This is a genomic window from Paenibacillus sp. BIHB 4019 (genome assembly GCF_002741035.1).
Classification (GTDB): Bacteria; Bacillota; Bacilli; order Paenibacillales; family Paenibacillaceae; genus Pristimantibacillus.
Window position 1 is genome coordinate 4,216,888 of the sequence record NZ_CP016808.1, and the last position, 57,671, is coordinate 4,274,558.

Sequence of the window (57,671 nt, forward strand, 5' to 3'; positions counted from 1 at the left end):
CGATGCTGGTGTTGATTATATGGAAATTGGCTATAAAAACTCGCCAAAGCTGCTCAAAGGCGCGGAAAGTGCAGGTCCTTGGCGTTTTCTGGATGACGAGTTTCTGAGAACCGTCATTCCTAACAAAGGGACTACGAAGCTGTCTGCACTCGTTGACGTAGGCCGTGTAGACGAGAATGATATTTTGCCGCGCAGCGAAAGCTTGCTCGATCTGATCCGTGTCGCTTGTTATGCGAAAGATGTGGACAAAGGTCTTGAGCTGGTTAAACTATTCAGTGACCGTGGCTATGAGACGACGCTGAACATTATGGCCTTGTCCAATGTAATGGAAAACCAACTGTTGGAAGCGTTCGAATTGATCAATGACAGCGTTGTTGATGTTGTGTACATCGTCGATTCCTACGGCAGCCTGAAGCCGAATGATGTAAGCTACTTGACGGAAAAGTTCCGCAAGTATCTTCCGAACAAACGTCTGGGCGCGCATATGCACAACAATTTGCAGCTAGCATTCGCTAATACGCTTATTGCTGCTGAGGGCGGCGTCGAGCTGCTGGATTCGTCCGTATATGGCATGGGCCGCGCAGCAGGCAACTGCAACACAGAGCTGCTCGTATCCCAACTGCAAAACCCAAGATACAAAACACGCCCGGTTCTCGATATGATCGAGAAATACATGATCCCGCTTCGTGAGAAGGAAGAGTGGGGCTATATTATTCCTTACATGATTACTGGTATTTTGGACGAGCATCCGCGTTCGGCAATGGCGCTTCGCGATTCCGAGGACAAGGATAAAGCGGTTGACTTCTATGATCGTATGACAACGCCAGAATTATCGCATAGCAAATAATAGCTGCCTACCAGCAGCTGTACAATTGAAAAGCCCTGGAAAGTCCGTCCATGTTGGAAGACGGCTGTCCAGGGCTTTTTGTATGGGAATGGACGGGCATTAGGCCTGTTATACAAGCTGCTTGGTCATCGTGACATGAGGCATGCCTTCCTCCAAAAAAATCTCCGAAACCGTGCGATAGCCCAGTTTGCTGTAGAAGCCTTCTGCATGGGTTTGCGCATTTAGCTTGGCAGCAGTAAGTCCTTGGGCTGCGGCTGCTTGCTCCATCGCTTCGACGATGATTTTACCAATGCCGAGCTTGCGGTACTCTGCCAAAATGCATATGCGCTCCAGCTTGGCTGCACCGCCCACTACTCGTATTCTTCCTGCTCCTACTGGCACCTGATCGCTGAGGGCGAGCAGATGCTGGGCCGTATCTTCAAATTCATCATATTCATTGGCAGCAGGGACGCCCTGCTCGTCAACAAATACGCTGCGCCGTACTTCAAATACGGCATTCCGGTCTTCCTGATTTTGAACCAGACGTGTAGTAATAGACATGTCAGTTAATACCTCCTTTTTTCAATATTTCCACGATTATTGTTCGTTATTTATTAGACGCAATTCGCCTTCGCCGCGAATCGCTGCCGCATAATGCTTCTCATTGGGGTGGAAATAAGCGGTACCTTCAAATTTGCGATTGTCCAATGAGGTGACGCGCAGCTCAATTCGAATGTCCTCGCTTTGATTGAACCATTTCAATACATCGGCATCTGCAATGCCGTTCGCATCGACGTACCACAAAGCCGAGCCAAAGTCTGTCACTAAAAATAAGTCGGCATTCGTAAAAGTAAGCTGACGAGTCCCCTGCTGATAGGTCATTTCAATATTGGTTAACGCTATCGTTTCCATCCGTTTATCCTCCTAAGAAAAACGCCGCATATGGTCTGGACAAGCCAGCGCTGCAGCCTTTTAATCATTTTAATGTTGAATATGCTTTTATGCAACAATCATCGCCCCGCAATCGTCTAATGGAAAAAGATAGAAGGGGGATTTAAGATGCAAAATACAAATAAACTCATCTTATTTCGCACAATGGTCATCATTATCGTTTTAATGCTGGCAGCAGCTTGCTCTGGCAGCATGAATAACGGCTCTGATCGGAGTAATTCCACGAAACCGGGGGATACAACAGGAGATAACACAACGGGAGACACTGTAACTAAAAGTGCTGAAGACAGCGGAGGCGACCAAGCACCAAGCAAAGGAGAAGCAACGGAGCCTGCTCCTGAAAGTGAACGCAGAGAAAGTGGGGATAGGCGTTATACTTCGCAACAAGCGGAAGTGAAGGCAGGACAGCTTACAGCTGGTGAATGGGATGATTTGGCCGCATGGCAGCGCTTCGGCAATTTGCTCAATAGCAAAGAGGGCGACGACAATGCCCGCTATTGGTCGTTTCATGCTTTTAACCGATTGGAGGTCGTTGTGACATCAGGCGGGCGTGCAGTATCCGATGCTGTTGTAAAGCTAAGTGACAATCAGCGCGAGCAAGTATGGGAAGCGCGTACAAATACAGATGGAAAAGCTTATTTATTTGCCGGACTTTTTAACAAAGGACAAAACGATAAGCAAAGCCATTATAAAGTCGAGGTGCAGGCAGGCCAGTACCATAAGAGCATAGACCAAATTAGCCTGCCGGAGCAAGGCACGCTCAAGGTTGATTTGGGAGGCGAAGCTGAGCTCGCCAATTCAGTCGATATTATGTTTGTTGTAGATACGACAGGCTCAATGGAGGATGAGCTGCGCTATTTGGAGGCCGAACTGAAGGATGTAATCGGCAGAGTAGGCGAGCAGCACGGCCAGCAACTGGATATACGGCTCAGTGCCAACTTTTATAAGGATAAATTTGATGATTATACGGTGAAGCCGTTTCCGTTTACGACGGATGTCGATCAGGTGGTCCGAAAATTGGCAGCGGAAAAGGCTGATGGCGGCGGCGATTATCCCGAAGCGGTGGATGCGGCGCTGCGCGATGCCATTCATGGACATGACTGGAGCGACCAGGCGCGGGCAAGGCTGTTATTCCTCGTATTGGATGCTCCGCCGCATTATAACACTGAAGTAGTTAATGAAATTCAGGAGCTGATCCAAACGGCAGCGGCCGAGGGCATCCGTATGATTCCCGTCGCCTCCAGCGGTATAGATGTACAAACGGAATATTTGCTGCGCTTTATGGCGGTGGCGACGGGTGGGACGTACTTGTTTCTGACGGATGACAGCGGAATAGGCGGCGGCCACTTGGAGCCTGCTGCCGGGGAATACGAGGTGAAGCCGCTAAACGATCTGCTGGTTGAAATGATTAATCGGTACGTTCAGCCGTAATATCATGCTCATAGTTATAAGCAATTAGAGTAATGGATGCTCCGGTCTGGTCGGATAGCTGTTGCTCTAATTGTTTTATTTGTGCAAGGGCATCCTCATTATGATTCAAATCAGCGATTGTGTAGCTGCTGTTAAACTCCATGTAGGCATTTCCTCCTCCTGTACATAGTTGATTGTACATATATGATGCCGTTCCTTCTCTTTCATGATGCACGCTCCGAGAGCAGGTTATACGATGTTTCGGCCGTGCCTTATGAATTGTCCTTTGCTGTCTTGTAAGGTAAACTGTTACAAGAGGATAACTGAAGGAAGGGATTTGCAGCATGATTTTAAAATTTATCTCCCGAAGCAAACAGCTTGTACGGCATGCACCTGCCAGAATAACAGCTTTGTATGCGGTGCTGGCTTTGCTTCTGTTTGGCGCTGTGCTGTTAGTTGGCCTCATGCCAGCCGATGCACATGCAGCGCGAATCTTAGAGCCTAAGCACATTTCTGGTGCTTTCCCAACACTGGCAGCAAGCTTTAATCCGCATGAGCAGGTTGGACATGACCAGATGGAAAATATGGATCACGGCCACGACAGCGGACTCAGTGTCGGCACAGCCTTATTTTATACAGCAAGAATTGTATATTACACCGCGCTTCTGCTGGCGGCCGGAATGATGCTGTGGTTCAGCGGCATTCGCACAGGAAGCGATGAACAGCTTAAACGAATGCAGCAATGGAGCCTGCCAATGATGCGGGCGCTGCTGCTGGCTTCTCTAATGTATGTATTCGCCAGTGCGCGAAGCTTGATGGAAGGGTACGGAGGCGGAGGGCCGGAATGGGTGAGGCTGTTCACCGAAACGAATACCGGCCAAGCTTGGCTTGCACTGCTTATATTGTCGCTACTTGGCTTTGTCGTAATTAAAGCAAACGATACGTTCAAGCTCATCTGGGCACTGCTGCTGCTCGCTATTGAGAGCTGGAGCGGCCATGTGGCGGCGCTGCAGTCGAATATGAACTTGGGCATCGTGCTTGATTTTATCCATCTCGCTTGTGCGGCTGTATGGAGCGGGGGCTTAATGATTTTGCTTGGCTTATGGTTTGCTGATCGGAAGGAAGCGGGGCGGTTTGCAGAACGCTTCACGACAGCAGCTTGGATATCCATGGCGCTGCTTGTCATTACGGGTGCGGCGATTACGCTGTTGCTGCTGCCAAGCCTGTCCTATTTATTTTATACAAGCTGGGGCATATGGCTAATTGTGAAAATCGTGCTGGTCGCGCTCGTCATCGCCACAGGCGCTTTGCTTCGGGTCCGTGTTCGGCGGGGGGAGCTGCCACACGGCTTGATGCTGAAAGTGGATGCAGGCTTAATGCTGGCGATCACGCTCATTGTCGGCGTGTTCACCTATATGAGCCCACTGCCGGACAATACGCCAGTCCGATTTCATAAGATGGGGGAAACGCGCCATTTTACCGTGAATATAACGCCGAATGAGCCAGGAACGAATCTATTCGAGGTGAAAATATGGCTGCCGGAGCAGCTGGGAGAGCCTTCTGAAGTAAGGCTGGTGCTGCATTCGCGTAACAGACAGCAGCTTGCGCCACTTGAGGTGCCGCTGGCGATTTTTGAGGATAAGTCGTATGAATCGTTTCCTGGTTTTGTGAGAACATCGTACCATGCAGAGCAAATGGACATCCCATTCCCCGGGAAATGGACAGCCGAGCTGCAAGTGGTCGATAAGAGCGGGGACAAGCTGGAAGAAAGCATCGATTTTGAAAACTATTAATACAAGCTGGGAGCGGTAGCGGGTGTCATATCGATGGTTGAAATGGTTGATCTTGTGGATTCCAACACTTACAATTGGGCTTTGGGAATATGTCCGGCATGCGTTCCTGCTACCATACATTTCTATGGATTTGGGCAATGTGCTTGCACCTGTGCTTGTGTTTCTAGTTACACTGACGCTGCTGCGCGGTTTGTTCAAGCGTTTAGAGGTGATGCAGGATGCATTGCAGCGCGAACGGCTGTCGAAATCTGCGTTTGAGCAGCGCGAGAAGCTGGCTCGCGAGCTGCATGACGGCATTTCGCAGTCGTTGTTTCTGCTTTCCGTGAAGCTGGACAGCTTGGAGCATGCCCATACTCCGGAAGGCGTTCGTCAGACGACTGAGCAAATTCGCGGAACAGTCCGCCATGTGTATGAGGATGTTCGCCAATCCATTGCCAACTTGAAATCGTCAACAGCTGCAAGTCCTGCTGAAGGCCCTTGGCGAGCGGCCATTCATTCCCTTGCCGAGGAGCTGCGGGAAGCTGGGGGCTATACCGCTGAAGTAAATTGGCAATTGTCTGAGCATGCGCTGTCGGACAAAGAGAAGGTTGAGCTGATGGCAATTGTGCGCGAGGCGCTGATGAATATTCGCAAGCATACGCATGAGGCGCATGTGAGCATTGCCTGCTATCCGCTTGAAGGCGGAGCACTGGGCAGCTTTCATTGTATCGTAGCGGATACAGGGCGAGGGGCAGACGCCGAGCAGTTGGAGGCGAAAGGCCGCTATGGCATTCGCATGATGCGCGAACGAGCAAAGCAGATGGGCTGGACGCTTCGTGTAAAGAGCGAGCGGGGCCAAGGAACTTGTGTGGAAATAGCAGCGGAGCCTTTAAGTGACAGTTAGCATGAAGACAACGATTGCAGGAAGCACAAATGATAATGTGGGGAGAGTGAGCAGGTTGAGCAGAAAACAGGTATTTACAGGTTCTCCATGGGAGCCGCTTGTCGGCTACTGCCGCGCCATTCGTGTTGGCAACCGGATTGAGGTCGCAGGAACGACGGCGATGAAAGATGGCGAAGTAGTAGGCAAAGGAGATCCATACGAGCAAACTCGGTTTGTGCTGCAAACGATCGAGAATGCTTTGGCTGAGCTAGGGGCGAGCATGTCCGATGTTGTGCGGACAAGAATGTTCGTTACCGACATTTCAAAATGGGAAGAAATCGGCAAGGCGCATGGCGAGTTTTTCCGCACGATTCAGCCAGCAGCCACGATGGTAGAAGTCAAAGCGCTCATTGATCCGCTATTATTGGTCGAAATAGAGGCTGAAGCCATCATACAACCATAAGTCTAAATAACAGCTCCTCGTTCATCGTAAAGATGGCGGGAGCTGTTTTTCGTTGCTTTTGTTTAGGCTTTGTTAAACCTATATAATGTAGATATTCCTCAAGAACAAAGGAGAACTGAAAATGAGAAAACTCGTTCTATTTCTGCACGCATCGCTTGACGGTTTTGTAGAAGGGCCGAATGGTGGAATGGACATTGGCTGGGTTTCCTACGATGCTGATTTGGAGAAACACGCGAAAGAAATTCTGAGTACTGCCGACACGGTCATTTGGGGGCGCGGGACTTATCAGATGATGCACAGTTATTGGCCATCTGTGCCTTCGGACCCATCAGCTTCGCAGCATGAACGGAATCATGCCGAGTGGATCGAAAAGACAGCCAAAATCGTTTTTTCCACGACGCTGGATAAAGTCGAATGGAATAATTCCAGACTCGTGAAAGAAAATGTCGAGGAAGAGATCAATCAACTCAAACAGCAGCCAGGCAAGGATATGGTCATCCTCGGTAGCCCTAGGTTCGCACACCACCTTATGGAGCTTGATTTAATTGATGAGTATAAAATTACGGTTTCTCCCGTCCTGATCGGTAAGGGATTGCCGTTATTCCAAGGTCTCAAGGAGAAGATCAATCTTAAGCTAATTGAAAACAAGACCTTTGATTCTGGAGCCATAGGTCTCGTTTACCAGACGGTAAGATGACCTTGTCACTTAAGGGGATTTTGCTAACGGGAGACGATAGCTCAATTAACCGCCTTTTCACAAAGGCGGTTTTCTTATGGTCACCAATCAACATTATAATGTAACATAGCCTTTGTTTAAAAAGAATCTATTTTCAGAGGTGTTGTTTAAATATCAGTGCAAATAAGTTAAAGCGGTTTCAAAGCCTATATATCTGTTGTAACATGTAGGGGATCAAAAATGTGAAGGGCGGGGTTTAAATGCAAGTGAAGCAAGCACCGAAAGGCGTCTGGCCCGTTATGCTTACACCGTTTACCAAGGATAATGAGGTTGATTATCCGGCTCTGGAACAGCTGATTAATTGGTACATAGACAATGGCGTGCATGGGCTGTTTGCGGTTTGCTTGTCCAGTGAAATGCTTCATCTCTCTCTGGAGGAAAGGGTAGCGGTAGCGCGCTTCGTGCAGGAAAAGACGGCGGGAAGAGTGCCTGTCGTCGCTTCAGGCCACATTTCGGAGTCCTTTCAGCAGCAGCTTGAGGAAATTAGGCAAATTTCAGCAACGGGCGTGGATGCCTTCGTACTCGTGACGAACCGTCTGGCTGCCGAGGATGAGGACGAAGAGGTTTGGAAAAGGCGTGCGCAAACGATTTTGGAGACGTTCCCTGATGTGACCTTTGGGCTTTATGAATGTCCAATCCCTTATCACCGCCTATTGTCGCCAGAGCTTGTCAAATGGTGTGCAGATACGGGCAGATTTACATTTATGAAGGAATGCAGCAACAATTTGGAGCAAATTAAAGCGAAAATCAAGGCAGCGGAAGGCACTCCGCTTAACATATTTGTAGCGAATAATCCTCATGTGCTTGAAGTAATGCAAGGGGGTGGGGGCGGATATAGCGGCATGCTCGCTAGTTTTCAGCCTGATTTGTATGCTTGGCTGACGGACAACTGGGACAAGCAGCCGGATAAGGCTGAATGGCTGCAAAACTATCTCGGAGCATCCTGCCTCTATGAAGGCCGTCATTATCATATCGGCACCCGCTATTATTTGCAGCTTGAAGGGCTGGATATTACGCTGAAAAGCCGCTCGAAAAAAGCATCGGATTTCAAAGTGACACATGAGCGCGAAATCGAGCAGTTCAGGAAATTCAATCAATATGTCAAGCAGACGCTATTAGAATAGCGGCTGCTTGAAGCAGGCGGCGCCATCTTTCAAAGATGGCGCTTTTATTTGCTAGCCTGTACAAAAAAAGCATCCAAGCCAACAAATAAAAATTTTGCGATGCTGAAAAACAGCTTGAAGCCGAGCTAAGGGAAAGTTACCTTTAGTTTCCAGCAAGGTAACCTTTTTAGAAATTCCACGTCTATATCAATAGAGATAAAGACAACAGGTATTTTTTGATGACGGAGGTTATGATGATTTTGAAAAAATTCGCGTTGGGCTTAATGGCAGCGGCACTGCTGGCTCTTCCAGCCCTTTCGGCGCCAGTTATTGCGGCTGATCGGCCCATAGAGCTTGCGAATGGAAAATTGATGGACAACCGGATGCTAATTCCGCTGCGCGATGTTGCACAAAATATGGGGGCTGCAGTAGAGTGGAGCCAGAAGCTTCAAACGATTGAAATCCAAAAAGACGATATCAGCATGCTTCTTGCGATTAACTCAAAAAAGGTGCTTGTCAATCAAGCTGAAACGGAGCTTGACGTGCCGGCGCAATTAATCAACAACACGACCTATGTTCCTCTGCGGTTCGTCAGCCAAATACTGGGCGCAAGTGTAGACTGGAATTCATATGGACAAGTCGCAACGATTACACTCGAAGGGAAGCAGCTTGTTGTATATGTGGAGCCGGTTAAGCTTTTGGCCGCTGAAAAAGCATCGGCAGCCCGCCTGAAGCAGCTGTCTGACAAATTAAACGAAGCAGCCGATGTGTCAGCTATGAAGCAGATTCGTACTTATTTCAAGCCTTATTTTACCGACCGTCTCATTAATGTCACTATTCAAAATAAAGGCCTAGAATATAATTATTCGTTTAAAGATCCTGTCACGACTGGCAGCTATAGGACCAAAACAACAGGAAGCTTTCTTCAATCGCTGGACATTGGCCATGATGCTTGGGAAACGGATTTCATGATGCGGGAGAGTAAAATAATTAAGGTGAATGGCATATGGAAGGCGGATAGCGTCAGCTTTACCAAAGGCAAAATTCCGATTTCGGGAGCATAACTCGGGCAAATCGCAAGCCAGTTATTGCATCGCGCCATTCATTTGCTTATAATGTAAAAGATATTGTTATCATACGAGTTGAAATGCTGAGACGGAGAAAAGTAAGCAGTGCCTTCACACAGGGAGAAGTCGCCATGGATTGAGAGCGTCTTTCGTGAAAACAGGCTGTCTGAAGTTCGCTCCTGAGCAGACTTCTGAACCCGGCGTGGCGCCAGCAGGTGCTGCATGCCCGCAAGTAGGAATGTTTCGGTTCCCGCCGTTAACGGGATTGAGGAGCAAGCTAGCACTTTCCCTGTCCGTACAGAGAGGGAATACGCAGATTGTTCAAATTAGGGTGGTACCACGGTTCTTTCGTCCCTTGCGGGAAGAAGGGGCTTTTTTTGTTTGTTTACAACAAATAGGAGGCGAGCATCAGATGAAAGAACGTTTGGAGGCTTTGCGCGTCGAAGCGCTGCAGGAGCTGCAGCAGGTAGACAATCCGCAAGTGCTTAACGACCTGCGGGTAAAATATTTAGGAAAAAAAGGCGCACTAACCGAAATTTTGCGCGGCATGGGCGGCCTTAGCGCCGAGGAGCGTCCGATTATCGGCCAAGTCGGCAATGACGTGCGTGCGGCAATTGAAGCCGTTATTGAAGAGAAGCAGGCGGTATTCCAGCAAGCCGAGACGGAAGCGCGCTTGCGCGGCGAGACGATCGATGTGACGCTGCCGGGCAAAGCATTGCCAACTGGAGCCGTACATCCGCTTAACAAGGTAGCCCAGGAAATTGAAGATATTTTCATCGGGCTTGGCTATACGATTGCGGAAGGCCCGGAAGTAGAGACGGATTATTACAACTTCGAGGCATTGAACCTGCCGAAAAACCATCCGGCGCGCGATATGCAGGATTCGTTTTACATTACCGACGATATTTTGATGCGTACGCAAACGTCCCCGGTTCAAGTGAGAACGATGCAAGCGATGAAAGGCAAGCCGATCAAAGTTATTTGTCCAGGCAAAGTATACCGCCGCGATGATGACGATGCGACGCATTCCTTCCAGTTCAATCAAATTGAAGGTCTGGTCATTGCGCCTAACATTCGCATGAGCGATCTGAAAGGCACGCTGCTGCAATTTGCCCAGCAAATGTTCGGCTCGCAAACGCAAATCCGTCTTCGTCCAAGCTTCTTCCCGTTCACGGAGCCAAGCGCGGAGGTTGACGTAAGCTGCGCGCAATGCGGCGGACATGGCTGCCGGATGTGCAAGCAGACGGGCTGGCTGGAAATTCTCGGCTGTGGCATGGTGCACCCGCGCGTATTGGAGATGGGCGGCTACGACCCGAACGAAGTGAGCGGATTCGCCTTCGGCATGGGTGTAGAGCGCATTGCGCTGCTGAAATACGGCATTGACGATATTCGTCATTTCTATACGAACGATCTTCGGTTTTTACAACAATTCGCGAGAATGTAGCAGGAAAGGAAGGGGAGCAAAGCGATGAAAATTTCGTATCAATGGTTGAATGAATATGTTGATTTATCTGGCTTTACGGGCGCAGAGCTTGCCGAAAAAATGACGCGCGGAGGCATTGAGATCGACGAGGTGGAATCCCGCAACAAGGGAGTGACAGGCGTCGTTGTCGGCTATGTCAAATCACGCGAAAAACATCCGGATGCGGATAAGCTGAATGTGTGCAAAGTGGACGTAGGCACAGGCGAAGAGCTGCAAATCGTATGCGGAGCCAAAAATGTCGATGCGGGACAACTCGTTCCAGTTGCTACCGTTGGAGCAAAGCTGCCGGGCGATTTGCATATTAAGCGCGCAAAGCTGCGCGGTGTAGAATCGCAGGGCATGATCTGCTCTGCGAAAGAGCTTGGCATTAATGACAAGCTGCTGCCGAAAGAGCAGCAGGAAGGCATACTCGTATTGCCGCCGCAAACGGTAATTGGAACGCCAATCGCTGACGTGCTTGGGCTGAACGACGAGGTGCTGGAGCTGGATTTGACGCCGAACCGTTCGGATTGCCTCAGTGTAATCGGCACGGCGTATGAAATTGGCGCCTTGACTGGACGAGAGGTGCGTATTCCTGAGCCGGCAATTGCTCATGCTTCCGAGCGTACAGACAGCCATGTACAAGTGACGATCAGCGCTCCTGAGCAGTGCTTCCACTACAGTGCGCGTTACATTAAAGGCGTGAAAATTGGCGAGTCTCCGCTATGGCTGCAAAATCGCCTTATTGCCGCAGGCATTCGTCCAATCAACAACGTCGTTGACGTAACGAACTTTGTGTTGCTGGAGTATGGCCAGCCGCTTCACGCCTTTGACGCTGATCAAGTGAAAAGCGGACGAATCGACGTGCGTTTGGCGCATGAGGGCGAAACGATGCTTACGCTCGATGGCCAGGAGCGCCGCCTTGAGCCGCAAATGCTCGTCATTACAGACGGCGAGAAGCCAATCGCGCTTGCAGGCGTTATGGGTGGAGCCAATTCGGAGGTAACGGGCGATACGGTAAATATTTTGCTGGAATCGGCCAGATTTGATGGCGGAACGGTTCGCAAAACATCGCGCCAATTCGGCCTTCGCTCAGAATCCAGCATTCGCTTCGAGAAGGAAGTGGACCCGGGCCGCGTTATTCCGGCGTTAAACCGCGCAGCTGCATTAATTATGGAGCTTGCAGGCGGACTCGCTACCGAGGGCATCGTGGAAGTGACGACAGCTCCAGCGAAGCAGCAGGTTGTTGAAGTAGCTTTAGCTAAAATCAACCGCTACCTTGGCACCTCGCTGCCTTGCCTTGAAGTGCAAACGATTCTGAATCGTCTAAGCTTCGGCTACAGCGTTGGTGAAGATGACGTATTCCAAGTAGAAGTGCCATCGCGCCGCGGCGATATTTCGTATGATGTGGATTTGATTGAGGAGGTTGCCCGCCTTTACGGTTATGACAACATTCCGACTACACCGATTTTCGGCGATGTAACGCCAGGCGCGCTGACGAAGCCGCAAGCGATTCGCCGCGAGCTGCGCAAGCGCTTGACGGATGCTGGCCTGCATGAAGTCATCAGCTATTCGTTCACAGGACCTGAACGGACACAGCTGTTCCCTGCCTTGTCGGGTGAAGCGACGAAGGCTGTGAAGCTGTCGATGCCGATGAGCGAGGAGCGCAGCGTGCTGCGGACGACGCTGATTGCGCAATTGCTGGAAACAGCAGCCTATAACCGCAATCGCAAAAATGAATCGGCAGTTATTTTTGAAATCGGCAGCGTATTCCATACAGAAGAAGAGAAGCTGACGCGTCTTCCTCAGGAGAAGCATCGCTTCGCGGCATTGCTGACAGGAAACCGCGTAGAGCCGCAGTGGAACCGCAAAGCTTCTGCTGTTGATTTTTATGATGCAAAGGGAATTCTGGAAACCGTATTTGACGTACTGGGCATTGCCGATAAGGTGAGTTATGCCGCGGCGCAGCCGGAGCATTTTCACCCGGGAAGAACGGCAGCTGTTCAACTGGAAACCGAGCATGGCACAGAAGTGATCGGCTACGTTGGTCAGCTTCACCCAACGCTGCAGCTTGAGAGCGACCTGGCTGATACGTATGTGCTGGAAATCGAGCTTGCACCGCTTTATCAGCTGGCTGGCGACGAAATCGTCTACAAGGCGCTGCCGCGTTATCCTGCGATGCAGCGTGATATTGCTGTCGTGCTGGATATGGGAGTGCCAGCAGGCGAACTGACTGCCCTCGCATGGCAAACGGCTGGCGAGCTGCTTGAGTCCGTACGCGTGTTCGACGTGTTCACAGGCGAGAAGCTGGGAGCGGGCAAGAAGAGCGTAGCGCTATCTCTTGTATACCGTCATGCAGAACGCACGCTGACCGATGAAGAAGTGACCGAGCTGCATGGCAAGGTCGTTGCTGGATTAGAACAATCTTTTAAAGCAGAATTAAGAAAATAGGCAGGAAACCTTCCACGCCGTATCGAAATAGTTCCTTGTGGACTATCGATACGGCTTTTTGCTTTGTTTTTTAAGCTGGAGCAGGCTTTTGGACGTTTTTTCCAGAGTGGAAGACCGTGTCGTTTTGCCATTAAAACTTGTTCTTTTTGTTAGTCGAAACATGGATAGAGATCTGCTTGGGAGTCAGTGCTGCATTTTGGGTTGAACTATAAAGATGGGTCAAGCTTTATGTCTGAGACAGAAGCAGCCGTTTCACCTTGAATTATAGGAAAGGATCTGATGTGTCCATCCCTTCTCTATAATTCTCGGACTGAAACGCGCCGCGCTGCCAAAGGATAGCGACGGCCGTTTCACCTTGAAATATAGGAAAGGATCTGATGTGTCTATCCCTTCTCTATATTTCTCGGATTGAAACGCGCCGCGTTGGCAAAGGATAGCGACGGCCGTTTCACCTTGAAATATAGGAAAGGATCTGATGTGTCCATCCCTTCTCTATAATTCTCGGACTGAAACGCGCCGCGCTGCCAAAGGATAGCGACGGCCGTTTCACCTTGAAATATAGGAAAGGATATGATGTGTCCATCCCTTCTCTATATTTCTCGGATTGAAACGCGCCGTGCTGCCAAAGGATAGCGACGGCCGTTTCACCTTGAAATATAGGAAAGGATCTGATGTGTCTATCCCTTCTCTATATTTCTCGGATTGAAACGCGCCGCGCTGCCAAAGGATAGCGACGCCCGTTTCACCTTGATATAATACAACTATAATATAAGACTCTACGTGATATGTTCTTCTATATATAAGGATTGGGAAACAATCCTGCTGATTGATAAGGGAGCGAGAAACACCTATAGGAGGATAATGTTTTATGGATACTGAGCAAACTGTAGTAACCGTTGATATATATGGGCATCAATATCGTTTGAAGGGCCATTCCAACTCAGAATATATGCGGCGTATTGCCGGAATGATAGATGATAGCATGAACAAAATTGCCAAAGGTTATCCACAGCTGGACCTGCCAAGAATCGCAGTGCTTGCAGCTGTGCAGATGACCGAGGAAGTTTTCCGCCTGCGCCGCGATAATGAGTCGCTGCATGATGCTGAGGCGAAGCGGCTAGTGCTTGCCGAGCAGCTTGGAGAACTCCAAGGGATGATGGCAAGCTTGCGCGAGGAGTATCAGGCTTTGCAGGTAAAGGCGGAAATCGATCTGCAGGAGCTGCAGGAGGTTTTTGAATCCGAGTTGGAGCAGGCAAAAAAGAAAGCTGCCGAGGAACTGATGCATGCGCTCGCAGTAGCGGAAAATCAGCTGAAGGATATGCTTGCAGAAGCGGATGAGCGGCTTGCAGCACAGCAGCAGGAAGCATCGGAAGCGCTTGCGCGTCAGCGCGAGGAAGCATCGGAGACGCTTGCTGCCCAGAAGCTTACGCTAGAAGGCGCGCTTGCGCGTGAGCAGGCCAGTGCGGCGGAAAAGCTTGCGGAAGCCGAGGCAGCTGCCGAGGAGCAAGTGGCGCGCGAGCGCGTTGAGGCGGCTGCGAAGCTGGCGGAAGCAGCCGAAAAGCTGATCGAAGCGGAAATCGTTGCGGAAGAGCTGCTGGAACGTGAGCGTGCGGAAGCGGAAGCGAAGCTTGACGTATTAGAAGCGAAGCTGGCGGAGACGAAGAGTGCAGCGGATGAGGCACTTGAGCGAGAGCGTGCGGAAGCGGAAGCGAAGCTTGGCGTATTAGAGGCGAAGCTGGCAGAGGCGAAGAGTGCGGCGGATGAGGCACTTGAGCTGGAGCGCGCGGAAGCAGAAGCGAAGCTGGCGGAGGCGAAGAATGCCGCGGATGAGGCACTTGAGCTGGAGCGCGCGGAAGCGGAAGCAAAGCTGGCAGAGGCGAAGAATGCCGCGGATGAGGCACTTGCGCGGGAGCGCGCGGAAGCGGAAGCAAAGCTTGCGGAGGCGAAGAATGCCGCGGATGAGGCACTTGAACGTGAGCGTGCGGAAGCAGCCGAAAAACTGATCGAGGCGGAAATTATCGCCGAGGAGCAGTTGGAGCGCGAGCGTGCCGAAGCGGCAGAGCGGCTCGCGGAAGTGGTTGAAAAGCTGACCGAAGCGGAAAGCTCTGCACAAGAGCAGCTTGTGCGTGAGCGTGAAGCAGCGGCAGCGAGCCTTGCGGAAGCGCAGAGTGGAGCAGATGCGAAGCTTGCACGTGAGAGAGCTGAAGCTGAGGCGAAGCTAACCGAAGCGGAAGCGAAAATTTCCGAGACTGCAGTGAAAATAGCGGAAGCAGAGGAAAAGCTGATCGAGGCGGAATTGATCGCCGAGGAGCAGCTTGCGCAGGAGCGCGAGGCAGCCGCCGTGAAGCAGGCGGAATTGCGGAGCGGAGCAGAAGCAGCGCTTGCAGAGGCGCGTGCGGAAGCGGCAGCAGGCTTAGCGGCGGCCGAAGCGGCTGCGAAGGCGGAGCTGGAACGCAAGCAGGCAGAGGCGGAAGCCAAGCTGCTGGAAGCAAAAGCGGAGCTGGAGCAGGAACGCGCAGCAGCGACAGAGCTGTTGACGGAGGCGGAAACTTCTGCGCAGGAGCAGCTGGAGCGTGAACGTGCGGAAGCAGCTGTTAAACTGTCAGAAGCCGAAGCAAAAGCAACCGAAGCAAGAAGCATCGCGGCAAGAGAGGTTGCACGGGAGCGCGAAGCCGCTGCAGCGAAGCTCGCAGAGGCGCAGAGCGCAGCGGAAGAGATGCTGAAGCGCGAGCGCGAGGAAACGGCAGCCAAGCTGGCAGCAGCAGAAGCAGAAGTACATGCTGCCGAGGAGCGGGTAGTGCGCGAACGGTTAGAAGCCGAAGCGAAGCTGCTGGAAGCAAAAGCAGCTGCGGAAGAGGCGCTGGAGCAAGAGCGCGCAGCAGCGACTGAGCTGTTGACAGAGGCAGAAGCGTCTGCACAAGAGCAGCTGGAGCGCGAACGTGCGGAAGCGGCGGCTAAGCTTGCTGAAGTCGAGAAGCTTTTGCAGGAGCGAATGGAGCGTGAGCAGGCTGATGCTGCATTGAAGCTTGTAGAGGCGAAAAGAGCCGCAGAAGAGGGACTTGCACGCGAGCAAGCGGAAGCAGCTGCGAAGCTGGCTGAAGCCGAGGCGGCCGCGCAAGCTCTCGTCGAACGTGAACGCGCGGCAGCGGCAGCGAAGCTAGCGGAGCTGGAAGCTTCAGCTCAAGTGGAACTGCAACGCGAGCAGGCAACTGCGGCAGAGCTGCTTGAAGAAGCGGAAGCGGCATTGTCTGCGGAGCGTGCAGCTAAAGCCCAAGCGATTGAGCTTGCTGCGCATCAGCTAGCTGAGCGTGTGAAGCAGCTTGAGCAAGGCTGGCAGGCGAAGCTTGAACAGCGAGAAGAGGAATGGAAACTGGAGCTGACTAATACAGCTGAACAACAGCAGCTGCAGCTTGACGAGCATGAGCAGCGCTTGCTTGCAGAAGCATCGGCTAATGTCGAAAAGCTGGTTTCCGCACATATGAAAGAGTTAACGGAGCAGGAGCAAGCCTTGAAGGCTGACCTCGCTTTGCGATATAAAAATTGGGAAGAAGAGCGGGCTAAGCTGCAAACAGCTGTTGCCGAGCTTCAAGAAACAGCTGTCAAGGAAAAAGCCGCGCTTGAACAGCGTATTTCCGTGGCAGATGACCACTTATTGCAAGCTATGGAGCAGGAAGAAGCGTTGCGCTCCTCCCTTGCAGTACTAGAGCAGGAGCGCCAGGAGCGTGACGCCGAGCTTGGCGAAATTCGCCAGCAGCTGGACGAGCTGCATGACATTAATGAGCAGCATGCCGAAACGCGTGCGCAGCTAGGCAATAGATTGAAAGAAGCCGAAGCGCAAATCGCTGAGCAGGCTAAGTATTTGGCGAATGAAGCGGCTAAAGCGGATGAGGCTGAACTGCGTGTTATGGAGCTGCAGGAAGAGCTTAGCAAGCTTCAACAGCTGCAGCAAGATCGTCAAGCTCATTATGAGCAGGCTAGAAGCGAGCAGGAGCAGCAGTATCAGGAGCGGCTTGCAGCATTTGAACAACAGCTTGCGGCTCAAGCCCAGCTACATGAAGAATGGAAAAAGAATACGGAAGAAAAACAGCTGGAGCAAGAAATTCAGTTCGAAGAAGAGCGTGAAGCGCTTACGCTTAAGCTTCGTGAGCAGAAGCAAGCACTTGAGGCCAAGCAGCGTGAAGGCGAAGCAGCTCGGGGAGAGCTTACGCTTAAGCATCGTGAGCTGGAGCAAGCACTCGAAGCGAAGCAGCGGGAAAGCGAAGCTGTTCATGCGGAGCTGGCACAGGAGCATCAACGGCAGCTTGCTATGCTGGAGCAGCAGCGGGATGATGCAGCGAACCAGCTCAAGCAGGATTTTGCCGATCAGTTGGAGCTGTTGAAGCTTGAACAAATGGAGCAGTCGGAGCAGCTGGAACGTGATTGCTCGGAGCTAAGATCGCAGCTTCACGAGAAGCAGGCTGAATATGCCAGGTTAATTGAGCAGCAGAAGCAGCAGTTCGACGAGCAATACCGTGAACGCGAGCTGAGAGTGGAACAGCAGCATAAGGATGAGCAGGCTTCATGGCAAAGCAAGCTGCAGGAGCTTCAGGAGAAAGTAGAGCGGGCAGAGTTCCACGAGCTGGAGCTGGATGAAAAGCTGGGACAGCTGGCTCGGCACGAGCAGGAGCTTACAGAGCAGCTTGAATTGATTGCGGCGCGTGAGCGTATCGCGGCTCAGCAGCTCGACCTTTTACTGCACAAACAGCAGGAACTGGACGAGCAAATGGAGCAAGAACGCAAGCGTTCTGAGCAATTGACAGATGAATTGAACCGGATGATTGCGGAAGAGTCCGAGCGTCAAGCTGGCGAGGAGCATCTGAAGGGGCAGCTGGAGGCCGCTTTGGCGCAAGCCGCTGCGGCAGCCCAGCAGAGTGAGCAAGTCGATCTACGCAGGCAGCAGCTTGAGCTGGAGTGGTCTGAAGCCGTCCAATCGACGGAGCAGCTGCGGGCAGAGCACGAAAAGCTTACGATCGAGCATGGCAAGCTGGCGCACGAGTACTCCTTGCTGCAAAACGAATACAATGAGTGGATTGAACTAATCGAGCAAAGCTAGCTTTGCTGAATAAATCCGTTTATCTCGCCCAGTGCCCCGGCACAGCGATGATAAACGGATTTTTTGGCATATTGCCGAGCTGCGGAGGCGCAAAAAAATCCCTTGAATGAAACAGCAAGCCAATTGCCTGTGCTTCATTCAAGGGATTTTGATAGATATATGGGCTCGCCCGATTAGCCATAGCTGACCGTGCTGCCTGTTGGACCGCCGCGGGGCAGGCTTGCGAGACGCAGCAAATCTGGTGTGACGACTGCCGGGTCCTTGCCCGTGGCATGCATTTCGGTACGAAGCGTACCAGGGTTGTACAAATTAATGAGAATGCCATATTCATGTTCTTCATCAGCAAGTGTCCGGGTAAGCGATTCAAGCCCGGCTTTGGCCGCGCTGTAAGCGCCATAACCACCGGCACCGTTCCAGGAAAGGCCCGATGTTATATTAATAATGCGACCATAGCGTTCTGCACGCATATATGGAATGACAGCTCTGGATAAATAAAAAGGTCCTGTCAAATTAGTAGCAACCTGCGTATGCCAGTTTTCAGAAGTCAGCTCAATCACATGTCCAGACTCCAGCACGGCGGCATTATTGAGCAAAATATCAATTTTGCCCCACTTGCCGACAGCCAAAATAACCGCTTGCTTAATTTGCTGTTCGTCGGTGACATCTGTAGGTATAACAAGCGCTTCCCGTCCGGTAGCCTCTTTAATTGCCTCAAAGGTTTCTTGGAGCTTGTTCAATCGCCGGCCCAGCAACACGACCTCTGCGCCTTCTTTTGCAAACGATAGAGAAGCGGCCCTTCCGAGCCCGCTGCCTGCGCCGCTTACAATTGCCACACGCCCATTTAAAAGGCTCATCGTATCTCTCCCTTCGGCTTTTGCAAGAAAAACTTCGTAAGCGCTAACTTTTAGCTATAATGACCATCTTATCAAAGGGAAGCGGGAAGGGAAAGTGCGGCAGTTATCAATTTTTCTTACAGGGTAGCAAAAGAAAAATGATATTTCAGTCCATTATTGTAAAAGCCGTGAATACATCGCGATGAATTAGAAATGCATCGAATATGATAAAGTAAAGTTAGTCCCTCAGTTAGTCCCTAAATTATAGAGCGCAAGGAGCCTTGCTGTGTTTCTTAAAAACAAACGAGTAGCAAAAACGGAAAAACGGAATGTTGCCAGCACGGACATGCTGCTGCTCGTTCGCGAGGGGCGTGGTGAGATACATATGGGCGGCAACAAATTTTATCTCTAGGCTGGAACGGCTTTCTATTGGCCAGCGGGTATCTTCAACTACAAAAACCGCCGGCACTCTCATTATGATGAGCGCACGGCGGCAGGATGCTGGTTGCAACAAGCACCAATCCAAGCAAATTTATTCAACAATAAGCTTTGCTTGCATCTTAGTATGGCCTGTACCACAAGGCACGTTGCATACGATGGTATATTCGCCGGCTTTCAGCGAAATGGTTTTGGATTTATTATTTGGAATTGTAATATCGGTTTTGGTAACCTGGAGGCCATGGACACCATCCGTTGATTCAAGTTTGAGGTTAACGGCTTCGCCCTGCTTGATTTTGTATTCGGTTTGTTCAAATTCCCAGCTCTTTGCTTTGATAACAACTTCCGCTGCATTGGCATCTGTATCTATAACGCCGCCCGCTTCGCTTGCTCCTCCGCTTGTCCCGCATGCGGCAATGATTGCAACGAAGCACATCACGGCAGCAAGATAAATCCACTTTTTCATCTTGTTCGGCTCCCTTTCTGCTTACACGCTTTATGACTCGGAATTATTTTCCGCATCGCTTTTATTGTAACCCAATTTCCCCAAACTGACAGCATCAGAAGGTGACAAATTGTTGAATGGCTTGATGAAAAAGCCCTTGGCCATCGCTTTAAAGAGCGACAGGCAAGGGCTGTACGACTTCCGTTAACGACGCATCACGCTTACTGCCTTAATGGTCGCTACTGCGGCGGTCGTGATCGGAGCGTCCGGCTTCATATGGCGTGCTGACTGGAATGAACAAGTCGATAATCCCGATCACGAGCGCAGCCAGAATGGCGCCGAGCCAAGTAACCGAAACGCCGCTGACGATAAATTGGGCGATCCAGATGACGACGACGCTGGCGATAAAGCCGACGATGCCGCGTCCAAAAGGCGTAACCTTCTTGCCGAAAATCGCTTCGATAATCCAGCCCAGCACGGCAATGACGATTGCCAGCATTAAAGCGCTCCAAAAACCGCCCACGCTGAACTGCGGCACAATCAAGCCTACAAGCATTAACACAAGAGCTGCTACGATGAACCGGACAACATGGCCTAAAAAGCTCATGTATTCAACCTCCTCAATTGATTTGAAATTCTGCACTACGGCCTGTGAAAAATCAACGGATTTTGCATGTCGACCAGGCTGGATATTGTGATTCCTTCGTATTGTAGCCAGTTTTCGCCGGAACATGTATGGAAGGTAACGTCATGTCGTGCATCAAAGCGCTGATTCGGCTATAATATAAGGGCGAGAGGAGTGTTACGCTTGGATAGTAAAATATTAACAACACTTGAATTTCACAAAATTATACATAAATTGACACAGCACGCAGCGACTTCGCTTGGCAAGGCCGAGGCGGAGAAGCTTGCTCCAAGCTCCGATTTGGAAACGGTTAAGCTGATGCTTCAAGCGACGGACGAGGCTTACAAGGCCGACCGTCTTAAGGGCAATCCGCCATTTGGCGGCATTACCAACATCAGCAGCTCGCTTCACAGATCGCGTATCGGTGGAACGTTGAACCCGGTGGAGCTTATGGAAATTGCTTCGACGTCCAGAGGGGCTAGGCGGGTTAAGCGTCATTTGGAAAATTTGCATGAGGATGATCCGATTCCTTTGCTGCATGAAACGTCTGACCAGCTTAGCGAGCACAAGGAGCTTGAGGATGCCATCTTTGATTGCATTGATGATCAAGGTGAGGTTATGGATAGCGCGAGCGTCCAGCTCGCTTCGATACGCAGGGAGCTACGCGGAGGAGAATCGCGCATCCGCGAGAAGCTGGAGCAAATGATTCGTTCTTCCTCGGTGCAGAAAATGCTCCAGGACGCTATTATTACGCTGCGCAGCGACCGTTATGTCATTCCGGTGAAGCAGGAGTACCGCTCGCATTTTGGCGGCATTGTGCATGACCAGTCTGGCTCGGGGGCTACGCTGTTTATTGAGCCGGAAGCAACGGTTGTCATGAACAACAAGCTGCGTGAGCTGAGGGCGGCAGAGCTGCGCGAAATCGAGAAAATTTTGCAAATGCTGACCGCGAAAGCGGCCGATCATGTTGAGGATTTATTGTATAACCAAGAGCTGCTGGGCAGGCTGGATTTTGCTTTTGCCAAGGCGCGTCTTGGGCATGAAATGAAGGCGACGCTGCCACGCATGAATGATCGAGGCTTTCTGAAAATCAAAAGAGGGCGCCATCCGCTCATTGCGGCGGACAAAATCGTTCCGATTGATGTCGAGCTTGGCAATACGTACACAGCCATTATCGTAACGGGACCGAATACAGGCGGTAAAACCGTCTCTCTCAAAACAGTAGGCTTGCTCAGTCTAATGAGCATGTCCGGCTTGTTCGTTCCGGTAGAGGACGGCAGCCAGCTTTGTGTATTTGACGCTATTTATGCCGATATCGGTGACGAGCAAAGCATTGAGCAGAGCCTTAGTACGTTTTCCAGCCATTTAGTCAATATTATTCGCATTTTGAAATCCATGACGGCCAAAAGCCTCGTTCTGCTCGATGAGCTTGGCGCAGGCACCGACCCGGCTGAAGGCTCGGCACTAGCCATTGCGATGCTGGAGCATATTCATAGCATGGGCAGCCGTATTATTGCAACGACCCACTACAGCGAGCTTAAAGCGTATGCATACAACCGCAAAGGTGTCATCAACGCAAGCATGGAGTTTGATATTGCTACGCTAAGCCCCACATACCGTCTGCTTGTAGGTGTGCCAGGCCGAAGCAACGCTTTTGCGATTGCAGAGCGGCTTGGCTTAAGCAAAACGATCATCGATCATGCGCGCGGAGAAGTGAGCGAAGAGGATCAGCGTGTTGAAAATATGATCGCGTCGCTTGAAGCTGACCGATTGAATGCAGAAAGCGATCGCCAGACGGCGCAGTCGCTGAGGCTAGATATGGAGAAGCAGCGCGGACGGCATGAGGCAGAGCTGCGCAAGTTCGAGGAGCAGCGTGACAAAATGCTGGAGAAGGCCCAGGAGGAAGCGCGCGAGGCGGTTGCAAAAGCACGTCAGGAGGCCGAGAAGATTATTTCGGATCTGCGCAAGCTGGCGTTGGAGGAAGGCGCTTCGGTCAAGGAGCATAAGCTCATTGAAGCCCGCCGCAAGCTGGATGAAGCGGTGCCTGAGCTGCACAAGAAGCAAAATCGTCCATCTAATGCCGGGCAACAGAAGGCAGCCCGCAAAATCGAAGCCGGAGACGAGGTTATGGTCTACAGCTTGAACCAGAAAGGGCTTATCGTCGAGGTGCATGGAACGGATGCGACCGTGCAGCTGGGCATTATGAAGATGAAGGTAGCGGTTGCCGACATGGAGCTGATTAAACCCGCCGCTCCGCTGAAGCAGCAGCCTAAGCAGGCAGCCAGCGTGAAACGCTCCAGAGATGAAAATGTGAAGATGGAGCTTGACCTTAGAGGCTCGAATTTAGAGGAGGCGCTCATGGAGGTTGATCAATTTCTCGATGAATCCTTCCTCTCCGGCATCGGTCAGGTTTATATTATTCATGGACACGGCACCGGCGTGCTGCGATCAGGCATACAGCAATATTTGCGCAAGCACAGCCATGTGAAAAAATACCGCTTGGGCAACTATGGTGAAGGCGGAGCCGGCGTTACGGTTGCTGAACTGAACTAATTTAGCCGGCTGCGGCCTGCAAGGCGCAGCCGCTGCATCATTTTCGCAATTCGGTTAAAGGAGGGTAACGCATGAGCAATGAGGTCGATGTGCTGCTTGGCAATTCCTATTTGGCAATGCTGCTTTATATATCCATTGTGGTTCTCTCGCTTCTCGTTTTTTTATGGGTGTTCGAAGTCGTTACCCGTTACAACTGCTGGAAAGAAATTAAAAACGGCAACGTTGCTGTCGCGATGGCGACGGGCGGTAAAATTTTCGGGATATGCAATATTTTTAGATTTTCAATTGAAGCGAATGACTCCATTTACCAAAGCATGATTTGGGGCGCATTTGGTTTCCTTATTTTGCTAGGCGCTTATTTCCTGTTTGAGTTTTTAACGCCGGTATTCCGTATCGATGATGAAATCGAGCGGGATAACCGGGCTGTTGGTTTAATTGCTATGATTATTTCCGTTTCACTTTCGTATGTCATTGGCGGTGCCATTGTGAGCTAGAATGCAGGAGGATCGACATGAAATATTTATGGGGAACATTGCTGGCACTCGCCATTGTGTTTTTTAGCATCGGGGTTTATTACGTAATCAACAATTAAATGGGGGGCAATCAAGGATGGAAGAGCAAGTTGTATGTCCATGGTGTTTAACGGAAATTGTATGGGATGAAGAAATCGGTCCCGAAAAGAATTGTCCTCATTGTGAAAATGAGCTGGATGGCTACCGTACGCTGCAATTCGGCGTCGATAATGACCGCGATGAGGATGAGGAGGAAGAAGAGCCTGAGTGGGAGCAGGAAGATGGCAGCGGTCAGCAAGCGGGCAGCGATTGGGATGAGGCAGATGACGGCTTCCGCAGAACGCACCGCGACTGGATTGGCGCACAAGGCAAAGTGCAGCAAATCATTAATGAACAGGAGGAGGCGCCGGAATGTTCTTCCTGCCGTGAATATATGCTGGAAGCAGGAAAGCAGACTATAGCGGCAGGCTCCTTCGAGCCGACGCTGCATCCGGCATTAGGACAGCCTCTGCTTCAGCCGCCATTTGAACTCAAGCTATATGTGTGCCCATCATGCTTCCATACCGCTACTCAGCTAAGCGGCAATGACCGGGAAGAAATGCTTAAGGCACTCGCTTCCGAAGATTAATATCAAACAGCCGGACAACGCGGTTTTGACCTGATTCGTCGAGGTCACTGCGCTTGCTCCGGCTTTTTTTTGACATATAAGCATTGATAAGTTTCTCTCTTATAAACGGCTTATTTTTCACCCGCGAAACAGTAGCTTTGCCGCCAGAGGACGGCGACAGCCTTTTACGTCTGAACCTCCAGCCTATAAATGCCAGCAAAAGGAGCGGCATGTACCTGACGCATGTAGGGAACCTTATATAGCACCTAAACAAATGCAGGGGCAGCATGCCGGGCGAGTAAACAAGCTAGCCTATACAGCCGGCAGCCGGGGAAGGGGTACGAAAATGAAACAGAACAAAGGTGAATTCGGTACTGGGGCAAAAACACGCATGAAATCGTCGATGCAATTGGGGCCGTTCGGCCGCCAAGCGATGCTGGGAAGAGCGCCTACAGGCGGCGTTTTGGACCGCCAGGCCATCTTGCTTCTGGCTGTTCAAGCGTTATTCGGCATTGCGCTTGCGCTCTCAGGAACATTCGTGCCCATCTACTTATGGAAAGCCAGCTCCTCTTATATGCTGGTCGGCTGGTTTACGATGAGCCAGTATTTAACGTGCGGCATTACCTTTTGGCTGGCGGGAAAATGGGTTAAAGAATATAATAAAATGAACAGTCTCCGCACAGGCATCGTGCTGTCGGGGGCTTTTTATTTCACGGTGCTCATGCTGGGCAAACTGGCGGCGAGCTATATTATCCCGCTCGGCATATTGAATGGCGTAGCGCTGGGGTTATTTTGGGTCGCATTTGATGTCATTTATTTTGAAATTACCGAGCCGGACAATCGCGACCGCTTCAATGGCTGGTCAGGGCTGCTTGGGTCAGGTGCGGGGATTTTGGCGCCGTGGGTATCGGGCTTGCTTATTACTTCGATGAGCGGCGAGCGCGGGTATCAGATTATTTTTACGGCATCGCTTGTCATACTGGCCATTTCGGTTGTGCTGAGCTTCTGGTTGAAGAAACGCAAGCAGGACGGCAGGCGATACAGCTGGACGCATGGCTTTCAGCAGCTTGCCATTCCCGGCAATCCGTGGCGTAGAATGCTGCCAGCTGTCATAGCTCAAGGCGTACGGGAAGGCGTGTTTCTTTTTTTAGTCGGCTTGACCGTCTATATCGCCACGCAAAATGAGGCCAAGCTGGGCAGCTTTACGCTCATAACCTCTTCCGTTGCCCTAATCAGCTTCTGGCTGGTCGGCAAGCGGCTGTCCCCGCGCAATCGCAAGCGGGCGATGCTAGTGGGAACAGTCATGAATGCCCTTGTCATATTGCCACTGTTTTACGAGGTGAATTTTACGAATTTATTGTTATTCGGTATTGGGACGTCGATATTTATGCCGCTCTACATTATACCGATGACTTCAAGGGTATTTGATTTAATTGGGGAATCGCAGTCCAGCGGTGGAGAACGCGAGGAATATATCGTCTTGCGGGAAGCGGGTCTGACGCTTGGACGGGTGCTTGGGCTAAGCGGCTATTTGGTTGTGCTGACGCAAAATCATTCTCCGCTGGCAGTCGTCTGGCTGCTGTTCGTAGTCGGCTCGGTGCCTGTTATTGGCTGGTGGATGATGCGTCCATTGTTGGAACAAGAGACATCATGATTCATGGGAAACAGGGGGTTTAACAGTGATGCCAAAAATCGTATCAAGCATTATTGATTTAGTAGGCGAAACGCCTGTTGTGAAGCTGAACCGTCTGGCGGAGGAAGGCTGCGGAGATGTTTTCGTAAAGCTGGAATATTTTAATCCGAGCGGCAGCGTTAAGGATCGGGCGGCAGCTTCCCTTATTCAAGCTGGCGAGCTAAGCGGCCATATTAAGCCGGGCTCCACGATTATAGAGCCAACTAGCGGAAACACGGGCATTGGATTGGCCATGGGGGCGGCGGCTAAAGGCTATAAGCTCATTTTGATTATGCCGGACAATATGTCCCAGGAGCGCATTAAGCTGCTTCGTGCCTATGGCGCGGAAGTGGTCTTGACGCCTGCGGCCGAGCGAATGCCTGGTGCGATTGCCAAGGCGCAGGAGCTGGCGCGCAGTATTCCAGGCAGCTTTATTCCGAATCAGTTTGAAAATAAAGCAAACCCCGATGCCCATCGCGGTACGACAGCAATGGAGATATTGCAGCAGATGGAAGGGCGGCTCGATGCTTTTGTTGCCTGCTCAGGAACAGGCGGCACCATTACAGGAACCGGTGAGAAGCTGAGAGCCGCGCTTCCTAATTTACATATTGCCGTTGTGGAGCCTATGGGTTCGCCCGTATTGTCCGGGGGAGCGCCTGGGCCGCATAAGCTGGTGGGCACAAGTCCCGGCTTTGTGCCGGCTATACTGAATGTTTCCGTCTATGATGAAATCATTCAGGCGGCAGATGACGATGCAATCGCTATGATGAAGGCGCTGGCCCGTCAGGAAGGCTTGCTGCTCGGCCCTTCTTCAGGAGCTGCCGTTTGGGCGGCTTTTCAGGTGGCTCGCCGCCTCGGAGCTGGCAGCAGAGTGCTCTGTATTGCTCCCGATACAGGCGAGCGTTACTTAAGCATGGAATTATTTTAAAAACGGCTTTAATGAATTTTAACTTTAAGGGCGGCAACCTCAACATCAGCTGCCTTCTTCGTGAGCTTCCAGCTTTTTATAGCCTTTCTAATAAGAGCGCGCCTCTCCTTCACATAATTCAATATGAAGTCGGGCTCGCTCAAATACGTATCAAAGCTGCTTTTTCGCGTGTAATCCTCTCGAATGGCTGGCGTCAGCTTGCTGTACATCGCGCGCACCGTCCGCTCCACCTGCTCCTCCGTAAATGCTGTTTGCAGCAGCCGGAGCAGGATGGAGCGGTATTTGCGTTTATAGGCCGGAATGGCCAGCAGTTTGTCCGTTAGCGTATTATAGCCTTCCACCCGCACCAAATCACTTCCACATGGCTTGCCGTAGCAATTTCTTCCCCATGTTCCTTCATAATCCCATGGCATCATCCGGTATTTCCCCGTTTTGCCATGTAAATAAAGCGCGTAATTCTGATCGAAGCCATCATAGTTTCCCGTAAGCACAGCTCCCGCAAGCCAGAGCAAATATTGATCGACATCAAGGCGCCTTGACGTCCAAGTGCTCCATTGCAGGCGGGATTTGTGCTTGCGGTTAATGCCGCTGACGAAGCGGATTAGGCGCAGCTCGGAGGCCGCAAGTCCGGATACGAGTTCATAGCCGTCAAAAAGAGACTCCTTCCGCCGCTCCGTAATGGGATCAATCAGGCTGAAGTTTGCGCTGTCATTGACCGCATAAATAATGGCGCGGCAGCCAATGCCTCTTCTGCGAAAAAATCTGGGATCAACGGATTCAATCTCTAAATAGACGCCTTGCGGGGCGCCATTAATGATGAGCCAAATATGCCGGGTACGCGGCGATGGCACGCCAATCTGATTGAAAAACTGGAAGGACAGCGCATTGCGAATCATCGAAGGATCATCAAACTCGGCGTTCCAATGCAGCGTCAAGCCGGTTGTCGTTCTGACTTCATAGGATTTTTTAAAATAGTTCCTCGTATGACCGCCGCGATAGCCAAAAGTGGCTTCTCTAGACTTTCCATTCATCTCTAGCTGAACGGGCTGGAACGTATGGCTCCAGGAATCCTCCTGCAGTTCCTGCAAATGATCAGGTTCAATCGTAATTTCACGAATCGGCAGCGTTTGGGTTGACATAGGGCTTCCACCTCCTGCGGGCAGATCAGCCTATCGTCCTCAGATAGGCTTTTGCTGATTTACCTTATTCTGCCGAGGGGTGTTTTGCTACTGCTGGAGCAGCGACTCTATGAAACTTTTCTAGTTATATGCTTATGCCATAAATAAATAGTTATTAATCTAGTACCTCTTATATGAGGGATACATATAAATGTATTATAAATCGTCTCCCATGACAGATGAACGGCATCAAGCACTGGAGGGATGCTCGCTACTCAGGCCAAGGTGGAAACAGCAAGCAGGGACAGGGTCATTAACTTTTAAGATTGTGTGTAAATCTAGCACTGCTCATTAAACATTTGGAGGGATTTTACTATGAATTATTGCAGCAACTTTGTAGGCGGGGAACAGGATCGCAACTTGGGCAATATGAACCAACACCATAAAAGCAACAAACACAAAAGCAACCAGCATAAAAGCAACCAGCACAAAAGCTCCAATGAAAATGGGACTAAATCATTTCTTGACGGCCTCGTTGGACAATTTGTGAAAATCAACCGTGGTGGTCCAGAATCCCTCCAAGGTACGCTCGTTGCCGTGAAAAATGACTATCTTGTGCTTTGGACAAAGGAAGGCATTGTTTATGTGAGCACGAGCCATGTGAAGAGCATTACGGATTTCCCTAGCAACAAAAGCAAAGGCCGTACTCCGCATTATATTCATGCTTCCAGCTTCATCGGCGTAATCCGTGCGCTCAACCAAAAATTTGTGCAAATTAACTGGGGCGGCCCGGAGAAAATGGAAGGCTTTATCGCCGAAGTTGGCAGCACATCCTTGTTGCTGGTCGTAAACCGTGAAGTTGTTCAAATTCAATTGTTCCACATTAAAACCATTAAGCTACTTGGACAAAACACTTCCCGTGGCGACCGTTCGGGAGGAAATAAAAACCGTACAGGCGGAAACAACAACGGTGGAGATAAAAACCGCACAGGCGGAGCGAACAACGGTGGAGATAAAAACCGCACAGGCGGAACGAACAGTGGAGGAAACAAAAACCGCACAGGCGGATCGAACAGCGGAGGAAACAAAAACCGCAAAAATAACAATAAAAGCGGAAACAAAAATGGAAACCGCTCAGGCAAAAGAAATTAGCGTTTAGCGGGAACATCACCATGCATTAGACGCTAGTGGCATACCGGGTCAGGCACTTGATGCCGAAGCCCGGTATTCATTTAAAAAAGTCGGCAGAAAGGAGAGAGATACTATGAAAAATCGCCATCCGCTGCTTGACCAGCAAGTAGAGCTGGACATATCGGGAAAGATCGCGCCTATTCGCGGCAAGCTGATTGAATTCGGGCAAGATATTTTAGTGCTGCATACGGGTTTGCAATTTATTTATGTCCCGCTCATTCATTTGCAGCAGCTGCGTCTGTCCAATCACAAGTATGACCCATTCGAGGTGCCGGAGCTGCCCTTTGAAGCCTACAATGAAACAGTATCCTACCGCAAAATTTTGATGAATGCCAAAGGGATGTTTTCCGAGCTGTACATTACCGGGAATCAATCGATCCATGGCTACGTTACGACAGTTATGAATGATTATTTCGTGTTTTATTCCCCGATTTACCACACGGTTATGGTGTCTTTGCACCATCTGAAATATTTAATTCCCTACAACCCCGATGTCACGCCATACAAGCTGACTCCCGAGCAGTTTCCATTAAGGCCATCCCCCGTCACTTTGTCGCGAACGTTCGATCAGCAGCTGCGCAAGCTGATGGGTGAATTTGTCGTGCTCGATTTGGGAGAAAACTCAAATAAAACGGGCGTTCTTAAAGCGATTGATCAAAGCATGCTTGAGCTGTCCACGGCGAGCGGCGCTTCGGTATTTTTACATTTTGACCATGTGAAAACCGTTCATTTGCCTTAAAGGTTCGTTCCGTCTCCCGTAAACTATATTAATGAAGGTGAAAGTGCCTATTGACCTTGCGAAGAGGGGATAGGCGCTTTTGCGTAATTAAATGGCGTTGTGGACAAGCACGAAGATAAGCCTAGTGGAAAGCCTTGTAAATTAAGGTGGTATACCCATACATAATTAGTGGGAGACTGATCCATAATACGTAAGGGTTGACATTCGGTCAGCCGAGCGGAGCTATGAACTTCGCTCGCGAATATGCATTCAATCAAAGAAAAGTTAAGGAGGAGATAATTCGATGTTACAGCCAATGACCGCGAAAGAACTCGAGTATGTAGCCGATTCGATGTCCAACGAGGACTTGCTGATTAAGCAATGCTCGGCCGTATCTGTAGGTGCAAGCAATCAGCAGCTTCGTCAGGTTTGCTCGCAAATGCTCAATACGCATCAGCAGCATTATCAGACATTGATGCAAATGCTTCAGCAGCATCAAAGCATGGCGCCGACCCAGCCGCAGCAATAAGCATATTTGGCAAGCAGACATAAGGAGGAAAAAGAGATGCAACAGCAATATGCGCAATCGTTTTTGCCAGAAGAGGATCTGGCCTACACGGTACTTAGCGACTTGAAACGGGTAACCCGCGAATACGCGACGGCGGCCACAGAGGCTTCCTGTCCATCCATCCGCCAAATGTTTACGAACCTGCTGAACAGCACGCTGAAAATGCAGGGCGAGCTGTATCAAGTGATGCAGTCGCAAAATATGTATAACACCGCATCCCCTGTGCTCAGACAGGAGATCGACAAGCAGTTGAAGGAGTACCAGCAAACCCAGCAAAAAACATCGCAGTTTTTGCAGCAGCGTATGGGCAGCCAGTCGCATGCGATGCAAGCAGGATACGGCCATATGGTGCAACAGCAGCAACAGTACAACCAGCAAAATTCCCATCAGCCCTACTACATGTAAAGACCCTTCGGGGTCTTTTGTTTTTTTCTTTGCAGGAAGCCCGGATTCGTTGTAATATGAAGGATAATAACTTCAGGTTTGCTGGAAGGAGTATATGATGAACGAATTGCAACTCAAAGTATTGGAGCTGCTCAAGGAAGACGCCAGACGTGACGCGGATTTAATCGCTACTTTGCTAGGTGCTCCCGCTGAGGAAGTAAAGCAGGCAATAGCCGAGCTTGAACATAATCATATTATTGTCAAATACGCGACTATCGTGAACTGGAGCAAGGTAGATGACGAGAAGGTAACGGCGCTGATCGAGGTGCAAATTACACCTGAGCGGGGACGTGGCTTCGAAGGCATAGCCGAGCGCATTTACTTATATCCGGAAGTGAAATCCGTATATTTGATGTCCGGAGCCTATGATTTGCTCGTTGAGATCGAAGGGAAAAACTTGAAGGAGGTCGCCTCCTTCGTATCGAATAAGCTGTCCCCAATCGATGCTGTATTGTCGACAAAGACGAACTTTATTTTGAAAAAATATAAACAGGATGGAATTATCTTCGAGGAGCATGAGGGTGACGATCGTTTGATGATTTCGCCGTAAGAGGTGAATGTGATGATTAAAGAAGAGGAAGAGCTGGTACGGACGAAGGTGAAGCGTCAAGCGATGACGGACTATTTGACCCCTTCTGTCCAAAATATTAAACCATCGGGTATTCGTCGTTTTTTTGATTTGGTCAATACCCGCAAAGATGTCATTACGCTTGGTGTTGGCGAGCCGGATTTTATTACGCCGTGGCATGTTCGTGAAGCGGCTGTTTATTCGCTGGAAAGAGGCAAGACGCAGTATACGTCAAATGCGGGCCTGCCTGCTCTGCGCGAAGCGATCGGCCAATATTTGAATGATCAGTTCCAGACACCGTACGATCCAGCAAATGAAATTCTCGTCACCGTTGGCGGCAGTGAAGCGATTGATTTGGCGCTCCGGGCGTTAATTGTGCCAGGAGATGAAATTTTAATTCCGGAACCTTGCTATATTTCCTATTCTCCTATAACTGCGCTTGGCGGCGGTGTTCCTGTTGGTATTGAGACTTTTGCTGAAGACAAGTTCAAGCTTAAGGCTGAATCGCTGCAGGCTGCTATTACTCCGCGATCCAAGGTTTTAATTTTATGTTATCCGAGCAATCCGACAGGCGGCATTATGACTTATGAGGATTGGCTTCCGATTGCCAAAGTGGTCGAGGATAACGATCTTATTGTCATCTCGGATGAGATTTATGCCGAGCTTACTTACGGAACGAAGCATTGCAGCTTCTCGGCGATGCCGGGTATGCGGGACCGCACCATTCTCGTCAGCGGCTTCTCGAAGGCGTTCGCGATGACAGGCTGGCGGCTTGGCTACGCTTGCGGACATCCTGATCTCATTGCCGCAATGCTCAAAATTCACCAATATACGGTCATGTGTGCTCCAGCCATGGCGCAATATGCTGGTGTAGAAGCTTTGACGCGAGGTTTGGAAGAGAAAGACCGGATGGTTGATGCTTATAACCAGCGCCGCCGCCTTGTTGTGAAGGGCTTCCGCGATATCGGGCTGGAATGCCATGAGCCGGAGGGCGCGTTTTATGCGTTCCCCTCGGTTAAGGCGATGGGGCTTTCATCCGAAAAATTTGCCGAACGCCTGCTTGAGGAAGGCGGTGTAGCAGCTGTTCCGGGCGATGTGTTTGGCCTCGGCGGCGAAGGGTATTTGCGCTGCTCCTATGCAACCTCGGTTTCAAATTTGGCCGAAGCGCTGGATCGCATTGGAGGCTTTGTGCACAAGCTGAAGCAGGGCTAGGCGGAAAATTCGAAGAGCTTTGTTTGGCAGCAATTTTACGCGGTTATTCTTGAGCAATGGCGGCATTCCAGTTTGAGCTGGAATGCCGCTTTTTTGTGCTGGACACAGGCAGATTCTCAGAGAATGCTTCGGCAGGAATGGCCGTTTATGGTATAGTGGATAGTAGCTTTTTAAAAGCAGACGGAAATGTAATGAGAGGGGCAATGCTGAGCCATGAGATTATATACGCGTACGGGAGATAGTGGAGAAACGGCATTAATTGGAGGGCGTGTCCGCAAGGATGATATTCGGGTAGAAGCCTATGGCACGATTGATGAGTTGAACTGCTTCGTTGGGCAGGCGGCTGCGGAGGCTGCACAGCATGAGCAGCTTGCGGAGATGGCAGCGCTGCTGGTCGATATTCAGCAGGAGCTGTTCGACTGCGGATCTGACCTTGCTTATGCAAGGCCGGGAGCGCCGCTTAAAGTGACGCCGGAACCGGCAGAACGGCTGGAGCAGATTATTGATGTATACATTACGGAGGCGCCGGAAATTACTCGGTTTATTTTGCCAGGGGGAAGTCCGCTTTCTTCGCTGCTGCACGTATGCCGCACCGTATGCCGCCGGGCTGAGCGCCGCGTCGTGACGCTGGCTGCGGATCATCCGGCTAACCCTGAGGTGACGAAATATTTGAACCGCCTCTCAGATTTCTTTTTTGCAGCTGCACGGGTGGCGAACGCCAAGCTCGGCGTGCCGGATACTGAATATGTTAGAAGCAAGGAAGTGTTCCGGAAACGGAAAAAATAATGGATGCGGGCGATTTGATGAATACCGATGGAATAATGGATATAGATGCTAATTATTATAAGCCGCTGCTGGTCGTCGTGCGCGCGGAGGATGCGGGGATGTCCGTGCGCGCCCTAGTGGAGCGAAGGCTTGGCGTATCGCGCAGCCTTCTGTCGCGGCTTAAGCTGACTGAGCATGGAATTACGGTTAATGAGCAGCGCGTTTACACGACCGCGACGGTTGTTGAGGGGGATATCATCCGCATTCGGATGGAGAAAGAGACGTCGGAAGATATTTTGCCAGAGCCGATCCCGCTCCAAATTGTGTTTGAGGATGAGCATTTGCTCATTCTCAATAAGCCGCCGGGCATTGTCGTACATCCAACACATGGGCATTATACGGGAACACTGGCCAACGGCGTGGTGTACCATTGGAGGGAACGGGGCGAGAAGGTGCGTTTCCGCCCGGTAAATCGCTTGGATGAGGATACCTCTGGACTTGTCGTCGTTGCGAAAAGCCCTTATATTCACCAGCAATTATCCGACCAACTCCAAGCAGATGCGATTACGAAGCGATATGCGGCTTTCGTATATGGTGTTCCGCCCGAGCAGGCAGGTACGATTAATGAGCCGATTGACCGTGATCCAGATTCGCCGCACGTCCGGATTGTGACGCCGGATGGCTATCCCTCGGTCACTCATTATGAGATTGCGGCGGAGTATGGAGAGGGCGCTGCTTCGCTCGTACGGCTGCGGCTGGAGACGGGACGCACGCATCAAATTCGCGTGCATATGAAATATATCGGCTGCCCGTTGATAGGCGACGCGATGTATGGGCTGCCGCCAGCAGCAGGCGAGCTTTGCGCAGCGTGGGAGCAGGCAGCCGGCAGGCAAGCTCTGCATGCGGAGATGCTGGGCTTGACGCACCCGATGACGGGGCAGTGGATGGAGTGGCGCGCTGAGCTGCCGGAGCAGCTCAAGCTGCTGAAGCAATTGCTGGAGCAAAAGCAAGAAAGCGAGCCAGAAGCAACCTAATAAAGAAAGAAGCAATAGATAAACAAATAGATAAACAAATAGATAAACAAATAGGTATAACACGAGGCGGCTAAGCTGCCCTATTATTTCAATGGTTTAAGCTATGGAGGAGAACGTAAATGAGTGCAAATACATGGCAAGCGGGGACGATCACCGTCTATCAATATCCCAAATGCGGAACATGCCGCAACGCGGTGAAATCGCTGCAGGCGAAAGGCAATAAGCTGGAGCTTAAGCATATTGTAGAGGAGACGCCGACAGCGGAGCAGCTTAAAGAGCTGGTCAAGCTCAGCGGATTGGAGCTGAAGAAGTTTTTTAACACCTCCGGCGACGTATATCGCGAGCTTGGACTCAAGGACAAGCTTGCTTCCATGAACGAGGACGAGCAGCTTGCCTTGCTGGCTTCGAACGGCATGCTGATCAAACGTCCGATTGCGACGGATGGCACGAAAGCGACAGTTGGTTTTAAAGAAGAGCAATATGTTCAGGAATGGAATGGGTGAGCGTAGAATGACAACAGGCAAGTGGCGTTCCAATCGGCTGGACGAGCTAGGCTCTTCTATTTTTGCCGAGGTCATCCAGTGGAAGAAGCAGGCTAGAGCTTCAGGCATGGATGTCATTGATTTAGATATCGGCAGCCCGGACAAGCCGCCTTCAGAAGCTGTTATGCAGGCACTTGGCGATGCTGCGCTTCGCCCGAATCAGTACGGCTATATGGGCACGCGGGGAAGCGATGCTTTTCGCAGCACAGCAGCAGAATGGATGGCGTTTCGCTTTGGCGTGCAAGTAGATGCTGAGTCGGAAATGCTTTCTTTAATGGGCTCGCAGGATGGGCTGGCTCATTTGGCGATGGCGGTATGCAACTCGGGCGATGAGGTGCTGCTGCCGAACCCGGGCTATCCGATATATGCAGGGTCGCTTGCGATTGCCGGCGTAAAGCCGATTTTTTATCCGCTCACGGCAGCGGGCGGGTTTCTGCCGGATGTGGAGGCTATTACGGAAGAGGAATGGCGCCGTGCTAGGTTTATTTTGCTCAATTATCCAGGAAATCCGGTATCTGCTGTAGCCGATATGGCGCTGTTTGACCAGGTGTTGGACAAAGCTCGCAAATACGATGTGCTCGTAATAAACGATGCCGCCTATTCTGAAATGGCGTTTGACGGCTTTGAGCCGCCTAGCATTCTTGCTGCCGATGGGGCGATGGAGCTCGCAATTGAAATTCACTCTTTATCGAAGAGCTTTAATATGGCAGGCTGCCGCATCGGTTTTGTGACAGGCAACCGGGAGGCGGTTGGCGCACTGCGCGAGCTGAAGGATAATATTGATTATGGCATCTTTGCTGCTGTGCAGGAGGCAGGCGTTGCGGCGCTTAAAGAAGCGATGTCCAAGGCAGCTCCTCCTAAAGTGGGACAGCTGTATGAGCGCCGCCGCGATGTTTTCATCGAAGCGCTTCGTGCAGGAGGCTGGCAGGTGGAAAAACCTAAAGCAACGATGTTTATTTGGGCAGCGCTGCCGGCTATGGAGTGGACGCATCCGGATGGGCCTTGGACCTCGCGTCTGATTGCCCGTGAACTGCTGGAACAGACGGGTGTGGCGGTCATTCCAGGCGAAGCATTCGGCAGCGAGGGCGAAGGTTATGTGCGTCTGGCGCTTGTGGTGGACGAGGCACGGCTGCTTGAGGCAGCGGAGCGCATTGGCCGTTTCATTCGCGGTGAAGCGCGTGTGCATCAACGTTCAACAACGTAGAAGAGAAAGCGCATATGAACGAGCAAAAATGGCTTCTGGGATATGGGCAATATGACGTTGCGTACCAGCCAGTACGAAAGTTATAAAGCGTCTCTACCCACAACTGAGATTATGAAGAATAATTGCAATGTGCTCTCCATTCTTGAATGGATAAAGGTATTTATGAATGGTTACTTCATTGCTTATTTGGATCAACTAGTTTACTAGTTGATCTTTTTTTATGGCCAAATTATTAATTTTAACTCTGTTTAAGATGAAACAAGTTGTAGAATTTCCAAGTTGAGTGGTTAATTTACCGGACAGCGAGAGTGTGGTGAGTGTGGAAGAAGAACAGAATTTGTCAATTTTAAAATGCGAATTATGTTAGTGCAATCGCCCCAAAATAATCTAAACTACAGAGATAGATGATTACATAGATAAATGAAAGCGCTTAAATGAATAGGGAACTCCTCAGTTTTCTGCAATACTGACAAGCCTAGCAGCTTTAACACACTTTTTGTATGCGCTTTCAATTCTCTGTAATATACGCCTTCCATATCTTATTTTTGTAAAAGGGGGTGGTCAAGTACCACGGACATATGTAAATTGAAAATTTTTTAGTGAGGTGAAAGGTGTGAATCAAGTACTTTCGAAGAAGAAATTATTTCTACTATTTTTGCTTGCATTATCCTTATTTCTAGTTTCTGCAATTCCAGCGTCCAAAGTTCATGCAGCAGCAACCAGTGAAAGCTATCAATGGAAGAGCGTACAGATTAATGGAGGAGGCTATGTACCTGCTGTAGTCTACAGTACCGCGCAAAACGGATTATTATACGCTCGAACAGACGTTGGAGGGGCATATCGTTGGAATTCTTCGGCTAAAACCTGGATTCCGCTCAATGATAATATCGGAAGGTCAGATGTCAACGATTCAGGGATTTTAAGTGTCGCAGCGGACCCTACGAATCCGAACAAAGTTTATTTAATGACAGGATTATATTATGAGTCTTGGGGAAGCTACGGAGCTTTCCTTGCTTCATCCGATAAAGGAGCTACCTGGACTAGGACACCACTTCCATTTAAGGTAGGAGGAAATCAGCTAGGCAGAGGGACTGGCGAACGGCTTCAAGTCGACCCAAATCTTCCAAACGTGCTTTTCATGGGCTCCAATAAGGACGGATTATGGAAAAGCGTAGATTCCGGAGCAACATGGAATAAGGTAACAAGCTTTCCGGCTTCGGGTACAACCTTTGTTTTATTCGATCCATCGAGTTCTTCGACGGGCGCAGCTACTCAGCGAATCATTGTAGGGGCTACGAATGCAACAGCAGGAAGCTTATACATTAGCAATGATGGCGGAAACACATGGAATTCGATATCCGGACAGCCTACCTCTTACGTGCCAATGCGAATCGTGATGAATGGCCGCAATCTGTATATCACGTATGCTGGTTTTGGCAATCCTAATTCCTTGGGTGGTCCTTATGATGCGACAAGTGGAGCCGTATATAAATATAACTTAACATCCAAAGCATGGTCTAATATTACTCCGCTGGGAACAGGAATAACCCACGGATTCAGTGGAATCTCCATTGATAAACAAAATCCTAATAACATGCTTATATCGACTCTATGCCGTTATACTCCGGCCGATGAAATATACCGCACAACCGATGGGGGCAGCACGTGGAAAGGAATTCTAACGACTGGAATTCGCAGTGAAACCAAGTCTCCTTATCCAAGCCTGATTACAGGAATGACTCCACACTGGATTACCAGCGTAGAGATTGATCCTTTTGACAGCAATAAGGCTATGTTCGTTACAGGATATGGTACTTACTTGACTGAGAATCTTAAAGACTCGGATAATAATCAATCGGTTACATGGTCTTTCGAAACGGTTGGAATGGAGGAGACTGTACCGGTAGAATTAAAGAGTCCTACAGTTGGGCCTTATTTGTTCAGCGGACTGGGGGATGTGACTGGGTTTAGGCACGATAATCTTGATGTATCGCCTGTGAACGGTCCCTATAATCCTCAGTTTAGCAGCAATGAGAGTCTTGATTATGCCGAATTGCAATCCAATATCATAGTTAGAACTAGCAAATATACAGCCAATGGTTTTGTTAATGGTTTAATCTCGACAGACAGAGGGGTTACATGGAAAAACTTCGAATCGGAGCCTCCCGGTGTAACCAACGGCGGCAAAATTGCAATTAACGCAGATGGAACTAATCTTCTATGGAGCCCAGTGGGAATGGGGGTATACGTTTCTATAGATTTGGGTAAAACTTGGACTGCGAGCCCTGGCTTTGCCGGTACAGATTTGAAACCTATTACTGACAGGGTTAATCCGAACAAAGCCTATCTATATGATCCGGCTACCGGAAAAGTATATATAAGCCATAACGGTGGCATATCATTTGCAGCATCCTCGGCAAGTGTACCCGTTTTGCAGAGTTGGCTCCTGGCAGATGGAGTGATGAAGGCTGTATATGGGCAAGAAGGGCATCTTTGGCTGACTGGTGGAACGGGTGGACTTTACCGTTCAAGTAATTCGGGCGCTTCGTTCTCCAAGGTCGCTAATGTTACAGAAGCGTATAGGCTAGGCTTCGGAAAGTCTGCGCCTTCTCAAACCTATCCATCTGTTTTTATAACAGGAATTATCGATGGAGTATATGGCTTCTATAGATCAGACGATCAAGGGGCAACTTGGGTACGCATTAACGATGACCAGCACCAATACGGCAGCATTCAAGATATTACCGGTGACCCCAAAGTATATGGACGTCTCTATGTGGGAACGAACGGCCGTGGTATTCTTTATGGAGATAAGTCTGGTTACGTAGATACGAATGCCACTTTGTCGCCAATGACAGCCACTTTTGATCCAACTCAGCCATCCGATATTATAGTGAATATGACGCTAAAGAGCAATATGTTGAACGCGGTTATGAATGGAACTACTCTGCTTGTGCAAGGGACGGACTACACACTGTCAGGAAGCTGCCTTACGGTTAGAAGCAGTTATCTGCAAAGTCTCCCCTCGGGTACAGCAACATTAACTTTTGATATGAACAACGGAATAGACCCTGTATTAGATATTGTAGTAAAAAGCACAGCTAATGCGCCGGATACGACCACCTACAACTTTGAATCGGATTTACAAGGACTTACTGCTAGCAACGTTACAATTACGAGAGATATCTTTAAATCTTATTTTGGTAATGCTTCAGCAAAGGTTTCTTACTCTAGCAGCCAGACGTCTACGACTCCTGACGTCAAATTGGAAACAAGCGGACTACAGCCGGGGGATCTAGTGACATATAGAATTTTCGTAGATAGTGGATCAGATGCTAATTCATTGGAGTTTTATGGTGTCCATGACGGCAATCAGAGAGTCACTCTAGGTACCGACACGACTTTTCTGAAAAATTGGTGGTTTACGTATACGTATCTGGTGCCTGACGATTGGAACGATGTCGAAGCTTTCGGCTTTAGAGTTTTAGGAAATGGGGGTGGAGGCAGTGTATGGGTAGACAGCGTTAATGTCGTTCATGGCGCAACTATTGCGCCTATGACGGCTGCTTTCGACCGGCATACTCCCAACCAGGCTGATATTGCTGTAACAATGACACTTAACGGCACTACTTTGCTTGGTATTAAAAACACTGGTGTAGGGTTGGTGCAAGGAACCGACTATACCGTAACTGGCAATAACGTCACTATTCTAAAAAGTTACCTTGCCAAGCAGCTTGCTGGAACGACCTCATTGACCTTCGACTTCAACTCAGGAAACGATCCTGTTCTGCACGTACAAGTATCGAATTCCTCTGTTGTGACGGATACCGCTCGATATAATTTCGAGACTGGGTTACACGGGTGGAGAGTCGATCAGGCCATAGGGACACAGGATATGACGAAGGCGTACGCTGGGGAAACATCGCTGAAATTGGTTTATCCGACCATTACGAGTTCCATCACGCCTAATTTCTCGGCTGCAGAGGGAGATTTGAAGCCCGGCGATGAAATCACCTACCATATTTTTGTTGATAATAATGCAGACTTGAGCGCTCTACAGTTTGCGGCAATGCATGACGGTTATATCTATACAGACATTAGTGGGGGGTATATCGCAAGTCCTGCGAAAGGCCAATGGTTGACCTATACTTTCGTTCTTCCAAATGACTGGCTTGAAGTTAATTCTGTCGGCTTGTATTTAAGAGGCGGCAGTGGCGGCGGTACGATCTGGCTCGATAGCGTAAGTGTTAAGAGTAACGCAGCGTTCAGTCCGGTCACAGCAACCTTTGACAAGAATGCAGCAAACCAGTCTGACATTGCATTAAACCTGTCGTTAAACGGACACGCTCTAACCGCGATTAAAAATGGAAGTTCGACCTTGAATGAAGGTGTCGATTATACAGTGTCGGGCACTACCGTGACGATCAAGAAAAGCTATTTGGCGACGCAAGCAATGGGGACAAATCAATAGGCGGTTCGAACGTCTCTGGAAGCCTGGTTCCTATGCCTTCGGTAAAGACAGGGGCAGATCATTATGCGGAGTACAGCTTTACCAGTGGCGCGGGGTCACTTACTGCCAGCCAAAGCTTGGAGATTCTAACTGCATTCAATAAAAATAACTGGAGCAGCTATACGCAGACAAATGATTATTCATTTAATCCAACAGCTACTGCTTTCACTGATTCAACTCATGTAACTGTCTATATCTCCGGTAATCTGGTATGGGGAATAGAGCCATAAGATACTCCAGCCCTGAGAATCCTTCAGGGCTGTTTAATTAACTTAAAGAAAGCAGGATGGGTGGAAGTTTGTGCGGGTGTAGGAGGGGCTTCTCTAACGCTGCAAATGCAAGAGAGAGCAAAATGTTTCTTGCTGAAGTACACCGTGTCACGGATGCAGCGAAATACTCAAACTAAGCAATTGCAAGCAAAAAGCCAGATGGATTGAACGTCTAGTTCAGTCCATCTGGCTTTTTGCGATATTGATTCGGCGAAATTCCGTATGCCTTTTTGAACGTTCGAATAAAGTGCGTATTGTTTTCAAAGCCGATCGATTCGCTGATGTTGTGAATTTTCATATTCGAGCTCATAAGCAGTTCAATGGCTTTATTTAGCTTTATCGTTTGTAAAATTTCACTGAACGTGAGGCCTAAAGATGTTTTTATCATTTTGCTTAAATAGGATTCGGTAAAATGGAAACGATGCGATAGTTCTCCTAAGGTTACTGTTTTATAGTTGTTTTGCATATAGCTCAAAATCGAAAGCATCTTTTCGCTCTTAGGCAAGCTCTTTGGAAGTATGGCTTGTCCCTCGTGTTCTCTTAGCAAATAACCGAAAAACAGCATTAGCAGATTATACAAAATGTTAGCAGAATACTTTTTGTTGATATGATGTTCAATGTAGAGCCTTCCCATGAGTTCTTTCAGATTATGATTTCGGTTTGTTTTAAAAATAATGTAATTGCTATAGTTCTCGGTATACAATACTTTATTGAAGAACGATGAGAGAACGGTTTCATGTTTAAGAATTTCAAGAAACGTGTCGTTAAAAGTGCTTCGTTTAATCAGCACGTTCAGGATAATACTCTCGTCAAATACTTCGATGGTGTGCTCTACTTTGGGAGGGATGATGCATAAGTCTCCTTCAGAAAGTAGGATTGTTTCTTCCGTAATCGCTTGTGTGCATTGCCCCGAGTAAACATAAATCATTTCAAAAAACTCATGCTTATGTTTGAAAACCGGAGTATACCGATTATGTTTGAGAACTAGAATATCAACGCTGTAATTATTGGAAAATAAATCCTCTTCTTTTATGAAGGTTGAAATATGGCTGGTACTGATCTCGGGTACGACGAGAAACCGATCTTTGATATAGGAAAGATCCGCGCATTCTAAGAAAGCTTGAAGCTTCGAGGTGTCTTTTTTGGATTCATAATAATCTCGATAAAACAATTCGTCTTCCGTATACGCGTTTAGTAATTTCTCCAGCTCTTCTATGTGCATGATGCCTCGACGCCCCCCCTTTAAGGAATTGCAAGTAATTATATAAGAAAGCGAAGAAAATTCCAATCCACAAAGAACATAAAATGTTAACTTTTGAAGGTGAAATAGGTCAGTGCTATTGATAGCACTTAAAAATATGATAGAACTGAGAGCGATTCAATTAGTATAGAACGTTAGAATTAGCACAAAGAAGGTGGAGGAAGATGGCTTACAATATCACAGAAATAACGATCATGCATGAACACGAGCCTATGGGAATAGACGAAAGGTGGCCTGTTATTGCCTGGAAGTTTGCTTCCGATGAGAACAATATGAAGCAAACCTCGGCTAGAATTATCGTAGGAAGTACGCCTAACGGGCATGATCTGTGGGACAGTGGTTGGAAGCACACAGATTGCTCCATTGGAACAGCCTATGAAGGTTATGAACTGCAGCCTAGTACAGAATATTATGTCGGTATTACAACTGTAAATCAGAACGGGGAAACGGCAGCCGCTTCGACTAAATTTGAAACCGGTCTCATGAATTCAGGGATTGAAGCCTGGGATGGCGCCAAATGGATCGGAGCGCCGGAATATTACGTCTATAGCGAGGCGATGGGCGTTTTTGCCTTGACGGGCACGATCACGATTAGGCCAGGGGGTACTCGAGCGGGGCTTGTATTTGGGGCTAATGACAATAGGCTTCTAAACCGGGAAAGAAACGAATCATTATTGCAAGGCGAGAACTACATTCGATATGAAATAAATCTTGACGATCAGCTTGCCAGGCTGGACATCTATAGGGTTGGCTACCATAAGGATGACCGTAATGATATCCCATTTGCTTCGGTACCTCTCATTGGGCAAATCGGGGGAGGGACGAAACCGCTAATAACGGAAGCTAATCGGCACGCCCCTCATTACTTGAGAGTTGAAGTATCAGGCAATAACGCTTGTGCTTACGTGGATGGCGTGTTAGTTGACGATGCACGACAGTTAAATCCACTGGGGAACAATGATATTACGACCTTCCCAAGACTGTGCGATATCGGCTATTTCGCCTGTGCGCATACGATGGCGCATTTTGATGGTATCCGTTTAAGCTTCCTTCGCCATCCTTCAAACATTTTTTATGAAATGGATACGGAGTCTGGCATAGAGCTGTGTGCGGAAGAGATTGATTTGCAGGTTACCAGAAGTCCTGATTGCCATGCACTACCCATGCTGCGCAGGGATTTCGATGTAAGAAAGCCCCTTAGGAAAGCGAGACTGTACGCTACTGCTAGAGGCATCTATGAATGCATGATCAACGGTGAGTCGATCGATGACCAGTTTTTCGCACCGGGCTCTAGCCACTATGATAAGCACCTGATGTACCAAACGTATGATGTAACACCTTATTTGTCTGAAGGAGTAAACGGTATTGGTTTCACTTTGTCCGCAGGGTGGTGGAGCGGCTCTCAAACCTTCGTCATGAGAAATTATAATTACTGGGGGGACAAAGAAAGCCTGCTCGCCAAGCTGGTGTTGCTGTATGAGGACGGTACATCAGATATATTGGTATCTAACGATGATGAATGGTCTTATTTTGGTGAGGGACCTTATCGTTTTGCTGGGTTCTTTCAGGGAGAAATATATGACGCGAATTTTTCCTATATTTATGAGGACTTCTCGAAACCGGGTTTTGCTGAAGCAGGCATGAAGAGGCCGGAGATTATCGAGGTTGCTCCGATCGGAGAATTTGATTCCTTGCCGGGAGCCTTCCTACCGTGGCCGGCGGTGAACGAATCGGAGCCAGAACTGATTGGCCACTACAACGCACCCGTGAAACAGGTTGAAACGTTTACAGCTAAAAGAATGACCGAACCAGCTCCAGGCGTCTACATTTATGACTTAGGTCAGGAGATTGCTGGTGTGCCAATCCTGAGAATTAAAGGTGAAGCAGGGACCGAAGCGCGAATTCGCTATGCAGAAATGCTTTACCCGGAACTTAAGGAATATGGGGAGCTGTATGGGAGGCTGCTTCAGGCTAACTTGAGGGATGCATCCAGTACTGACATTTATAAATTTCGAGGGGATCCAGAAGGTGAAACTTACATGCCAAGGTTTACTTTCCATGGTTATCGCTATATCGAGATTACTGGAGTTGTCGAGGCTCCAGCTCTGGAAGACGTACAAAGCATTCAGCTTTCCAGCATTGCTGCTATCACGGGCAAGGTGGAAGTGGATCATGAATTGGTAAACAGATTGGTGCAAAATGTGAAATACAGTCAGCTTAGCAATTTCATCAGTATTCCTACGGATTGTCCGCAGCGAAACGAACGAATGGGTTGGACGGGTGACGGTCATGTATTTTTGCGAACAGCTGCTTATCAGAGTAATGCAAGGTCCTTCTATCTTCGTTACCTGCAGGCTATACGAGACGGTCAATTAGCTGATGGCAATTTGCCGAATATAGCGCCGGTGGGCAGCGGTTTCGGCGGGATTACTTACGGCAGTTGCATTCACTTAATGATATGGGAAATGTACCAGCAGTATGGAGATTTAGAGGTAATTGCTGAGTACTACGACACGATGAAGCGCTTTATGGTCTATCTGGAAAACAAAGGAATGCCCGGCCCTGCTTATATGGGACCAATCGACGATTGGCTTGCGCCAAGTAAAACGGATAGCCATCTTGTATGGAATGCTTTTTACGGGAGAGACGTTTATTTAATGAGCGTGTATGCAGAGTTGTTAAATAAGCAGGATGATGCTGTCTATTATAAAGATAAAGCGGTTGAAGCGAAAAAATACTGGAACGATACTTTTGTAGAGCCGATTTCCGGCAAAACGTTGAATATGGACGGTACGGTGAACGATACGCAGGGTGGCTATGCGATCGGTTTGAATTTCGATATGTTCGTTCCGGCTAACAGGCAAAAGGCTTTCGACAACCTTGCGGAGAAGACCAAGGAAGCCGGCTTCACAGTAACGACTGGATTTTTCGGAACCGGGCCGCTTAATCCGATGCTCAGTGAAGGCGGGTATTCTGATCTCGCTTATAAGTTAATTACCCAGACGACTTATCCAAGCTGGCTATATCCTGTGACCCAGGGTGCAACGACGGTATGGGAGCATTGGGATAGCTACACTGTTGAGAAAGGTTTCGGTGGGCGTAACGCCATGAACAGCTTTAATCATTATTCATTAGGAAGCGTCGTAAGCTGGCTGTATGAATACGTACTAGGGATCCGGAGGGATGAGCAGAACCCGGGATTCTCACATTTTATTCTGAAGCCTGAATTGACGGGCTTTGCAAGTGCAATCGGGGGCATTGAGACGGGATTCGGAAGAATTGAAAGCAGCTATTCTATCGTAGGAAGCGAGGTTGCGTACCGTTGCACGATTCCGGCAAACGCTGCAGCAACGGTCGTTCTCCCCGGAATAACAGAGAAGCTAGGAAGCGGAACGTATGAATTTTTTTTCCGTTTGAAACTAACATCCTCTGAAGTAATTCAATAGAGGAGATAGGACCATGAAGCTTAAACAAGATTGGCAAGCGAAGTGGATTTGGAGCAATACGCCTGTGAATACTCCCAATGTGTATACAGAAGCACGAACTCTTTTTTTAGTCGATTCTGACCTTCAGGAAGCCGTACTGCATATTTCTGCTAATCAGGAATACAAGCTGTTTGTGAACGGGGCATGGGTAGGCAATGGCCCTTCTCCTTCAGACAATGCCTGGCAGTATTATGATTCTTATGAAGTGGCGAATTTGTTGCATAGTGGAGCCAACAGCATTGCTATTGTTGCATACAATTTTTCCGATACTCATATTTACAATAGCCAAAAGCAAGGTCCGGGAGGTATTGTCGCCCAATTGGATATGCTTACAGACGAAGGCGATGTGGCTGTCTACACAGACGAGCGCTGGAAATGCCGTCGGTCGTCCCGCTGGGTACATAAGGTGTCAAGAATGCATGCTTGGAATGGATTTAAGGAAATTTACCTCGCGGAACAAGAGGACGGCTGGGAACAAACGGAATACGATGACTCCAACTGGGCAAAGGCTAGAATAGTCTCTGAGGTAGATGTTCAAGATACGCCGTGGCTGCATTTGATCCCCCGTGAAATTCCGTTTCTTGCCCGGGAAGACGTCAAGCCCGAATTCATCATTCGCGTTGAAGAAAATTATGGCGCCGTTCATGGTTTTATGCAGCTATTAAAGGGAGCGTCAGGAAACATGGAGGTGGATGCCTCCGTTGCGGGTTCAATGCCCGCGGTTGTATTCGACTTCGCTGCTGAGAAGGTTGGTTATCCAATTATGGATATCGCTGCTCCGGAAGGGGGCGTTGTACAGTTGTATTATGGCGAGTCGCTAGAATTGGTGCTAGTAGACACATTTGTTCTGAAGAAGGGTTTCAACCGGCTGTCACCGTTCGGAAGGCGGGCATTTCGATATGTGAAGTTAGCAGTCCAAGCGGCAGCTGCCCCGTTGCTGATTTCGAATTTCAGGGTTCAGTTCGTCTCCTATCCGTTTACTCAAGAAGGTTCGTTCTGTTGCAATGATGCTTTGTTGAATCAAATTTGGGACATCGGACGCTATACGACACGCGTGAATAGCCAAGACCATCTGGAAGATTGCCCTTATCGAGAGCAGGCGCTCTGGGTTGTTGACGCTGTTGTAATGGGCAAAGTGATTTATCAAACATTCGGCGACACTGCCCTTCTTCGAAAATGCTTGCTTCAGCTTGCCAGAATCCAGAATGAAGATGGCTCAATACCAGGTACAGGCCCGGAGCGTAATTCTCAGTTGCTGCCTGATTTTAATGCGTATTGGCTGCTTGGTGTTTACGATTATTGGATTTACTCGGGCGATAAGGGATTCATATTAGAACTGGAGACGACAATTCGCAAATTGCTAGCTTGGTTCGGCAAGCAGGAGGACGATGACGGTTTATTCGCTAGGGCGGATCGCAGCGGTTGGTGGTGCTTCGTGGATTGGGCAGATTATATGGATAAGCGTGATCGGGTAACCGCCATTTCTTGTTTATATTACAAAGTATTGCGAAGCACGGAAGAATTGGCAGCCGTATTTGAAGATGAGGGGTTCTCACGAGAATGTGCTGAACTTGCGGAACGGCTGAATAGGACTGTTCGCTTGCTTTTACGCATTCCGGACAGTGGGCTGTATGCCGATTGCTTAACGGACGATGGCTTATCGAGCAGCGTCACTTACCAGACCAACTTCATTGCACTTTGGTCCGGCTTGATGACCGACGAAGAGGCAGATGATTTTATTCAAAATGTTTTTGCTGCAGGTCAATGTCCAGAATTAAAAGGTGCATTTTTTTACCACATCGTTCTTGAAGCGCTATTTACCCGCGGATATGTAAACATGGCATTGAACATTATGCGTGATTATTGGGGGGGAATGGTTGCTCGCGGAGCGACGACATGGTGGGAAACATTCGATCCCTCATCCTCACCTTGCACGATTCCAAGTCCTTATCAGGGGAATACGCCATCATACCTGTCGGACGATACTCCGGTTAGTCTATGTCATGGATGGGGAGCGGCACCGACTTATCTGTTGACTAGGCAGGTGTTGGGCATCGACGTAAGCAATCTTTCTTCGGGAGAATTTGTTTTCCATCCTAAACTGGGAGATCTGACCTGGGCAAAAGGGACAGTACCGACTTCTTTTGGTTATATATCTGTGGAACTAGTCAGGGAGTCTGACGGCTCTCTCATGATTGACCTAGAGTATCCAGAATGCCTTTCTGCTCGTTTCATGGTGTATATGGAACAGTTCGAGAATAGACGAAACGGAAGAGTCTTCGTTGCACGTGGCAAGATCCCGAACGTATCTTGTTCAAGCGTATAAAGCTTTAAACTATAGATTAAAGGCGGCGACCTTTCCCAGGCTTTAGGTCAGGGCAAGGTCGCTGTTGTTTGAAATTACTGAAGAACATAAAATGTCAACTTTAGAAGGCGGATAGTGTCAGTGATTTTAATGTTTGAAAGCGCTACAATTTTCGATGTAGAGAACATTTAAGGGGGAACAGGAACACATGTGATTTGGAAGCTATCAGTAGGACATAAAATGTAAACTGTGGCTTGAGACCAGGCAATCATATTCGTTAGTAACGATCACAAAAAAGTGGTCGAGCTAGACGTAGGGAGGCACTTGAAATTGGAAACAGCTAGAAGGATATTACAACCATCGAAAAGGGAAAGAAGCAAACAATTTTTGCGTAACGCTCTGCGCAATCGTTATCTATACGCAATGTCATTGCCATTCGTTATTTGGGCTTTCGTATTCAGTTATTTACCTCTTTGGGGATGGACGATGGCTTTTCAAAAATACCGTCCAGGACGGTCATTTTGGGAGCAGGAATGGGTAGGATTCGATCACTTTGTGGCATTATTCCATGATGATATGTTCTATATAGTCTTGCGCAACACACTTGCCATGAGCTTCATGGGATTAATTGCTGGTTTTACGGTACCTATTATATTTGCCATCACTCTGAATGAAATAAAGTCAATGGCTTTCAAGCGTTTTGCACAGACTGTCTCTTATTTGCCCCACTTTGTATCATGGGTCGTTGTCGCCGGTATCGTTACGAAGATGCTCTCGACGGAGAATGGCGCTATCAACGATATTTTGCTGTGGGTTGGCATTATTCAAGAGCCCATTCAGTTTATGGCGAAAGGCGAGCTATTCTGGGGGATCGTTACGGTGTCGGACATGTGGAAAGAGATGGGCTGGAATGCCATTATTTATTTGGCTGCGATTGCGGGTATTGGTCCCGAGCTATACGAGGCGGCTAAAGTCGACGGAGCGAACAGAATTCAGCAGATCTGGCACATTACATTGCCGGGCATACGGACAACCATTGTTATTTTGTTAATTATGTCGATCGGTCATCTGATTAGTATCGGGTTCGAGAAGCAGTTCCTTCTCGGAAATAGTCTTGTACGCGATTACTCGCAAGTTCTTGATTTATATGCACTAAATTTTGGCCTTAACATGGGACGATTCTCTTTCGGTACAGCAGTCAATATTTTTAATTCGGTTGTAAGTGTATTGCTGTTATTGACAGCGAACGGCATTTTCAAACGTTTCACAAAAGAAAGCATTATGTAGGGAGGCACCAGTATGTCTAAGATAAGAAAGCGCCAAGAGGTGTCTGCTTCGGATCGCCTATTTGATATCTTTATTTATACCTTTGTTATTACCATGACCATTGTGACCTTATATCCCTTTCTTAACGTGGCAGCCATTTCGTTAAATGACTCGATTGACAGCGTACGTGGGGGAATCACGATCTATCCTCGGGTATTTACGCTAGAAAACTATAAAATCATCTTCACATACGAAGGTCTCTTGACCGGCTTTAAAAACTCCGCACTCCGCACTGTGCTTGGTACGATCGTCGGACTGATTAGCGCCTCGATGCTGGCCTTCACACTCAGTCGCAGCGACTTCCAAGGAAGGCGGTTCATATCTGTTTTTCTGGCGCTCACAATGTACGTATCAGGCGGCTTGATTCCGGGCTTTCTTCTCGTCCGCGATCTGGGCATGATGAACTCGTTTGCAGTGTATATTTTACCTGGCATTGTTAGTGCGTTCAACGTATTCGTCATCCGGTCGTTTATCGATGGGTTGCCTTACGCACTTCAGGAATCAGCCAAATTAGACGGAGCTAACGATTTTACAATCTACTGGCGAATTATTCTGCCACTCACGAAGCCTGCATTGGCAACGATTGCGCTATTTCTGGCAGTCGGCCAATGGAATTCTTGGTTTGATACGTATTTGTTCAACTCATCTAAAGCACATTTGACAACACTGCAGTTCGAATTGATGAAGGTGCTGCAAAGTACACAGGCTAGCACGGATTACCGCTCCCAGAACATGTCTGAGGTTATGTCCAAGATATCGCCTGAATCCGTCAAGATGGCTATTACGATGGTCGTCACACTGCCAATTCTCGTAGTATACCCTTTCTTGCAAAAGTATTTCGTAAAGGGCATGACGCTTGGCGCGGTGAAGAGCTAGACCCTATTCCGGTAATGGCAGGGAAACCTGTGTATACAATACAAGCAGTGCCTAATATAAAGAGGAGGGTACGGAATGAACAGCAAAAGAAAATGGTTGAGTCTCACGTTGTCTGCTGCGTTGCTTGTCGGCTTGCTGGCAGGCTGCTCGGGCAATAATAAAGAAGGTAATACAGGAAACAATGTGAACACGGGCAATATTGAGGGCGAATCACTTGATTCGATCACGTTTAGCCTGTATAGTGCTGACGAGAGCCCAAATTGGCAAAAAATGCAAGATGCTGTCGGCAAGGAGATTACGAAAGCAACGGGTGTTACACTTGACGGAGAATTTGCAGTCGGTGATTCCTCCCAGAAAATATCTTTAATTGCGGCATCAGGTGAATATCCGGACATGATTAATCCTAAGGGGGAGCTTAGCAAACTTGTTGAGGCAGGTGCGATGCTAGATTTAACTGACCTGATTGAAAAGCATGCTCCGAATATCAAAAAGATGTTTGGAGATGAAATGAAGCGACTGCGTTACAGCAACGAAGACAAAGCGATCTATGTCATCCCGACTTACTCCGCCGCAGGTGGTGGACCATTCGAGACAGATGGCGGGTTCAAGCTCCAGCACCGAGTTGTTAAAGAACTCGGTTATCCAAAGATTGAAACGGTCCAAGACTTTGAGAATGCAATCAAAGCATACTTAGAGAAGCACCCGACTGATGAGAACGGTAATCCGAACATCGGCCTCACACTGAATGCTGACGACTGGCGCATCCTCATCTCCGTTACGAACCCGGCATTTTGGGCGACGGGTGCTCCGGATGATGGTGAGTATAACATCAATATCGAAACCCAAGAGGTTATCTACCACTATCGCCGCCCGGAAGAGAAAGAATACTTCCGATGGCTGAACCATATGTACCTAGAAGGGCTGCTAGATTCAAACAGTTTCGTGCAGAAATATGACCAATACAAGGCAAAAATCGCTTCTGGCCGTGTTCTAGGATTAATCGATCAAGTGTGGGATTACGCTGATGCTGAAAATGCTTTGAAAGCAGAAGGAAAATTAGAATATGGCTACGGCAGGTATCCGGTAGCTTTGTCGGATAAATATAAAGACGGATCTCTTTGGCCGACAGGTTTTATGGCAGGTTGGGGTATTGGTATTACAGTGGATAATCCAGATCCGGTAAGAGCAATCAAATTCTTGGATTACCTAGCTTCTGAAGAAGGACAAATCCTTCTTAATTGGGGTGTAGAAGGCCAGCATTACAACGTGGAGAATGGTAAGCGCGTCATTCCAACAGTAGTCAATGATAAGAAGAAAAACGATCCTACGGGCTTTCAGAAGGAAAGTGGTATCGGCTTCTATACCTACTTAGGTGCCCGATATGGAGATGGCGTACTGGATTCTACGGGCAACTATTATACAACCAACTTTCCGGACCAGATTATTGCTTCCCAGAATGAAGCAGAAAAAGAGACGCTTGCTGCTTATGGGGTGAAAACGTGGCTAGAATTGTTCCCGCAGCCTAAGGAGTTCCCTGTTCGTCCGTGGGGCGCGGCATGGAACATCACGGTTCCGGCTGACAGCGAAACAAATGTTTTGCAAGAAAGAATGATGAGAGACATTACATGGAAACGTATTCCGCAAGCGATTATGGCAAAAGAGGGAGAGTTCGATGCGATTTGGGATACGTATCAGAAAGATTTGATTGATGCTGGCGTAGAGAAGATGGAGACCGGCTACGAAGCTCTTGTAAAAGAACGCGTATCCCTTTGGAATGATTGATCTCATTACTGACAAGGAAGAGCCTGCTAACGCGGGCTTTTTTGATGTCCGTATGCATACACCATAAGATGAAAATGTTGCATTAGTCGGTTTGAAATTACATCCAACTTTATATTTGCATTTGCTAATTGGGGAGTGCTGCCCTATTATTAAAGTTGATATTAAACGAAAAGGATGAGCATGTATAATGAACGAAAATAAAGTTCTAATTGTTGACGGAATGGCTCTTCTTTTCAGAGCTTATTTTGCTCAATCGTATAGCGCTAGACGCTTGGAAGATGGAACTCCCACAAATGCCATCTTTGGTTTTTTTCAGTATTTCTTTGATGCGGTAAATCAATTTCAGCCGACGCATGTCGTATGCTGTTGGGATATGGGAAGTAAAACTTTTCGATCTGACTTATATTCAAATTATAAAGCAAACAGGCCAAGCGCACCTGAAGATTTAATTCCACAGTTCTCTTTGGTAAAGGATGTTGTTGCTGCTCTTCAAATTCCAAACATTGGACTGGAGGGCTACGAAGCAGATGATTGCATCGGAACGGTATCGAAACGTTTTAGTAATCTTGGGCATGTCTATGTTCTAACAGGTGATCAAGACATGCTCCAGTTGGTGGATGAGCGCATTCATGTAATAATCATGAAGAAGGGCAGATCCAATTATGCTGTTTATGATTTAGATTTCCTGAAGGTTGATAAAGGCATTCATCCTTTCCAGGTCATCGAAATGAAGGGCCTTACAGGGGATACAAGTGATAATTATCCTGGGGTGAAGGGCATAGGGGAAAAAACCGCACTTAAATTATTGAGCGAATACGAGTCAATCGACGGCATACTAAGCAATTTAAACCTTTTGCCGAAAAGCATTAAAGCGAAAATTGAATCTGATTTAGAGATGCTGCATCTTTCAAGAACTCTTGCCAGAATTAACATTGAGGTTCCGATTGAATGCTCCTTCGATGAGTGTTTATGGGAGGTCAATTTGGAATCAGCAACAATGTTATTTGAAAAATATAGGCTAACCTCTTTATTAAAAATGATTGGTTAAAGACTAATTAGCGAAGGCTATCGAGGACATCTCGATAGCCTTTTTATTTTTCATAGGCCTCATTAACCATTCTCTAATTTCCTGAACTCAAAACAAAAAAATGAAACCCATCGCTTCGGATAAAGCGTGAGTTACTTTATATTCTAAGGCCCATGCAAACGAGCATGGGCTTGTTTGATTTGTACACCCATCTATGCATGGCTGCACTTGTGAACAGCGCCAATTTCATAGGGGAATAGAGCTAATATTAAAAAATGGTAAAGGTTGAAAAAAGGTGAATCCGCACATTTTAATAAATGTTAATCCGTAAAATAAAGATAATATCTTGGAATCGATCGAAATTGTATAGTCGTTACATGGATTGCGAAGTTTGTTGATTATTGCTAGTGCTTTCGGCAATCGGGTTGATCTGAAGCTTCAAACGAAACATTAGAGAGATGACAGCTGTGGAGACAACAAACAAAATGCCCGAGCACAGGTACATGAAGGCTAATGGCAGGAACGTGCTAAGCCATCCGGAAACCATGGTCATGAGCACCATGGAGCCCATGAAGATCGGGCCAAAAGCCCCGTTAACTCTTCCGACATAAGCTTCATCCGTCGTTTTCATGACAATGGAGTTAATTCCTACTTGTATGAAGGGGAGGACAAAACCGCGAATGAACTGCATCGCCAGAGATAAGGAGAGATAAGTTGAAAATCCGATACCGATGACGGAAAAGGCGCTAAAGAGATTGCCGATGGCTAAAATTTTCTGAGAGGGTACAAGCTTCGAGATTCCTACAACTAATAAACCTCCAGCAACGGTTGCTACAACATTGGTACTGGCAAACCACTGATAATATTCTTTATCCAATTGCAGCTGATCAACGACGATGAAAATGCCGAGCGGCTGAATGATACCGACCGCAAGTCCCCCTAGGCCGAAGGCGATGCCGAGCAAACGAAGTGCCGGATTTTGAAGAACATATGTAAATCCGCCGCGCAATTCAAACCAGAAGGACTCCCTCTTGTCCCCGATTTTGCCCAGCTTGTCTGGTGGCAGCAAGGTTAAAGTGACGGCTGACAAAACAAATGCGACGGCTACTAATGCGAGCGAAACGTTGATGCCGTATGCGCTATAAACGAAAGTGCCAAATACCGGACCTATGACAACAAAGACGCTGGTTAACGTTTGGTACATCGCCATGCCCGTCTGAATATGCTCCTCCGGTACATGCTGCTTAAATAACTTCATCCCGGAGGGCTGCGAGAATTGCGATAAAACCGCGGATAGCAGTGTCGTGAAGAATATCGCTTTCCATGAGCCTAACAATAAGGCCGCCAAGATGGCCAGCAGCGATAGGGCACTGAGCAAATCGCAGTAAATCATCGTTTTTTTGGGTTTCCAACGATCCGCAAAGGTTCCGCCGATGACAGAGAAGATGAGAATCGGAGCAAATTCGGCGACATAGAGCATCGACACGGCAACGGTATCGTTGTTCGTCATTTCCATAACGAACAGTAGAATGGCAAAGTTCCGCATCCAGACGCCTATTTGCAGAAACAGACTGGATATCAGAATGACGCGTATAAACTTGTTCCCGAAAAAATCGGACGCAGATAAAAACCGTTTTACTCTTTGTACCATGATTGATCGCTCCTAATAATCTTGTTCTTTCCATCTTTGATTAAAAATACCACGAACTGCCTACACCTACAACAGAACCTTAAAATGTGGATACATTATGCGATTTCAGCTATTAACGAATCATAGAAAGGAGGTGAATACAATTTGGAAGACCTGAGTCGATTGGAGTGGATTATTTTGCAAATGCTCGTGACCTCAAACAGCCGTACAACGGATATGCTTGAGATTATAACGATGGGTCGGCTGCAGCCCATTGTCGCGAGCCAATCTCATGTGTCCGGAGGGAAGATATTGCGCGAGTCGTTCCTGATTACAGAGAGGGAGCAACGTTATGTGTCGCAGAATATCGTTTTAATTGATCCGGCCTACGTTCCCCCTGTGCTGCTGGAGCGAATTATCAGTGAGAGGGAAGGAATCGGCCATGTGCTGAGAGCGAGCCATACTCGGGATATTAGAACCATGATTCAGAACGGCTGGAGGCTCACAGCCGAGGCGGTGGATTTATTCGATAAACCATATCGCCTTCAATTTCAAGAGCATCGCCGGGTTCCATTTAAGGAATATAAGATGACTTTTCCTCCTTTTCAGGATAGCGGGGTACATCTTATCGAATATTTTAATCCGGATATAATCCGAATGAACACCAAATCGACCCAGCCATTTATGGATGAGGAAGGGGACCACGATAGAATGAACAGACAACAAATGTTTGATGAAGTAATAAATATGATTATTAGACAGATGAATATACAGATGAATCCAGACGAGGTTGATGAGACGATGCCGCTTGGGGATGAGGGGCTCGCGCTTGATTCTATTCAAATTATCGAGCTTGCTGCAAGAATAGAGGCGCAGCTTGGCTTGACTATAGCCGATAGCGAGCTCATTGAAATTAGCGGGTACACAGTCGGGCAACTGATCGGCACTTTGCATGAGCGAGCCAATGCGGTATGAACGAGAGCCCGTTGATAAGTAAGGAGGCCATCAAAAGGCTGCTGCTGGAAAATCAGCTGTTTGTCTCAAGGCCGGATGAGCTCAACGATGATTCGCTTATTATGATGGATTCATTGTGCCTCATCTGGTTTCTCGACATGCTGGAGCATCGCAATCATATCCATTTGCAGCTAGAAGACGGGGACTACGAGCGCTTCGACTCCATCCATGCCATTTACAGGCTTATCCAGGAGAAGGGAGTAATGATCAAGAGGCATACGAACACGATGTGAGAAAGGAGTACGCGATGTTCAATCGGGTAGTGATAACAGGGATCGGATTAATGATTCCAAGCGGCTTCGGAGAAGAGGCCGTTAAGAGAAGCGTGCTTACGGGAGAACATCATTTCAGGCCGGTTACACGCTTCGACAGCACGCCTTTCCGGACTGCTTTTGCAGCGGAATCCGATTTCAAGGGCACCTTGCTCGGACTGGGGATACGCTTGGCCGAGGAGGCCGTTGCTTCCTCCGGCCTGCACGATTTATCGGATTCGTCCATCGTACTCGGCCTGCAAGGCGATTACAATGCGCTTCAACAGTACTGGAGGATGAAGTCCTCGGGGCAACATTCAGCTATACCGCTATCGGAATTTTTGCCATCCTACCACTTGAAAGTATTGGCTGACCTTTATCGGCTTAAGGGCAACGGCAAAACAATAAGTTTAAACAATGCCTGTATTGCTTCCAGCAACGCGATTGGCGTCGCTTACGAGCTTATCCGGAGGGGGGAATCGGATACTGCGCTTTGCGGCGGATATTCCCTTGTGACCGAGGAGATGTTTGCGAAATTCAATTCGGGACGCACCTTTGCTGCTGACGGCCAAGTAAGGGCATTTTCGGCCAATCGATCAGGAATGCTGCTCGGAGACGGAGGCGCTATGCTCATGCTCGAAAGCCTGGAGCATGCCGAGAAGCGCGGCGCTTCGATTCTGGCCGAAATGCTTGGCTGGGGACTGTCCTGCGACGCCTTCCATGTGTGCCAGCCTCATCCGGAAGGAAGCGGTATGGCGCTCGCCATTGAACGGGCATTGGCCGCTGCTTCTATTCAGAAGGAAGAAATAGATTATATTCATGCCCATGGGACTGGCACTCCTCTTAATGACCGTGCAGAAACGGCGGCGATTAAGCGGGCGTTTGGCACGAGGGCTTATGATATTCCGATCTCATCGACGAAGACGATGACGGGACATATTCTCGAAGGTACGGGAGCAGTTGAGACGGCTCTCTCCATCATGGCTATGAAGCACAACACGATTCCACCCACGATGGGTTATGAAGAGAAGGATCCCCATTGCGACTTGGACTATGTACCGAATTACCCAAGGAAGAAGCAGCTGAACAAGGTCATCAATTTAAATGCCTCCTTCGGAGGCAACAATACGGCTATTGTTCTGCAAAAATCGGTTGAGAGGGGGTAATTTATGCTGAAGGTGACAGCGACTGCATGCATCGGTCCATGGGGGCATTCCATCGAAGGTCTGGCCGATTATGCGGATATGCTTAAAGCGGCGGAAGAACAGGCCCGGTCGATTGCAATAGAGCCCGTCCCCGGTTTTATCGAATCCGCCTTCAATCCTATGGTGTATCAAATTTTGAAAACCCATGTGGAGTCGGGGACGATTCGCTCTCATCAGAAGCTGGCTATTTTGCTTGGCAGTGCATTTGGCGATACGGCTACTGCAGATCGGGCAAGCCAGAATTTGCTTCAAGGCAAAGTCCATAATCCTTTATTGTTCTATCAATCCGTTCCTAATTCCATTCTTGGCTACGCTTCTAAACAATTTGGCTTTACCGGTATGATATCAGCGGTCTCCCACTTCGGGAACGGACTTGTTTCCTTGCTCGATCTAGCAGAAATCTATATGGATCAACCAGATGTTGAGCAGGTACTCGTCATTGGTGTGGAGCTGCAAAGCAGCCGTTCCGACGAATTGCTTGCGGAGCTTGTTGATTCAGAGGCAGCCTTGCGATCATGCGATCATGCCATCTCGCTC

General features: G+C 48.7%; 47 protein-coding genes (2 of these 47 only partly in view). 38 read left to right on the forward strand and 9 right to left on the reverse strand.

Annotated features, from left to right (window positions below):
• Positions 1 to 847 carry the 3' portion of an aldolase catalytic domain-containing protein gene (locus tag BBD42_RS18325; protein WP_046233068.1) on the forward strand. 116 nt of this gene lie to the left of the window's left edge, so only the last 847 of its 963 coding nucleotides appear in the window; its start codon lies off the left edge, out of view; it ends in the stop codon at positions 845 to 847.
• A 108-nt stretch (positions 848 to 955) separates the two neighbouring features.
• Here the strand turns inward: BBD42_RS18325 and BBD42_RS18330 are convergent, their stop codons facing one another.
• Both BBD42_RS18330 and BBD42_RS18335 read right to left on the reverse strand, forming a co-directional pair.
• The gene (locus BBD42_RS18330; RefSeq protein WP_237163536.1) at positions 956 to 1,381 is read right to left on the reverse strand and encodes a GNAT family N-acetyltransferase; all 426 of its coding nucleotides are present in this window, start codon (positions 1,379 to 1,381) and stop codon (positions 956 to 958) included.
• 42 nt (positions 1,382 to 1,423) lie between these two features.
• Entirely contained in the window at positions 1,424 to 1,738 is a 315-nt protein-coding gene (locus tag BBD42_RS18335) for a hypothetical protein (RefSeq protein WP_056034340.1), read from the reverse strand.
• A gap of 147 nt (positions 1,739 to 1,885) precedes the next feature.
• Between BBD42_RS18335 and BBD42_RS18340 the strand changes: the two genes are divergently transcribed.
• A complete protein-coding gene (locus tag BBD42_RS18340) occupies positions 1,886 to 3,208 on the forward strand; it encodes a VWA domain-containing protein (protein ID WP_099519335.1) in 1,323 nt (440 codons plus the stop codon).
• Here BBD42_RS18340 and BBD42_RS31825 read toward each other — a convergent pair.
• Positions 3,186 to 3,350, reverse strand: a complete 165-nt coding sequence (locus BBD42_RS31825; RefSeq protein WP_172455547.1) for a hypothetical protein — start codon at positions 3,348 to 3,350, stop codon at positions 3,186 to 3,188. The two genes, BBD42_RS18340 and BBD42_RS31825, sit on opposite strands and share 23 nt — an antisense overlap.
• A 181-nt stretch (positions 3,351 to 3,531) precedes the next feature.
• Between BBD42_RS31825 and BBD42_RS18345 the strand changes: the two genes are divergently transcribed.
• The 9 genes from BBD42_RS18345 (at position 3,532) to BBD42_RS18385 (ending at position 18,216) form a co-directional block, all read left to right on the forward strand.
• Entirely contained in the window at positions 3,532 to 4,980 is a 1,449-nt protein-coding gene (locus BBD42_RS18345; RefSeq protein ID WP_099519336.1) for a copper resistance D family protein, read from the forward strand.
• Positions 4,981 to 5,002: 22 nt separating this feature from the next.
• Positions 5,003 to 5,863, forward strand: coding sequence for a sensor histidine kinase (locus BBD42_RS18350; protein WP_099519337.1), 861 nt, complete (start codon positions 5,003 to 5,005; stop codon positions 5,861 to 5,863).
• A gap of 55 nt (positions 5,864 to 5,918) precedes the next feature.
• Positions 5,919 to 6,305 carry a RidA family protein gene (locus BBD42_RS18355; RefSeq protein WP_099521675.1) on the forward strand — a complete coding sequence of 129 codons (387 nt, stop codon included), beginning with the start codon at positions 5,919 to 5,921 and terminating at the stop codon, positions 6,303 to 6,305.
• A gap of 121 nt (positions 6,306 to 6,426) precedes the next feature.
• Positions 6,427 to 7,002, forward strand: coding sequence for a dihydrofolate reductase family protein (locus BBD42_RS18360; protein ID WP_099519338.1), 576 nt, complete (start codon positions 6,427 to 6,429; stop codon positions 7,000 to 7,002).
• 239 nt (positions 7,003 to 7,241) lie between these two features.
• Entirely contained in the window at positions 7,242 to 8,165 is a 924-nt protein-coding gene (locus BBD42_RS18365) for a dihydrodipicolinate synthase family protein (RefSeq protein ID WP_099519339.1), read from the forward strand.
• 239 nt (positions 8,166 to 8,404) lie between these two features.
• Positions 8,405 to 9,208 carry a copper amine oxidase N-terminal domain-containing protein gene (locus BBD42_RS18370; RefSeq protein ID WP_172455548.1) on the forward strand — a complete coding sequence of 268 codons (804 nt, stop codon included), beginning with the start codon at positions 8,405 to 8,407 and terminating at the stop codon, positions 9,206 to 9,208.
• Positions 9,209 to 9,623: 415 nt separating this feature from the next.
• Positions 9,624 to 10,655 (forward strand): phenylalanine--tRNA ligase subunit alpha, encoded by a 1,032-nt coding sequence (gene pheS / locus BBD42_RS18375; protein ID WP_099519341.1) that lies wholly within the window; start codon positions 9,624 to 9,626, stop codon positions 10,653 to 10,655.
• Positions 10,656 to 10,679: 24 nt separating this feature from the next.
• Complete coding sequence (pheT, locus tag BBD42_RS18380) at positions 10,680 to 13,124, forward strand: phenylalanine--tRNA ligase subunit beta (protein WP_099519342.1); 2,445 nt, start codon at positions 10,680 to 10,682, stop codon at positions 13,122 to 13,124.
• Between the two features lie 868 nt (positions 13,125 to 13,992).
• A complete protein-coding gene (locus BBD42_RS18385; protein WP_099519343.1) occupies positions 13,993 to 18,216 on the forward strand; it encodes a hypothetical protein in 4,224 nt (1,407 codons plus the stop codon).
• Positions 18,217 to 18,389: 173 nt separating this feature from the next.
• On the opposite strand, the gene BBD42_RS18390 is transcribed toward BBD42_RS18385, so the two are convergent.
• A complete protein-coding gene (locus BBD42_RS18390) occupies positions 18,390 to 19,070 on the reverse strand; it encodes an SDR family NAD(P)-dependent oxidoreductase (protein ID WP_056034370.1) in 681 nt (226 codons plus the stop codon).
• A gap of 265 nt (positions 19,071 to 19,335) precedes the next feature.
• On the opposite strand from BBD42_RS18390, the gene BBD42_RS32580 reads away from it, so the two are divergent.
• Complete coding sequence (locus BBD42_RS32580) at positions 19,336 to 19,461, forward strand: hypothetical protein (RefSeq protein ID WP_257790755.1); 126 nt, start codon at positions 19,336 to 19,338, stop codon at positions 19,459 to 19,461.
• Between the two features lie 120 nt (positions 19,462 to 19,581).
• On the opposite strand, the gene BBD42_RS18395 is transcribed toward BBD42_RS32580, so the two are convergent.
• Positions 19,582 to 19,953, reverse strand: a complete 372-nt coding sequence (locus tag BBD42_RS18395) for a cupredoxin domain-containing protein (protein ID WP_099519344.1) — start codon at positions 19,951 to 19,953, stop codon at positions 19,582 to 19,584.
• Positions 19,954 to 20,161: 208 nt separating this feature from the next.
• Entirely contained in the window at positions 20,162 to 20,539 is a 378-nt protein-coding gene (locus BBD42_RS18400; protein ID WP_056034380.1) for a phage holin family protein, read from the reverse strand.
• Between the two features lie 201 nt (positions 20,540 to 20,740).
• Between BBD42_RS18400 and BBD42_RS18405 the strand changes: the two genes are divergently transcribed.
• The 5 genes from BBD42_RS18405 (at position 20,741) to cysK (ending at position 26,829) form a co-directional block, all read left to right on the forward strand.
• Positions 20,741 to 23,110, forward strand: coding sequence for an endonuclease MutS2 (locus BBD42_RS18405; RefSeq protein WP_099519345.1), 2,370 nt, complete (start codon positions 20,741 to 20,743; stop codon positions 23,108 to 23,110).
• Between the two features lie 71 nt (positions 23,111 to 23,181).
• Positions 23,182 to 23,604, forward strand: coding sequence for a DUF350 domain-containing protein (locus BBD42_RS18410; protein ID WP_099519346.1), 423 nt, complete (start codon positions 23,182 to 23,184; stop codon positions 23,602 to 23,604).
• A gap of 115 nt (positions 23,605 to 23,719) precedes the next feature.
• On the forward strand, positions 23,720 to 24,250 hold the full coding sequence (locus BBD42_RS18415; protein WP_099519347.1) for a hypothetical protein: 531 nt from the start codon (positions 23,720 to 23,722) through the stop codon (positions 24,248 to 24,250).
• A gap of 325 nt (positions 24,251 to 24,575) precedes the next feature.
• On the forward strand, positions 24,576 to 25,883 hold the full coding sequence (locus BBD42_RS18420) for an MFS transporter (protein ID WP_237163143.1): 1,308 nt from the start codon (positions 24,576 to 24,578) through the stop codon (positions 25,881 to 25,883).
• A 28-nt stretch (positions 25,884 to 25,911) separates the two neighbouring features.
• Entirely contained in the window at positions 25,912 to 26,829 is a 918-nt protein-coding gene (cysK, locus tag BBD42_RS18425) for a cysteine synthase A (protein WP_099519348.1), read from the forward strand.
• Between the two features lie 8 nt (positions 26,830 to 26,837).
• On the opposite strand, the gene BBD42_RS18430 is transcribed toward cysK, so the two are convergent.
• Positions 26,838 to 27,968 (reverse strand): CotH kinase family protein, encoded by a 1,131-nt coding sequence (locus BBD42_RS18430; RefSeq protein ID WP_099519349.1) that lies wholly within the window; start codon positions 27,966 to 27,968, stop codon positions 26,838 to 26,840.
• A 354-nt stretch (positions 27,969 to 28,322) separates the two neighbouring features.
• On the opposite strand from BBD42_RS18430, the gene BBD42_RS31830 reads away from it, so the two are divergent.
• From BBD42_RS31830 to BBD42_RS18490, 11 genes are all read left to right on the forward strand, one after another.
• A complete protein-coding gene (locus BBD42_RS31830) occupies positions 28,323 to 29,099 on the forward strand; it encodes a hypothetical protein (RefSeq protein WP_172455549.1) in 777 nt (258 codons plus the stop codon).
• Between the two features lie 112 nt (positions 29,100 to 29,211).
• Entirely contained in the window at positions 29,212 to 29,877 is a 666-nt protein-coding gene (locus BBD42_RS18445) for a DUF2642 domain-containing protein (RefSeq protein WP_099519352.1), read from the forward strand.
• A gap of 283 nt (positions 29,878 to 30,160) precedes the next feature.
• Positions 30,161 to 30,385, forward strand: coding sequence for a spore coat protein (locus BBD42_RS18450; RefSeq protein ID WP_099519353.1), 225 nt, complete (start codon positions 30,161 to 30,163; stop codon positions 30,383 to 30,385).
• Between the two features lie 36 nt (positions 30,386 to 30,421).
• On the forward strand, positions 30,422 to 30,829 hold the full coding sequence (locus BBD42_RS18455) for a spore coat protein (RefSeq protein ID WP_099519354.1): 408 nt from the start codon (positions 30,422 to 30,424) through the stop codon (positions 30,827 to 30,829).
• Positions 30,830 to 30,926: 97 nt separating this feature from the next.
• A complete protein-coding gene (locus BBD42_RS18460; protein ID WP_046233088.1) occupies positions 30,927 to 31,418 on the forward strand; it encodes an Lrp/AsnC family transcriptional regulator in 492 nt (163 codons plus the stop codon).
• A gap of 12 nt (positions 31,419 to 31,430) precedes the next feature.
• Positions 31,431 to 32,648 (forward strand): aminotransferase class I/II-fold pyridoxal phosphate-dependent enzyme, encoded by a 1,218-nt coding sequence (locus tag BBD42_RS18465; RefSeq protein ID WP_056034417.1) that lies wholly within the window; start codon positions 31,431 to 31,433, stop codon positions 32,646 to 32,648.
• Positions 32,649 to 32,861: 213 nt separating this feature from the next.
• Positions 32,862 to 33,434, forward strand: a complete 573-nt coding sequence (locus BBD42_RS18470; protein ID WP_056034420.1) for a cob(I)yrinic acid a,c-diamide adenosyltransferase — start codon at positions 32,862 to 32,864, stop codon at positions 33,432 to 33,434.
• Between the two features lie 17 nt (positions 33,435 to 33,451).
• Positions 33,452 to 34,447 carry an RluA family pseudouridine synthase gene (locus BBD42_RS18475; RefSeq protein WP_237163537.1) on the forward strand — a complete coding sequence of 332 codons (996 nt, stop codon included), beginning with the start codon at positions 33,452 to 33,454 and terminating at the stop codon, positions 34,445 to 34,447.
• 119 nt (positions 34,448 to 34,566) lie between these two features.
• Positions 34,567 to 34,950: an arsenate reductase family protein gene (locus BBD42_RS18480; RefSeq protein WP_099519355.1), complete on the forward strand. Its 384-nt coding sequence runs from the start codon at positions 34,567 to 34,569 to the stop codon at positions 34,948 to 34,950.
• Between the two features lie 7 nt (positions 34,951 to 34,957).
• On the forward strand, positions 34,958 to 36,193 hold the full coding sequence (locus BBD42_RS18485) for an aminotransferase class I/II-fold pyridoxal phosphate-dependent enzyme (RefSeq protein WP_099519356.1): 1,236 nt from the start codon (positions 34,958 to 34,960) through the stop codon (positions 36,191 to 36,193).
• A 613-nt stretch (positions 36,194 to 36,806) separates the two neighbouring features.
• Positions 36,807 to 40,664: a X2-like carbohydrate binding domain-containing protein gene (locus BBD42_RS18490; protein ID WP_099519357.1), complete on the forward strand. Its 3,858-nt coding sequence runs from the start codon at positions 36,807 to 36,809 to the stop codon at positions 40,662 to 40,664.
• Between the two features lie 480 nt (positions 40,665 to 41,144).
• Here the strand turns inward: BBD42_RS18490 and BBD42_RS18500 are convergent, their stop codons facing one another.
• Positions 41,145 to 42,194 carry an AraC family transcriptional regulator gene (locus BBD42_RS18500; protein WP_099519359.1) on the reverse strand — a complete coding sequence of 350 codons (1,050 nt, stop codon included), beginning with the start codon at positions 42,192 to 42,194 and terminating at the stop codon, positions 41,145 to 41,147.
• A 203-nt stretch (positions 42,195 to 42,397) separates the two neighbouring features.
• Between BBD42_RS18500 and BBD42_RS18505 the strand changes: the two genes are divergently transcribed.
• The 6 genes from BBD42_RS18505 to BBD42_RS18530 all read left to right on the forward strand — a co-directional run bounded on the left by BBD42_RS18505 (position 42,398) and on the right by BBD42_RS18530 (position 53,055).
• Positions 42,398 to 45,679 carry an alpha-L-rhamnosidase gene (locus tag BBD42_RS18505; RefSeq protein WP_099519360.1) on the forward strand — a complete coding sequence of 1,094 codons (3,282 nt, stop codon included), beginning with the start codon at positions 42,398 to 42,400 and terminating at the stop codon, positions 45,677 to 45,679.
• Positions 45,680 to 45,692: 13 nt separating this feature from the next.
• A complete protein-coding gene (locus tag BBD42_RS18510) occupies positions 45,693 to 48,044 on the forward strand; it encodes an alpha-L-rhamnosidase-related protein (protein ID WP_099519361.1) in 2,352 nt (783 codons plus the stop codon).
• A gap of 327 nt (positions 48,045 to 48,371) precedes the next feature.
• The gene (locus BBD42_RS18515; RefSeq protein WP_237163538.1) at positions 48,372 to 49,310 is read left to right on the forward strand and encodes an ABC transporter permease; all 939 of its coding nucleotides are present in this window, start codon (positions 48,372 to 48,374) and stop codon (positions 49,308 to 49,310) included.
• A 12-nt stretch (positions 49,311 to 49,322) separates the two neighbouring features.
• The gene (locus tag BBD42_RS18520; protein WP_099519362.1) at positions 49,323 to 50,225 is read left to right on the forward strand and encodes a carbohydrate ABC transporter permease; all 903 of its coding nucleotides are present in this window, start codon (positions 49,323 to 49,325) and stop codon (positions 50,223 to 50,225) included.
• 75 nt (positions 50,226 to 50,300) lie between these two features.
• The gene (locus BBD42_RS18525) at positions 50,301 to 52,007 is read left to right on the forward strand and encodes an ABC transporter substrate-binding protein (protein ID WP_099519363.1); all 1,707 of its coding nucleotides are present in this window, start codon (positions 50,301 to 50,303) and stop codon (positions 52,005 to 52,007) included.
• A gap of 187 nt (positions 52,008 to 52,194) precedes the next feature.
• Complete coding sequence (locus BBD42_RS18530; RefSeq protein ID WP_099519364.1) at positions 52,195 to 53,055, forward strand: 5'-3' exonuclease; 861 nt, start codon at positions 52,195 to 52,197, stop codon at positions 53,053 to 53,055.
• A 352-nt stretch (positions 53,056 to 53,407) separates the two neighbouring features.
• On the opposite strand, the gene BBD42_RS18535 is transcribed toward BBD42_RS18530, so the two are convergent.
• Positions 53,408 to 54,685, reverse strand: coding sequence for an MFS transporter (locus tag BBD42_RS18535; protein WP_099519365.1), 1,278 nt, complete (start codon positions 54,683 to 54,685; stop codon positions 53,408 to 53,410).
• 144 nt (positions 54,686 to 54,829) lie between these two features.
• On the opposite strand from BBD42_RS18535, the gene BBD42_RS18540 reads away from it, so the two are divergent.
• The 4 genes in view from BBD42_RS18540 to BBD42_RS18555 are tightly spaced (at most 14 nt apart) and all read left to right on the forward strand, a layout consistent with a single transcriptional unit that may run on beyond the window.
• The gene (locus tag BBD42_RS18540; RefSeq protein WP_099519366.1) at positions 54,830 to 55,639 is read left to right on the forward strand and encodes an acyl carrier protein; all 810 of its coding nucleotides are present in this window, start codon (positions 54,830 to 54,832) and stop codon (positions 55,637 to 55,639) included.
• A gap of 11 nt (positions 55,640 to 55,650) precedes the next feature.
• A complete protein-coding gene (locus BBD42_RS18545) occupies positions 55,651 to 55,911 on the forward strand; it encodes a hypothetical protein (protein ID WP_150131569.1) in 261 nt (86 codons plus the stop codon).
• A 14-nt stretch (positions 55,912 to 55,925) separates the two neighbouring features.
• Positions 55,926 to 57,095, forward strand: coding sequence for a beta-ketoacyl-[acyl-carrier-protein] synthase family protein (locus BBD42_RS18550; RefSeq protein WP_099519368.1), 1,170 nt, complete (start codon positions 55,926 to 55,928; stop codon positions 57,093 to 57,095).
• 3 nt (positions 57,096 to 57,098) lie between these two features.
• Positions 57,099 to 57,671, forward strand: partial view of a hypothetical protein gene (locus BBD42_RS18555; RefSeq protein WP_099519369.1) — the 5' portion only. It continues 252 nt past the right edge of the window; 573 of the gene's 825 nt are visible here — the first part of the coding sequence; the start codon lies at positions 57,099 to 57,101; its stop codon lies beyond the right edge, outside the window.

Coding starts and splice junctions, on each gene's coding strand:
- BBD42_RS18460 (WP_046233088.1), top strand. CDS start 30,927: ATGAACGAATTGCAACTCAAAGTATTGGAGCTGCTCAAGGAAGACGCC.
- BBD42_RS31830 (WP_172455549.1), top strand. CDS start 28,323: ATGAATTATTGCAGCAACTTTGTAGGCGGGGAACAGGATCGCAACTTG.
- BBD42_RS18430 (WP_099519349.1), bottom strand. CDS start 27,968: ATGTCAACCCAAACGCTGCCGATTCGTGAAATTACGATTGAACCTGAT.
- BBD42_RS18385 (WP_099519343.1), top strand. CDS start 13,993: ATGGATACTGAGCAAACTGTAGTAACCGTTGATATATATGGGCATCAA.
- BBD42_RS18445 (WP_099519352.1), top strand. CDS start 29,212: ATGAAAAATCGCCATCCGCTGCTTGACCAGCAAGTAGAGCTGGACATA.
- BBD42_RS18415 (WP_099519347.1), top strand. CDS start 23,720: ATGGAAGAGCAAGTTGTATGTCCATGGTGTTTAACGGAAATTGTATGG.
- BBD42_RS18420 (WP_237163143.1), top strand. CDS start 24,576: ATGAAACAGAACAAAGGTGAATTCGGTACTGGGGCAAAAACACGCATG.
- BBD42_RS18485 (WP_099519356.1), top strand. CDS start 34,958: ATGACAACAGGCAAGTGGCGTTCCAATCGGCTGGACGAGCTAGGCTCT.
- BBD42_RS18345 (WP_099519336.1), top strand. CDS start 3,532: ATGATTTTAAAATTTATCTCCCGAAGCAAACAGCTTGTACGGCATGCA.
- BBD42_RS18365 (WP_099519339.1), top strand. CDS start 7,242: ATGCAAGTGAAGCAAGCACCGAAAGGCGTCTGGCCCGTTATGCTTACA.
- BBD42_RS18470 (WP_056034420.1), top strand. CDS start 32,862: ATGAGATTATATACGCGTACGGGAGATAGTGGAGAAACGGCATTAATT.
- BBD42_RS18395 (WP_099519344.1), bottom strand. CDS start 19,953: ATGAAAAAGTGGATTTATCTTGCTGCCGTGATGTGCTTCGTTGCAATC.
- BBD42_RS18530 (WP_099519364.1), top strand. CDS start 52,195: ATGAACGAAAATAAAGTTCTAATTGTTGACGGAATGGCTCTTCTTTTC.
- BBD42_RS18450 (WP_099519353.1), top strand. CDS start 30,161: ATGTTACAGCCAATGACCGCGAAAGAACTCGAGTATGTAGCCGATTCG.
- BBD42_RS18465 (WP_056034417.1), top strand. CDS start 31,431: ATGATTAAAGAAGAGGAAGAGCTGGTACGGACGAAGGTGAAGCGTCAA.
- BBD42_RS18455 (WP_099519354.1), top strand. CDS start 30,422: ATGCAACAGCAATATGCGCAATCGTTTTTGCCAGAAGAGGATCTGGCC.
- BBD42_RS18410 (WP_099519346.1), top strand. CDS start 23,182: ATGAGCAATGAGGTCGATGTGCTGCTTGGCAATTCCTATTTGGCAATG.
- BBD42_RS18550 (WP_099519368.1), top strand. CDS start 55,926: ATGTTCAATCGGGTAGTGATAACAGGGATCGGATTAATGATTCCAAGC.
- BBD42_RS18360 (WP_099519338.1), top strand. CDS start 6,427: ATGAGAAAACTCGTTCTATTTCTGCACGCATCGCTTGACGGTTTTGTA.
- cysK (WP_099519348.1), top strand. CDS start 25,912: ATGCCAAAAATCGTATCAAGCATTATTGATTTAGTAGGCGAAACGCCT.
- BBD42_RS18340 (WP_099519335.1), top strand. CDS start 1,886: ATGCAAAATACAAATAAACTCATCTTATTTCGCACAATGGTCATCATT.
- BBD42_RS18520 (WP_099519362.1), top strand. CDS start 49,323: ATGTCTAAGATAAGAAAGCGCCAAGAGGTGTCTGCTTCGGATCGCCTA.
- BBD42_RS18480 (WP_099519355.1), top strand. CDS start 34,567: ATGAGTGCAAATACATGGCAAGCGGGGACGATCACCGTCTATCAATAT.
- BBD42_RS18475 (WP_237163537.1), top strand. CDS start 33,452: ATGAATACCGATGGAATAATGGATATAGATGCTAATTATTATAAGCCG.
- pheT (WP_099519342.1), top strand. CDS start 10,680: ATGAAAATTTCGTATCAATGGTTGAATGAATATGTTGATTTATCTGGC.
- BBD42_RS18400 (WP_056034380.1), bottom strand. CDS start 20,539: ATGAGCTTTTTAGGCCATGTTGTCCGGTTCATCGTAGCAGCTCTTGTG.
- BBD42_RS31825 (WP_172455547.1), bottom strand. CDS start 3,350: ATGGAGTTTAACAGCAGCTACACAATCGCTGATTTGAATCATAATGAG.
- BBD42_RS18390 (WP_056034370.1), bottom strand. CDS start 19,070: ATGAGCCTTTTAAATGGGCGTGTGGCAATTGTAAGCGGCGCAGGCAGC.
- BBD42_RS18505 (WP_099519360.1), top strand. CDS start 42,398: ATGGCTTACAATATCACAGAAATAACGATCATGCATGAACACGAGCCT.
- BBD42_RS18535 (WP_099519365.1), bottom strand. CDS start 54,685: ATGGTACAAAGAGTAAAACGGTTTTTATCTGCGTCCGATTTTTTCGGG.
- BBD42_RS18510 (WP_099519361.1), top strand. CDS start 45,693: ATGAAGCTTAAACAAGATTGGCAAGCGAAGTGGATTTGGAGCAATACG.
- pheS (WP_099519341.1), top strand. CDS start 9,624: ATGAAAGAACGTTTGGAGGCTTTGCGCGTCGAAGCGCTGCAGGAGCTG.
- BBD42_RS18500 (WP_099519359.1), bottom strand. CDS start 42,194: ATGCACATAGAAGAGCTGGAGAAATTACTAAACGCGTATACGGAAGAC.
- BBD42_RS18335 (WP_056034340.1), bottom strand. CDS start 1,738: ATGGAAACGATAGCGTTAACCAATATTGAAATGACCTATCAGCAGGGG.
- BBD42_RS18525 (WP_099519363.1), top strand. CDS start 50,301: ATGAACAGCAAAAGAAAATGGTTGAGTCTCACGTTGTCTGCTGCGTTG.